Consider the following 53,869-nt stretch of genomic DNA (forward strand, 5'->3'; position numbering starts at 1 on the left):
GACATGCCGCACGTCCGTGGCGTGATGTCGATGGCGCGCGCGCAGGATCCCAATTCGGCCAACAGCCAGTTCTTCATCATGCTGCAGCCGAACCTGACGCTCGACGGCAACTATACGCCGATCGGCCGTGTCTTCTCCGGCATGGAATATGTCGACGCGATCGAGAAGGGCGAGCCGCCGGCGAACCCGTCGAAGATCGTCCACGCTTCGATCGAGTCCGACGATCAGGGCCAGCCGCCGACCGCTTTCGTCCCGCCAGCCGCGCCCGAGGCCGCCGCGCCCGCAGCCCAGAGCAAGCAGGATCGCAAGGCGCGCGAGAAGGCTGCGAAGGAAGAGAAGGAGGCTGCAGAGAAGGCGGCCAAGGAAGCGAAGAAGCTCCGCAAGCAGCAATCCCAGCCCGGCGACCTTGCCAACCCCGCCGACGCGGTCGGCGGCGGCGGCGAGGCGGCGGTTTCGCCCGCCCCGGCTCCGCAGGGCACCGACGCCGCCGTCGAGGCGGTGGCCGACGCGCAGCCGACCGAGGACGCGGTCCGCACGGTGGCCGGTGAAGAGGCGGCTGCCTCGCCGCAATAACGCCCAGCGATGCGCGTCGACCTCTTCGACTTCGATCTCCCGCCCGAGAACATCGCCCTGCGCCCCGCCAGCCCGCGCGACAGCGCGCGGATGCTGCTGGTCGAGGGGAGGGAGGGTGCGCTTGCCGACCGGCAGGTCTCCGACTTGCCGGGGCTGCTGCGTGCCGGCGATTGCCTGGTGTTCAACGACACGCGGGTGATCCCCGCCCAGCTGGAGGGACGGCGCGGCGAGGCGCGGATCGGCGCGACCCTCCACAAGCGCGAGGGGCTGCGGCAGTGGCGCGCCTTCGTCCGCAACGCCAAGCGGGTTCGGACCGGCGACCGCATCGATTTCGGCGCTGGCGTCTCGGCGATCGCCGCCGAGCGCGGCGAGGACGGCTCGATCCTGCTCGATTTCGAGGGCGACGAGCCGGTCGAGCTGCTGCTCGAACGCGCCGGCACCATGCCGCTGCCGCCCTATATCGCTGGTAAGCGCGCGACCGACGACCGCGACCGCGATGATTACCAGACCATGTTCGCGCGCGAGAAGGGCGCCGTCGCCGCGCCGACCGCCGCGCTCCACTTCACGCCGCGTCTGGTCGAGGCGCTGGCGGCGGCCGGGATCGCCAGCGAGACGCTGACCCTCCACGTCGGCGCGGGCACCTTCCTGCCGGTCAAGGCCGATGATACCGACGACCACCGGATGCACGCCGAATGGGGCCGCATCGATGCGGCGACCGCAGATCGCCTCAACGCGGTCCGCGCCGCCGGCGGCCGGGTGATCGCGGTCGGCACGACCAGCCTGCGCCTGCTCGAAAGCGCGACCGGCGAGGATGGGGTGATCCGTCCCTTCGACGGCGACACCGCGATCTTCATCACCCCCGGCTACCGCTTCCGCGCGATCGACGGGCTGATGACCAATTTCCATTTGCCCAAGTCGACGCTGTTCATGCTGGTCAGCGCGCTGATGGGCAGAGAGCGCATGCAGGCGGCCTACGCCCATGCGATCGCCGAGGGCTATCGCTTCTACAGCTATGGGGATTCGAGCCTGCTGCTGCCGGGCTGAGGGCGCCCATCAATCGGCGTGATAGGCGGTGTAGGGCACCTGCACATATTGCAGTGCCTCGCTCGCCGCGCGGCCGGCCCAGCCCGATGGCCGCTCATGGAAGAACAGCTCGTTGAGGTTCAGGCCGATCCCGATGAAGGGGCGCCGGCGGCGCGGATCGCCGCGCGCCTCCTCCTTCGCGGTGAAGCCGGTCGCGCGGTAGCCGGCGTGCAGCTCGACGAAGCGGAGCGGGCTGTCCTCCAGCCCCTCGAATCCGGCCAGCTTGAGCGCGAACAGATAGCGCATCTGCCGGTAATGGCGCGTGCCCGAGGGCGTGTAGATGTCCTTGTTGGGAATCAGCAGCAGCCGGAAATCGAGCTTGCGGTCGAGCCCCGGCACCGCATTGCGCAGCAGCGAGAAGCCCGCGCCGCTCGCGTTCATCGCGATATCCTGGAAGGAGAAGCCGCTCGATTTCTTGTGGGCGTCCCACAGCTCGGCATAGAGCATCACCCCCATCGACAGCGAGGCGGCGGTCAGGCCGGCATTGGTCGCGCCCGTCTTGCGGCGGATGCGTGCCTCGATCATGTCGGTGATCCAATAGGTGTTCCAGGCGTGGGTCAGCTTGTCCATGCCCAGGTTGATCGTGTCCTTGCCGAACCAGCCTTCATCCTGGAAATGGAAGCGGCGGCCGCCTTCGCGGCTGACCTTGGCGATGTTGGTCCCAGTGACCCAGACCAGCGCCGCGCCCAATTCCCACTTGATCGCGCCGACTTGCCGGCCGAACGGCAGCCGTTGCCCGCTCGGTTCCTCGGTGACCGGCGCGGCGGGCAACGACGGGCCGTAGCCGGGCTCGGCCGGTGCCGGTTGCTCGGCGAGGGCGAGCCAGTCCTTGTGCGGATCGGACAGGTCGAAATCGATGGCGGACGCGCTTTCGTCGACGGCGTCGGCCAGCGCCGGGACGGCCGGTGCCGCGCAAGCGATCACCGCGATGGCGCGGATGAGCGGTTTCGCCAGTCGGTCGGTCATCGTCACCTTTCCCTCCGGCTTGGAAGGACGATTGGCATCTCATTGATTCGGGCTGTCAATTTTGGGGCATTACCGTTGCGATAGGGCGAGCCTCGGGCCGGTTGGACGGCGGCGAAGGCTTGACGGCGGAGGACGGCGCGGCCGAATGTCGCGGCTATGTTCAAATCGCTCATCGCCTCCACGGCGCTCGTCGCGCTTGTCGCGCCGCTTTCCGCCCAGATCGTCGAAACCCGCCAGATCGGCTCCGCCACCCTGCAGAACGTGCCGGAAATCCCGGCCGATGTGCGCGAGGCGGTGCAGCGCTACCAGAACAGCCGCGCAGCCCTGTTCGAGGATTGGCTGCCCGACGGATCGATGCTGATCGCGACCCGCTTCGGCGCGACGCAGCAGATCCATCATGTCGCCGTCCCCGGCGGCGCCCGCACCCAGATCAGCTTCGGCAGCGAGCCGATCGCCGAGGCGCACGTCATCCCCGGCAGCGACCGCTTCGTGACGGTCGGCGACAGCGGCGGCGACGAATGGTTCCAGCTCGACCTGCGCGGCCTCGCCGGCATCGCGACGCGGCTGACCGAGCCCGGGACGCGCAACCAGTCGCCGGTGTTCAGCAAGGACGGATCGCTGCTGGTCTGGGCGCGCGCGACCAAGGGCAGCGCAGCCTACAGCCTGATCGGCGTCGATCCGAAGGCCGGCGGTGCGCCCAAGCCGCTCTATCGGGCGGACGGCGCGATCGACCCGGCCGACATCGCGGCGGACAAGAGCCGGCTGATCTTCGTGCGGAGCCTGTCAAACCGCGAGGACCAGCTTTTCGAGCTCGACCTCGCGACCGGAAAGGCGGCACGCATCGCGCCGAAGACCGCGCCCGCCATCTACCAGAAGCCGCGCTACCTGCCCGGCGGGCGGAGCCTGATCGCCATCTCCGACAGCGGCAGCGACACCCGCCAGCTCGTCGAGATCGATCTCGCGACCGGCCGGCAGACGGTGCTGACGCCGGGCCTCGGCTGGGACGTCGAGGATTACGACCTTTCCGACGACGGCCGCGTCCTCGCCTATGCGATCAACGAGGACGGCTTCTCCCGCGTCGTGGTGCAGGACCGGGTGACGCGCTGCGCGCTGCCGCAGCCGGCGCTGCCCAGGGGCGTGCTGACCGCGCTGAAGTTCACGCCCGACGGCCGCCGCCTGGCGATCGGCCTGACCTCGGCCATCTCGGCCGGCGACGTGTGGAGCTGGGACGTTGACGGCGCCGCGCTCACCCGTTGGACGACGTCGGAGCTGGGCGAGCTCGATCCCGCCCGGCTCGCCGAGCCCGAGCTGATCCGCTTCAAATCCTTCGACGGGCTGTCGGTGCCGGCCTTCGTCTACCGGCCGAAGGGCGTGCCGGCCGACCGGCCGACGCCAGTGATCATCGACATTCATGGCGGGCCGGAAGCGCAGACCCGGCCGATCTGGAACTATGGCGCGCAATATTTCGCCGACGTGCTGCAGGCGACGGTGATCCTGCCCAACGTCCGCGGCAGCGACGGCTACGGCAAGCGCTACCTGAATCTCGACAATGCCGAGAAGCGCGAGGATTCGGTGCGCGACATCGGCGCGCTGCTCGACTGGATCGCCCGGCAGCCAGGGCTCGATGCCAGGCGAGTCGCGGTCTACGGCCAGTCCTATGGCGGCTATATGAGCCTCGCGGTGATGACCCATTATTCGGACCGGCTGGTCGGCGGGGTCGAGCGCTACGGCATCAGCAACTGGACGACCTTCCTCGAAAACACCGAAGCCTATCGCCGCGACAACCGTCGCGCCGAATATGGCGACGAGCGCGACCCGAAGATGCGCAAGATCTTCGAGGCGATCTCACCGACCAACAATGTCGGCCGGATCACCAGGCCGATGCTGGTGATGCAGGGCGCCAACGATCCCCGCGTGCCGCAGTCGGAGTCCGACCAGGTGGTCGCCAAGCTGCGCGCCGCCGGCAATGAGGCGTGGTACGTGCTGTTCGCCGACGAAGGCCATGGCTTTCTCAAGAAGCCGAACAACGACCTGCGCCGCGAGGTGGAGACGGTGTTCCTGCGCCGCCTGTTCGATCCGGCGGCGGCGAAATAAGGGGTTTCGGGGCGGATGCTTCGATCCGCCCCGAACCAGGGTTCAAGCCTCGTCGGGCGAGGCGAGCAGGAAGCGCCAGATCAGTGCGCCGATCACGGCCCCGACCAGCGGCGCCGCCCAGAACAGCCATAGCTGGCCGAGCGCGTCGGTGGTCGCGAACAGCGCGACGCCGGTCGAGCGCGCCGGATTGACCGACGTGTTGGTCACCGGGATCGAGATCAGATGGATCAGGGTAAGCGCGAGGCCGATCGGGATCGGCGCGAAGCCCGCCGGGACGAGCGAGCAGGTCGATCCGAGGATGACGATGATGAAGCCCGCCGTCAGCACGATCTCGATCAGCAGCGCCGCCTCAAGGTTGTAGCCGCCCGGCGAGAGGGCGCCATAACCGTTGGTGGCGAAGCCGCCGGCCTCGAAGCCCGGCTTGCCCGACGCGATCGCATAGAGCACTGCGGCGGCGGCGATCGCCCCCACGACCTGCGCGACCCAATAGGGGATCAGATCCTTCCACGGCAGGCGGCCGGCGGCGGCGACGCCGAGCGAGACCGCCGGGTTGAAATGCCCGCCGGAGATGCCGCCGACCGCAAAGGCCATGGTCAGCACGGTCAGGCCGAACGCCAGGGCGACACCCGCGAAGCCGATGCCGAGATCGGGAAACGCGGCGGCGAGTACGGCCGCGCCGCATCCGCCGAACACCAGCCAGAAGGTTCCGAACAATTCTGCTGCAAGCTTCCTTGTCATATGCCTCTCCTGTTAGCGCCGCCGCTTACCCTTTGTTCGCAACCATGCGACGACGGAGGGGAGGCTACACCCCATTGTTTCGGACCGGCAAGTAAGGCCTCCCCCTATGCGTTACCCGTTGCCGCGCGGCTATTTCCGCTCGGCCGCCGTTTCGTCGCGCTTCGCCTTGAACTCGGCGTCGGGGGCCCAGTCGGGCCAGGCGCGGCCGTCGGCGAGGGCGCGTCCGGTATTGTAGAGCAGCGTCAGGTCGGGTCCGATGTTGGACAGGTCCATGTCGGCGCTCCACTCGTCGGCGGGCTGGTGATAGCGGTCGCGGGTGTAGATCGCGCCCAGTTCCTTGCCGCGCGCGACGCCGCCTTTCACCAGGTCGATGCCGCCCTTGAACGAGAAGGCGGGCACGCCGGCCTTCGCCATCGGGAAATGGTCGGAACGATAGAAGCCGCCCGTCTCGGTCTTGGGATCGGGCACGTAGACGCGGCCGAGCTTCTTGCCCTGGTCGACCAGCATGTCGAGCAGGCCGAGCCTGGCGACGCCCGAGATGGTGAAGTCGCTGGCCGCGCCTTCGCCGATGATGCTGTCCATGTTGATCACCCCGGCGGTGGTGGCGAGCGGATAGACCGGGTTGGCCGCGTAATATTCGGAGCCGAGCAGGCCCTTTTCCTCGGCGGTCACGGCAAGGAACAGGATCGAGCGGTCGGTGCGCGGCGCCTTGACGAAGGCGCGGCCCAGTTCGAGCAGCGCTGCGATGCCCGAGGCGTTGTCGCGCGCGCCGTTGTAGATGCGATCGCCCTTCGCGTCAGGCTGGCCGATGCCGAGATGGTCCCAATGGGCCGAATAGATCACCGTTTCCTTCGGGTGCTTCGCCCCGGCGAGGCGGCCGAGCACGTTGTAGGAGGTGATCGTCTCCGCCTTCACCGCATAGGCGGCGTCGAGCGTGGCGTTGAGCGCGACGGGCTTGAAGTCCTTCCTCTGCGCGGCCTTCTTCATCGCCTCGAAATCGAGGCCCGCCGCCTTGAACAGGTCGACCGCAAGGTCGCGCTGGATCCAGCCCTCCATCGGGACATGCTCGGCGGTGGGATCGGCGCGGACGATATCGAACATCGTGTTGGTGTTCGAGTTCTTGACCGTCGGCCAGCCATAGGAGGCCGGCGCATATTCGTGGATCACCAGCACGCCGGCCGCACCCTGTCGCGCGCCTTCCTCATATTTGTATGTCCAGCGACCATAATAGGTCATGGTCTTGCCGCCGAAATCGCCCCCGAGCTCTCCGGCTCCGCCCTCGAAATCGGGATCGTTGACGAGGACGACGAGGATCTTGCCCTTCAGGTCGGTACCCTTGAAGTCGTCCCAGTCGCGCTCGGGCGCCTTGACGCCATAGCCGACGAAGACGAGCGGGGCGGCGGCGATGTCGACCTTGTCCTGCCCGGTCAGCGCGGCGCGGACGGCGATCTCCTCGCCCTGGGTCAGAGCGCGCGCGGCGCCGTCGCCCAGCTTGAGCGACAGCTTCGGCGCGCTGACGATGTCAGACTTGAGCAGCGGCACGCTCTGCGTCCACTCGCCGTTCGGCATGCCGGGCTGGAGGCCGGCGGCCTTCATCCGTTGGATGATGTAGGCGATCGTCTTCTTCTCGCCCTCGGTCGCCGGGGCGCGGCCTTCGAAGCTGTCGTCGGACAGCGTCTTCACGTCCTGGCTGAAGCGCTGGACGTCGAAGGCAGGGGTGGGGGCGGCGAGGCAGAGGGCGGGGGCGAGCAGCAGCGGGGCTGCGAGCAGGGCTGCGATCTTGCGCATGGAAGCTCCTGTCGGAAGGTTGTGACCCGGACGGGCGATGGCGGGCACCTAAGCGTTTTTCGCCGGAACCTGCCAGTGTTTTTGTCTATACATTAGGTCTCCTGCCTCGCCTCGCTGCGCCTTGCCATATGGCGGTGCAGCCACTAAAGGCGCGCCATCCTTCACCACCCAAGACATGGAGCCGCTCGCCGATGGCGACCGAACGCACTTTCTCGATCATCAAGCCCGACGCGACGCGTCGCAACCTGACGGGCGCGATCACCGCCAAGCTCGAAGAGGCCGGCCTGCGCGTCGTCGCTTCGAAGCGAATCCACATGACGAAGGAGCAGGCCGAGGGTTTCTACGGCGTGCACCGCGAGCGTCCGTTCTTCGGCGACCTCGTCAGCTTCATGATCTCGGGCCCGGTCGTGGTCCAGGTGCTCGAGGGCGAGAACGCCGTCGCGCGCAACCGCGAGGTGATGGGCGCGACCAACCCGGCCAACGCCGATGAGGGCACGATCCGCAAGACCTTCGCGGAATCGATCGAGGCCAACTCCGTCCATGGTTCGGACAGCGCCGAGAACGCCAAGATCGAGATCGACTTCTTCTTCAAGCCGGAAGAGATCGTCGGCTGACGATGCCGAATGAGGGGGAGGGGCGGCATGTCCCTTCCCCGTCATGCCAGCGGAGGCTGGCATCCATGTCTCTCAATCAGCCAGATGGCATCTGGTGAGATGACAGACATGGACCCCAGCCTTCGCTGGGGTGACGCGTTTACTGCCTCTAGAATTCCATCATCGCCGCCAGCTTGGACGGCGCCGCGAGCCGCCAGCTTTCGCGCAGGCGATGCTCCACCTGCTCCCAGTCGGTATCGGGCTGGTCGAGCCGGATGCCGACCCAGCCCGACGGGCCGAGATAGGGCGGCTTGAAATAGATATCCGGATCGATGTCGATGAGCATCTCCTGCTCCTCGATGCCGCTCGTCTTGACCAGCAGCGCGGTACGGTCGTCGCTGTGGTGGTTGTGCCAGAAATAGGCGAACATCCGCTTGTCGGCGACGCGCCAGCAGGGCGACCCGTGCGAGACCTTCTCCTCGACCTGCGGCAGCGCCATGGCGAGCGCGCCGACCCGCGCGTGGACCGCCCTGGGATCGTCCGACGCCATCACTTCGCTCCCTTGTGCCGTGCCTTCCAGAGCCCGTCGAGCCGGGCCTGCGCCCCCTTGGCGCTGCTCCGCCCGATCAGCGACAGCCCGCGCAGGCGGATCGAGGTGCCGCCGAGGAAGCTGCCGTCGGTGACATAGCCGATGTCGTAGAGCGTCACGTCCTCGGCGATCTCGCCGTCAACCGTGAAGCGGGTGGTGATCGCGACCGGCAGGCGCGCGTCGCCGCGCGGGCGTTCGGGCTCGCCGGCCTCGCGGCGCGCCTTCTTGAGGCCGCTCGCGAACCATGAGGCTTCGATGCGGGGATCGGTGCTGTCGACCGGATCGACGCCGAGCGCCTTGGGGAAGGCGATGCTCTGGCCCTGGATCACCTGGTCGCCGGCGGCGTGGAGTTCGAGCCGGTCGCCGTCACCCTGCACCTCGGCGCGGAGGACGAGGATGCGGGCCTTGCTGCTCGCCGCGCGGCTCTCGGCGGTGCGGGCCTCCTCGCTGTGGCGGCGCTCGCTATAGCTGTTCCACAGCGTCAGCGCCGAGATGACGAGCGCCGATACGCCGAGGACCTCGGCCAGGGTGAGCCATCGTAACCTGCGCCGCCGGGCGGCGGCGGCCTCCGCACTGTCGTCAGCCATGCGTCCGGATATAGTCGGCGAGCGCTGCCGGATAAAGCCGATGTTCCTCGGCCAGGACGCGGTCGGCAAGCGTCTCGGGCGTGTCACCCGGCAGGATCGGCACGCGCGCCTGTCCGACCACCTCGCCGTCGTCGAGGGTCGCCGTGACGATGTGGACTGAGCAGCCGCCTTCGGCGTCGCCTGCCGCGATCGCACGGGCATGGGTGTCCAGCCCCTTATATTTGGGCAGCAGCGATGGGTGGATGTTGAGCATCCGGCCCGTCCAGCCGGCGACGAAGTCCTCGCTCAGGATGCGCATATAGCCGGCGAGCGCGACATAGCGGACGCCCGCGTCGCGCAATGCCTTGTCGATGATCGCGTCGAACGCGTCGCGGGAAAGGCCCTTATGGCTGTGCGCGAAGGTCGCGATCCCGGCCTCGCGGGCGATGGTCAGGCCGGGCGCATCGGGATTGTTCGACGCGACCAGCACCACCTCATAGGGGCAGTCGGCCGCCCGTGACGCCTCGACCAGCACGCTCATGTTGCTGCCGCGCCCGGAGATCAGGATGGCGATGGGGGTCTTGCCGCTCACGCGTCATTCCCGCGGAAGGGAGGCATGCCTAGCCCAGATGCGTGGCCGACCAGGCGGCCCGCGCGCTCCAGGTCTCGTCGCTGCCCCGGACGGTGCAGCCCTTGTCGCCCGCGGCGATATGGCCGATCCGCAACACCGTCTCGCCGGCCGCCTCCAGCGCGGCGCTGACGGCCGCGACGTCGGCCTCGTCGACGATCACCGCCATGCCGACGCCGCAGTTGAAGGTGCGGGCCATCTCATCGGGCTCGATATTGCCCTGCGCCTGGAGGAAGGCCATCAGCCGCGGCTGCGGCCACAGGTCGGCATCGACATGCGCGTGCAGCCCCTCGGGCAGGACGCGCGGGATGTTCTCGAGCAGGCCGCCGCCGGTGATGTGCGCCATCGCCTTGACCGCGCCCGAGCGGACCAGCGGCAGCAGCGCCTTCACATAGATGCGGGTCGGCGCGAGCAGCGCGTCGATCAGCAGCACGTCCTGGTCGAACAGGGCCGGGCGGTCGAGCTTCCAGCCCTTGTCGGCGGCGAGTCGGCGGACCAGCGAGAAACCGTTCGAATGGACGCCCGACGAGGCGAGGCCGAGGATCGTCTGGCCCGCCGCGACGCGGTTGCCGGTCAGCGCCTGGTCGCGCTCGACCGCGCCGACGCAGAAGCCGGCCAGGTCATAGTCGCCGTCGGCGTACATGCCGGGCATCTCCGCGGTCTCGCCGCCGATCAGCGCGCAGCCGGCGAGCTTGCAGCCCTCGGCGATGCCAGCGATCACCGCTTCGGCGACGCCGTTGTCGAGCCGCCCGGTCGCGAAATAGTCGAGGAAGAACAGCGGCTCGGCGCCCTGGACGATCAGGTCGTTGGCGCACATCGCGACCAGGTCGATGCCGACGCCGTCATGCTTGCCGCTGTCGATCGCCAGCTTGAGCTTGGTGCCGACGCCGTCATTGGCGGCGACCAGCAGCGGATCGTTGTAGCCGGCCGCCTTCAGATCGAAGAAGCCGCCGAAGCCGCCCAGGTCGGCATCGGCGCCGGGGCGCCGCGTCGCCTTGGCGAGCGGGCCGATCGCCTTGACCAGCGCATTGCCCGCCGCGATCGAGACGCCGGCCTTGGCATAGGTATAGGATTCTTGGTCGTTGCTGCTCATGCACGTCGCCCTAGACACATCGCTCTTGGATTTCCACGGCCAAGTCGCCAAAAGGCGTTTCGTGACCTTCGCCGACCGTCTTTTCCGTCCCTTCCCGCTGTCGATCCTGTGCGTCGCACTGTTCGCGGCGGCGCTGGCCTTTGCGCAGCTCGAGCGCGCCGACGAACGCGGCGTGCCGCCGATCGACGGGTCGGGCAGCTTCGAAGTCGACGGAATCAAGGTCGATATCGCCGCGCGCACCGCCGATCAGGCGCGCACCGCCGGCTGGCGCGAGGCGCAGCGCAAGGGCTGGAAGATGCTGTGGGCGCGGGTCAACGGCAAGCCGTTGGAGAATGCGCCGGGCCTGCCCGACTCGACGCTCGACTCGATCAGCGGCGGCATCGTCGTCGAAGAGGAGCATATCGGCCCCAACCGCTACATCGCGACGCTGGGCGTGCTGTTCGACCGCGCCCGCGCCGGCGAGCTGCTGGGGGTCAAGGGGGCGATCCGCCGGTCGGCGCCGATGCTCGTCATCCCGGTCGAATGGAGCGGCGCGACCCCCGTCAGCTTCGAGCGGCGCAGCGAATGGCAGAAGGCCTGGGCGCGCTTCCGCGCCGGCAACAGCCCGATCGACTATGTCCGCGTGTCGGGCACCGGCGCCGATCCGGTGCTGCTCAACGCCGCCCAGGCGCGCCGGCCCGGCCGGGGCTGGTGGCGGATGCTGCTCGATCAATATGGCGCCGCCGACATCGTCGTGCCCGAGGTCACCCTGTTCCGACAATGGCCGGGCGGGCCGGTGATCGGCAAGTTCGTCGCCCGTCACGGGCCCGATGCGGCGGTGATCGACAGCTTCACCCTCACCGCCGAGAACGGCGATGCGCTGCCCGCGATGCTCGATCGCGGCATCGAGCGGATCGACCGCGCCTACACCCGCGCTCTGCAGGAAGGCTCGCTGCGCACCGACAGGTCGCTGGTGGTCGAGACGCCGGCGGCCGAGGTGCCGATCGACGACGTGCTCGCGGAGATGGCGTCGGCCGCGACCAGCAACATCACCATCCAGGTCGAGACCCCCGATGCCGGGGCGCTGCGCGGATCGGAAACGGCGCTGCGCGGGATGACGGGGGTGACGGGCGTCCAGACTTCCAGCCTCGCGCTTGGGGGCATCTCGATCTTTCGGGTGAGCTTCTCGGGCCCGGCGGCAGCCTTCCGCGAGGCGCTGGTCGCGCGCGGCTGGCAGGTCGAGGACGTCGGCGGCGGCTACCGCATCCGCCGCGGCGGGAGCCAGCCCGCCCAATGACGGATCAGATCGCGCTGCCCTTCGTCTGGCCGGCGGATGAGGACGAGCGCGACTTCATCGTCAGCGAAGCCAACAGCACCGCCGTCCGCCATCTGGAACATTGGTCGCTATGGCCGGTGATGGCGACGGTGCTGACCGGCCCGCGCAAGTCGGGGCGGAGCCTGCTCGGCCGCATCTTCGCCGCCAAGACCGGCGGCCGCTTCGTCGACAATGCCGATACCCAGGACGAGGAGAAGCTGTTCCACGCCTGGAACGCGGCGCAGGCCGACCACAAGCCGCTGCTGCTGGCCGCGGACCTGCCCTCGGCCAAGTGGCGGATCAAGCTGCCCGACCTGCGCTCGCGCCTTCTCGCCAGCCCGCATGTCGCGATCGAGCAGCCGGATTTCCCGCTGATGCTGGGCCTGGTCGAAAAGCTGCTCCACATCCGCGGCCTGGCCGTCCGGCCGGAGGTGGTGCGCTATGTCGCGTCGCGGATAGAGCGCAGCTATGTCGGCATCGGCCGGATCGTCGACGCGCTCGACGAGGCGGCGCTGGCGCGGCGGCGGCCGATCACCATGGCGGTGGCCCGTGAGGCCCTTGCGGCGATCGGTGTCACGGAGGATACATATAGGCTGCTATGATGAGCGGCTATGGATTCGATCGAACAACCCGAGCATGACGAGGAACTGGTCGGCGCTCTTTCGCCGATCGAGCCGATCTCCCTTCGCGATCGCTATTTCAATCGCGAGCTGAGCTGGCTGGCGTTCAACGAGCGTGTGCTGGAAGAGGCATCCAATTCCGCGCACCCGCTGCTCGAGCGGCTCCGTTTCCTGTCGATCTCGGGCAATAATCTGGACGAGTTCTTCATGGTCCGCTTCGCGGGCCTGCGTGCGCAGCAGATCGAGGAGGTCGACACGCTATCGCCCGACGGGCTGACCGTCGCGCAGCAGATCGAGGGCGCCTCCGACCGCGCCGACCAGCTGATGGCCGAGCAGCAACTCGTCTGGGACCGGCTGCGCGACGAGCTCGCCGCGTCGGGTATCGTCGTTCTGGAGGAAATCGAGGGCCAGGACGCGATCTGGCTCGAAGCCTATTTCCGCGACCATATCTTCCCGGTGCTGACGCCGCAGGCGCTCGATCCCGCGCATCCCTTTCCGTTCATCCCGAACAAGGGCTTCAGCCTGCTGTTCGACCTGACCCGCCTGTCGGACGGCGAGCAGGTGTTCGAGCTGCTGATGGTCCCGTCGACCCTGCCGCGCTTCATCCGGCTGCCGGGCGATGGCGCGCGCTATGTCGCGATCGAGACGATGGTGCGGCGATTCACCTCGGTCCTCTTCCCCGGATATGAGGTGCGCGGCCATGGCGCGCTGCGCATCATCCGAGACAGCGATATCGAGGTGGAGGAGGAGGCCGAGGACCTCGTCCTCTACTTCCGCACCGCGATCAAGCGTCGGCGGCGCGGCCGGGTGATCCGGATCGAGCTCGAAGGCGGCATGTCGACCTCGCTCGAGCCGCTGTGGAAGGACCAGATCGGCGGCGCCGACAGCTTCGTCACGGAATCGGGCAGCTTCCTGGGCATCGCCGACCTCGCCCGACTGGTCGAGGAGGACCGTCCGGACCTGAAGTTCACGCCGTTCAGCCCGCGCTTCCCCGAGCGGATTCGCGAGCATGGCGGTGACTGCTTCGCCGCGATCCGCGCGAAGGACATCGTCGTCCACCACCCTTATGAGACGTTCGACGTCGTGCTCGCCTTCCTGCGGCAGGCGGCACAGGACCCCGACGTCGTCGCGATCAAGCAGACGCTCTACCGCGCCGGCAAGCAGTCGGCGGTGATCCGCGCGCTGGTCGACGCGGCCGAGGCGGGCAAGTCGGTGACCGCGGTGGTCGAGCTCAAGGCGCGCTTCGACGAGGAGCAGAACCTGCTCTGGGCATCGCAGCTCGAACGTGCGGGCGTGCAGGTGGTCTACGGCTTCATCGACTGGAAGACCCACGCCAAGGTCTCGATGGTGGTGCGGCGAGAAGGCGACGGGCATCGCACCTACTGTCACTTCGGTACGGGCAACTACCACCCGATCACGGCGCGCATCTACACCGACCTCAGCTTCTTCACCGCCGATCCGCGGCTGGGGCGCGACGTGGCGCAGATCTTCAACTACATCACCGGCTATGTCGAACCGACCGATCTGAACCTGGTCACCATCTCGCCGCACGGCATGCGCGACGAGCTGGCGCGGCTGATCGACGCCGAGATCGACCATGCCCGCGAGGGTCGCGACGCGGCGATCTGGGCGAAGATGAACTCGCTGGTCGACCCGGCGATCATCGAGAAGCTCTACCGCGCGAGCGCGGCGGGCGTGCAGATCGACCTCGTCATCCGCGGCATGTGCTGCCTGCGGCCCGGCGTTCCCGGGCTGTCGGAGAATATCCGGGTGAAGTCGGTGGTCGGCCGCTTCCTCGAGCACAGCCGGATCATCTGCTTCGGCAACGGTGCGGCGCTGCCCAACCGCAAGGCGAAGGTGCTGATCAGCTCGGCCGACTGGATGCCGCGCAACTTCGACCGGCGCGTCGAATATCTGCTGCCGATCGAGAACCCGACGGTCCATGCGCAGATCCTCGATCAGGTGATGGTCGCCAACCTGATCGACGACGAGCAGAGCTGGCGGCTGCTGCCGGACGGCAATTATGAGCGGATCGTGCCCGGCAAGCGGCCGTTCAACCTGCACCGCTATTTCATGACCAACCCGTCCTTGTCGGGTCGCGGCGCCGCGCTCCGCCAGTCGGGCCAAGTGCCGAAGCTGACGCTCAGACGCGACTGATCCGCACAGGGGCGGGCGGCAGCCAGCGCTCCGCCAGCCCGGCCCAGACCAGCGCCAGCCCGAAGCCCGCGAGCACGTCCCCTGGCCAGTGGACGCCGAGCGCGAGCCTGGTCCAGCCGATCGCAGCCGCCATCGCGACCGTGGTTGGGAGCAGGAAGCGGCGCTGCCGGTCGAACAGCATCGCCAGCGCCAGCCAGACGAGCAGCGTGCCCGCCGCATGCGCGCTGGGGAAGCTGGGCGAGCTGACGTCGTCGAGCCGTCCGGCCAATGGCGGCCGCCCACGCGCGCACATGAATTTCGCCGTCTCGACCGCAAGCCGTCCCGTCGCGACGGTCAGGACCAGCCACAGCGCGCGGCGCTGGTCGCCGTGCAACGCGAGCCCGGCGGCCACCACCAGGGCGAAAGGGGCCAGCAGCGACAGGCCGCCGAGCATCGTCAGGCCCCGAATCGCGGGGACGGCGGGCGACATGGAGTCGAGGCGGAAGAGCGCGAGCAGGGTGAGGTCCAGCTCCGGCGCGAGCCGCCACAGCGCGAGTCCGGCGATCATCAGGATCAGCCCCGAAAGCATCAGCGGCGATGGGCGGAATCCGCGCGGCATGGCGCCTCATTAACCCGACAAAGGCGCGAAAGGGACCGAAAATCGGCAGCGCTCGCCGTTTGCGCGGGCATCGATTTCGGCTACATCGGGCGCCTATGTCGTCCATCTCGATGTTCCGTCGCGCGAGGACCCCGGCACCCGGCCATGCCCGTGTCGGAATCATCGATATCGGCTCCAACTCGATCCGCCTCGTCATCTATGACGGACCGGCCCGGATTCCGGCTGCGCTGTTCAACGAAAAGGTGATGGCCGGGCTCGGCAAGGGCGTGTCGCGCGATGGAATGCTCGACACCGAGGCAGTCGAGCGGGCGCTGTCCGCACTCGCGCGGTTCCGGCGGCTGGCCGAGCAGATGGGAGTGCCGCAGCCGCGCACCGTCGCCACCGCGGCGGTGCGGGAGGCGAGCAACGGCCAGCAGTTCATCGACCGCGTGCTCGACCTTGGGCTGCCGGTCGAGATTCTGTCGGGCCACGACGAGGCGCGAATGGCCGGGATGGGCGTGATCGCCTCGATCCCGCAGGCGAACGGCATTGTCGGCGACCTCGGCGGCGGCAGTCTGGAGCTGGCGCGCGTGGTCGACGGCGAGGTACGCGAGACCAGTTCCTTTCCGCTCGGCGTGCTGCGTATCGACGCGGTCAAGGCCAAGGGGCCGCGCGCGCTCCGCAACCTCGTCGTCCGGACGCTGGAGGAAAATGACTGGGCGGGGAAGGGGGCGGGGCTGCCCTTCTACATGGTCGGCGGATCGTGGCGTTCGCTCGCCCGGCTAGACATGCACCTGACCGGCTACCCGCTGCCGATCGTCCACCATTATTGGATGCCGCCGGAAAACGCCCAGCATCTGGTGCGCGTCCTCGCGCATCTCGACCGTAAGCGGCTGCGCGACGTGGTCGGCCTGTCGGGCGCCCGCATCCCGACGCTGTCGCATGCCGCGTTGCTGCTCAGCCATGTCGTCCGCCGACTGGGATCGAGCGAACTGATCGTCTCGGCCTATGGCTTGCGCGAAGGGCTGCTGTTCGACGACCTCGACGAATATCAGCGCGCGCAGGACCCGCTGATCGCCTCGACCCGCGAGGAAGGCGCACGCCAGGGCCGTTTCCCCGAACATGGCGACCTGCTCGACCGCTGGCTCGCTCCGCTGTTCGCGAACGAGGGCCCGGCCGACACGCGCATCCGCCACGCGACCTGCCTGCTCGCCGACGTGGGCTGGCGCGCCCATCCCGAATTCCGCGCCGAACGCGGCATCGAGACCGCGCTGCACGGCAACTGGGTCGGTATCGATTCGCGCGGGCGCGGGATGATGGCGCATGCGCTGTGGACCAGCTTCGGCGGGCAGGGCGTGGTGCCGGTGATCAACGGCATCTGTTCGCCGTCGGAAATCGTCTCCGCCGAGCGCTGGGGGCTGGCGCTGCGGCTGGGCCAGCGTTTCTCGGGCGGTGTCGTCGATGCACTGGCCGGCAGCAGGTTGTCGATCGGCGGCGGCGCGCTCGAACTCCATGTCGAACGCGACAATGCGATCCTCTACGGCGAGGCCGTCGAACGCCGCCACAAGGCACTTGCCGCCGCCTTCGGCCTGCCGGCGCGGCTGATCCTCGGATAACATCTCGCCATCCCGGCGGAGGCCGGCATCTCGGGAGAGGGGAGGCGAGGCCGTCGCAGGGGCCTGCTGAGATGCCGGCCTCCGCGGCATGACGGGGAGCACGGCATTTCCCCGCGATTATCCGGCGGTTGGCCGATAGCGGCTTGAGGGCGGTGCGGCATTGTGACTGCTTGGCCGACGGCGGGGGCCTGCCGGGAGTGGCTATGGACAAGGCTCACAGGTTCCGGCCCGATATCCAGGGGCTGCGCGCATTGGCCGTGCTGCCCGTCGTAGCCTTCCATGCCTTTCCCGACCTGTTGCCCGGCGGCTTCGTCGGGGTCGACATCTTCTTCGTCATCTCCGGCTATCTGATCACCCGTATCCTTCATCAGGAGTTGCGCGAGGGGCGGTTCAGCATCGCCGGCTTCTACGTTCGCCGGGTGCGGCGGCTGTTCCCCGCGCTCTACTTGATGCTGTTCGCGACGATGCTGCTCGGATTGATCCTGCTGCCGCCGCAGGAACTGCGTGAGCTGGCGAAGACGGTCGCTGCCACGGTCGGCTTCGTCGCCAATTTCCTGTTCTACGATCTGTCGGGCTATTTCGACGGGCAGTCGGAGCTCAAGCCGCTGCTGCACACCTGGTCGCTCGCGGTCGAGGAACAGTTCTACCTGGTCTTCCCGCTTGCGCTGGCGGCGGTCTGGCGGCTGCAGCCGCGCTGGCTGCCCGTCATCTTATGGGTGGCGGCGGCGCTATCGCTGGCGTGGAGCGTCCGGGAGCTGGGGCAGGACGCTTCGCGCGCCTTCTATTACCCCTGGCCTCGCGCCTTCGAGCTGCTGATCGGCGCGATCGTCGCGGTGGGCGCGATCCCGCCGATCCGCCACCAGACCGTCCGCGACGGGTTGTCGCTGCTCGGAATCGCGCTGATCGCCGCGTCGCTGCTGCTGCTGTCCGACGAGCAGCCCTTTCCGGGGTTCACCGCGTTGCTGCCCTGCGCAGGCGCGGCGTTGATCCTCGCGGCGGGGGAGGAGGGCGAGTCGCTGGGCGGCCGCGCGCTCAGCCTGGCGCCGCTCGTGCTGGTCGGATCGCTCTCCTATTCGCTCTATCTCTGGCACTGGCCGGCGCTGGTCTTCGGTCGCTATCTCGCGCTCCGCCCGCTGACCGCGCCCGAGGCGATCGCGGCGGTGGCGGTCGCTTTCGCGCTGGCCTGGGCGTCGTGGCGCTATGTCGAGAGCCCGGTGCTGAAATGGCGGCTGCCGCACTGGCGGGTATTGGCCGCCGGCGGCGCGACGATGGCGGCGACGGCGGCGCTCGCCGCGGCGGTGGTGCTCGGCCACGGGCTTCCCCAGCGGCTCGACCCGATGGGGCGGACGCTGATCGCGGCGGCCGGCGACAGCAGCGATTTCCGCGCCACCTGCCATAGCGGTGAGCATGAGGTGATCCCCTATCGCAAGCTCTGCGCCTTCGGCGATCCGCAGGCCGCGCCGAGCCTGGCGGTCTGGGGCGACAGCTTCGGCGCCGAATTCGTCGTGGCGCTGGGCGAGAAGATGGCGCGCGAGCGCCGGTCGGTGCTGCAGGTCACCGCGTCGGGCTGTCCGCCCGCGCTCGGCTACAATCCCCGGCGCCGGCCCGGCTGCGCTGCCTATAATGCCGAACGCCTCGCCGAGCTCGCAGCCGATCCGCGCATCCGCGAGGTGGTGCTGGTCGTCAACTATCTGGGTTTCATGGCCGATACGCCCGACCAGCAGGCGGCGCTGCTCGACGGGGTCGAACGAACCGCACAGGCGCTCCATGCCCATGGCAAGACGCTGAGCCTGGTCTATTCGATCCCGCGCATGCCTTTCGTGGCGCCGACCGCGCTGGCGATGGAGACGCTGCGCGGTGGCGATCCGTCCGGCTTCGGCCAACGGCGCGCCGATTTCGACCGACGCGACGCGATCGTCTCGGCCCGACTCGACCGCATCGTCCGCGAGACCGGGGCCGATCGGATCGTGCCCGCGCAGCGGCTCTGCGGCGACCGGCTCTGCCCGGCCTATCGGCCCGGCGCCGGCGTGCTCTATTTCGATCATGCGCATCTCAGCATCGCCGGCGCCCGCTACCTGCTGGCCGGCGTCCGCGTCTGAGGCATTGCGCGAGCGGCCCATCGGCGCGAGACAGCAGTCATGATGATCACCGAGATCGAAGACTTCTTCACGCGCGGCTGCGGCCGCTGCGAGCGGTTCGACACGCCCGATTGCTCGGCGCGCCATTGGGAGCGCGGGCTCGCCCGGCTCCGCGAGATTTGCCGGAGCGCCGGTCTCGAAGAGACGGTGAAATGGGGGCACCCCTGCTATGTGCATGCGGGCCGCAACATCGCGATCATGGGCGCGTTCCGGGGCGATTTCCGGCTGAGCTTCATGAACGCGGCGCTGCTGAAGGACCGCGAAGGCGTGCTCGAACGGCAGGGGCCGAACACCCGGCACCCGGACATGATCCGCTTCACCTCCGCCGACGACGTCGACCGGCTGGAACCCGTCATCCGCGCCTATCTGGGCGAGGCGATGGACTATGCCGCGAAAGGCGTGAAGCCGCCCAGGGACGATAGCGAGCCCGAACCGCCGCCCGAACTCTCCGAAGCGCTCGATGCCGACCCCGAGCTGGCCGAGGCGTTCCACGCCCTGACCCCCGGCCGCCGGAAAAGCTATGTGATCAACCTCAATTCGGCGAAGCAGTCCGAGACGCGGGTGAAGCGCATCGCCGGATTCCGCGACAGGATCATGGCCGGCAAGGGCGCGCTGGAGCGCTGAGCCTAACCCTGGTCGCCGTCGAGCGCGGACATCACCATCCGGCCGTTGCGTACGCTGAACGCCAGCCGGCCCTCGACCAGCGCCAGCGCGTCCTTGCCGAAGATGTCGAAGCGCCAGCCGTCGAGCATCGGCAGGTCGCGGACGCCCGCGGCGAGCAGTTCGAGGTCGTCGGCGCGCGCGATCAGGCGCGGCGCGACGTCGGCATCGCGCGAGCGGACCTTGAGGAGGAGCTTGAGCAGGTCGGCGATCAGCGCGCCTTCCTTGCCGAGGCCGGGCTTGCGATCCTCGCGCGGCGGCATCTCGGCATCGGGCAGCGGCTCGGCCTCGGCGATCGCGGTCATCAACCGGGCGCCGATGTCGTTCTGCGCCCAGCTCGGCGACAGGCCGCGCACCCGCGACAGATCGGCCTGGACCTTGGGCGGATGCGAGGCGAGGTCGGCCAGCGTCTCGTCCTTGGCGATGCGGCCGCGGGGCAGGTTCTTCGACCGCGCCTCGCGCTCGCGCCAGGCGGCAATCGCCTTGAGCCGGCCGAGCACCTCGGGCTTGCGGCTGGGCAGGCGGATGCGGGTCCAGGCCAGCTCGGGCAGGTTGGCGTAGCTGGCGGGATCGCCGAGCCGCTCCATCTCATTGTCGAGCCAGCCGCCGCGCCCGGACTTGCGCAGCTTCTCCAGCATGCGCGGGAAGATCGCCGAGAGATGGGTGACGTCGCCGATCGCATAGTCGATCTGCCGCTTGTCGAGCGGGCGGCGGGCCCAGTCGGTGAAGCGCGCGCCCTTGTCGAGCTTGATGCCCAGCATCGTCTCGACCAGGTTCGAATAGCCGATCTGCTCGCCCAGCCCCATCGCCATCGCGGCCACCTGCGTGTCGAACAGCGGATAGGGGGTCTTGCCGGTCAGGTTGTGGACGATCTCCAGGTCCTGGCCGCCGGCGTGGAAGACCTTGAGCACCTCGTCATTCTCGACCAGCAGGTCGAGCAGCGGCGTGAGGTCGATCTCCTTCGCCTTGGGATCGATCGCGGCGGCTTCCTCGCTGTTGGCGATCTGGATCAGGCAGAGGTCCGGCCAATAGGTGCTCTCGCGCATGAATTCGGTGTCGACCACGACATAGGGCGAGGCGGCGAGGCGGGTGCAGAGATTGGCGAGCGTCGCGCTGTCGGTAATCAGGGGGTGAATGTGCATGCTTTCGTGCATAGCTTGGTTACAACGCTTGACAAGCGCTGCTCGTGCGCGCGAAGCGCTCCGCTCGCAAATTCACCGGAAAGTTGAAACGTCACCATGATGCACGCCTATCGCACGCACAATTGCGGCCAGCTTCGGGCCCAGGACGTCGGGTCCCAGGTCCGCCTGTCGGGCTGGGTGCATCGCAAGCGCGACCATGGCAACCTGCTGTTCGTCGACCTGCGCGACCATTATGGCCTGACGCAGATCGTCACCGACATCGAGTCGGAGGCGTTCAAGCAGCTCGAGCGGCTGCGCGTGGAATCGGTCGTCACGATCACCGGCGACGTCGTCGCCCGCGCGGGCGAGGCGGTGAACCCCAATCTGGCGACCGGCGAGATCGAGGTCCGCGCCCGCGAGGTCTCGGTCCAGTCGACCGCGCAGGAACTGCCGCTGCCGGTGGCGGGCGAGGCCGACTATCCCGAGGATATCCGCCTGCGCTATCGCTTCCTCGATCTGCGCCGCGACCGCATCCACGCCAATATCGTGCTGCGCTCGAACGTGATCGCCTCGATCCGCCGCCGCATGATCGACCAGGGCTTCACCGAATATCAGACGCCGATCCTGACCGCCTCGTCGCCCGAGGGCGCGCGCGACTTCCTGGTTCCGAGCCGCATCCATCCGGGCAAATTCTACGCGCTGCCGCAGGCGCCGCAGATGTTCAAGCAGCTGCTGATGGTGGCGGGCTTCGACCGTTATTTCCAGATCGCCCCCTGCTTCCGCGACGAGGACGCCCGCGCCGACCGCTCGCCGGGCGAGTTCTACCAGCTCGACTTCGAGATGAGCTTCGTCACCCAGGAGGACGTGTTCGCCGCGATCGAGCCGGTGCTGCACGGCGTGTTCGAGGAGTTCGCCGACGGCCGCGCGGTCACCCCGGCGCCGTTCCCGCGCATCGCCTATCGCGACGCGATGCTGCGCTACGGATCGGACAAGCCCGACCTGCGCAACCCGCTGGAGATCACCGACGTCACCGAGCATTTCAAGGGCTCGGGCTTCGGCCTGTTCGCGCGGATCGTCGAGGGCGGCGGCGTCGTCCGCGCGATCCCGGCACCGGGCGCGGGCGCGAAGAGCCGCAAATTCTTCGACGACATGAACGACTGGGCGCGCGCCCAGGGCCATGCCGGCCTCGGCTACATCAATATCAAGGGCGGCGAAGCCGGCGGACCGATCGCCAAGAACCACGGCGAGGAGGCGACCGCCAAGCTGATCGCGGCGCTGGGTCTCGGTCCCGACGATGGCGTGTTCTTCGCGGCGGGCAAGGAGCTGGCCGCGGCCAAGCTGGCTGGCGCCGCGCGCACCCGCGTCGGCGAGGAGCTGGGGCTGATCGAGCAGGGCGTGTTCAAATTCTGCTGGGTCGTCGACTTCCCGATGTTCGAATATGACGAGGACGCGAAGAAGATCGACTTCAGCCATAACCCCTTCTCGATGCCGCAGGGCGAGATGGAGGCGCTGGAGACCAAGGATCCGCTCGATATCCTCGCCTATCAGTACGACATCGTCTGCAACGGCGTGGAGCTCTCGTCGGGCGCGATCCGGAACCACCGGCCCGAGATCATGTACAAGGCGTTCGAGATCGCCGGTTACACCAAGGAGCAGGTCGAGGAGAATTTCTCGGGCATGCTCAACGCCTTCAAGTTCGGCGCGCCGCCCCACGGCGGTTCGGCCCCCGGCATCGACCGCATCGTCATGCTGCTGGCCGATGAACCGAACATCCGCGAGGTCGTGCTGTTCCCGATGAACCAGAAGGCCGAGGACCTGATGATGGGCGCACCGTCGCAGGTCAGCCTGAAGCAGCTCCGCGAGCTGAACATCCGGGTGGTGGAGCAGAGCAAGCAGTAAGCTTCATCTTCTTGCCGTCATGCCTGCGAAGGCAGGCATCCATGTCTGTATTCTTCCCAGATGTCATTTCGGGTGAAGAGAGACATGGACCCCAGCCTTCGCTGGGGTGACGTGAGAAGGAGAGGGGCCGGAACGCCCCACTGTGACCTGTCCCATAGCTGGACGGTTCCGAAACCATTTACCAACTCCCGCGCTTTATAGGACTCTCCCCGACGCATTATGGGGAGCGACTCGGGCTGGGAGTGTTGTCGCTTGGCGATCGATCTCGCGGATTATGAGAAGGGGGCGCCCTTCGACGGCGATTATGATGCGGCCCTGGCGGAGGTGCAGAAGCGCCTGTCCCGCCTGCAGGTGGCGCATGTCGTCTGCAACCTGCGCAGCATGATCCTGTTCGAGGGCTGGGACGCCGCCGGCAAGGGCGGCGCGATCCAGCGGCTGACGACGGGCTGGGACCCGCGCCACTTCCACGTCTGGCCGATCTCGGCACCGACCGAGGAGGAGCGGGGGCGGCATTTCCTCTGGCGCTTCTGGCAGAAGCTGCCTGGGCGGGGGCGGATCGCGATCTTGGACCGCACCTGGTATGGCCGCGTGCTCGTCGAGCGGGTCGAGGCCTATGCCAGCGAGCGCGAATGGCGGCGCGCCTATGACGAGATCAACGAGTTCGAGGCGCAGCAGCAGGCCGATGGCGTCACCATCGTCAAGTTGTTCCTGCACGTGACGCAGGAGGAGCAGGACAAGCGGCTCGCCGACCGGCTCGACCATCCGTGGAAGCGCTGGAAGGTCACGCCCGAGGATTTCCGCAACCGTGCGCGGCGCGACGACTATCTCGCCGCGATGAAGGAGATGTTCCGCGAGACCGACACGCGCTGGGCGCCGTGGACGGTGATCGACGGCAACGACAAGAAGGCCGCACGCATCGCCGCGCTGACCCATATCGCCGATTCGCTGGAGCGGATCGTGCCGCTCGAACCGCCCGCGCTCGACCCTGATTTCGAGCGTTATGCGCGCGTCCAGCTCGGCCTTCCGGAAAAGCGGTGAATCGGCGGCAATGCGCCGCTTCTCGCCCCTTGCGGATGTGACGCCTTTGTTGCAGCATCGTATCGCGGCCGAAAAACGGGCCGTGCGGCCGGAGCGCCGCGTGCCGCAGCTACATAAAAATTGGTAGGGGATGAAGGCATGAATAAACAGGAGCTTATCGGCACCGTCGCCGAGGCCACCGGCATGACCAAGAATGATGCTTCGAAGGCGGTCGAAGCGGTGTTCGATTCGATTACCACCCAGCTCAAGAAGGGCGACGAGGTCCGCCTCGTCGGTTTCGGCACTTTCTCGGTGACGAAGCGCAAAGCCTCCACCGGCCGCAACCCGCGCACCGGAGAACCCATGAAGATCAGCGCATCGAGCCAGCCCAAGTTCAAGCCGGGCAAGGGCCTCAAGGACGCCGTCAACTAAATCCGGTTATCGCCCGGCGTCGACCCGGGCGAGGGGGGCAAGGCCGCCGCGTCCTCATCGACGCGTGCGGCCTTCGCCTGTCGGGCGGCGCTTTCGGCGACGGCGTCCGATCCCGATCGTTTTTGGGGCTGGACAGGACGAACGTCCCGCCCTATCCGCACAGCCGTTCGCGGGGCACGCTCCGCGCGACGTTGCAGAGTGGGCGCATAGCTCAGTGGTAGAGCACTGTGTTCACACCGCAGGGGTCGCAGGTTCAAACCCTGCTGCGCCCACCACTCTGCCCCACTGATATCGATAACTTATCGCCGGTCGCCTTGAGGCGCCCACCGTTCAGTGGCGTCCCTGAATCTCATTGCGAGCGGCCTCCGCGAGGAAGGCGCTGCGAGTCAGCTTGCGGTCGCGCGCCGCCATGTCGATCGCCGCCAGCGTACCCATGTCGAGGGACAGGTTGACGCGGGTCAGCTTGCCGCTGGTGGTCATGCGGGGAACGGCGATCAGGAAAGCTCCCTCGGCCAGGTCTTTGGCGGCCTGCTCGCGAATGGCGGTCACGCTGCTGGCTGTCGGCTCGGCTTGATCTTCGAGCCACAATTCCATTGCTTCGACCGCGTTCGGAACGACGTCATCCAAGTCATCAGCCGCCGAGAAGCATCCGGGCAGGTCGGGAAAGTGGACGCCATAGGCGCTGTCCTCGTCCTTGTGCACGATGGCGTAGAAATACTTCATCTCATGTCTCCATCAGGACGCCCTAGAGCCATCCCGCTGCCCTTGCGATGCTGCGGGCCGTGCCGATTGGCAGGTCCCGCTTCGGGTGGGGAACGACCAGCGATACCTCGCCTCGGCGGAACTTGTGATGCGATCCTCGCGCCGACACCTGCTCCCAGCCTTCCGAGAGGAGCCGCTTGATGATCTTCCTGCTGTCCCGCTCCATGTGTAAATATTTACACATGAATTCGAAAAATCAAGGCTCCTTACGCAAATAATTGCGCAATCCCCAATCAGACGCTGAACCCTTGCCGCTCCAGCGCGGCGATCAGCGTGGGGCGGTGGACCCGGCTGCCGGGGACCAGCGAGGCTACCGCCATCGGCAGGCGCCAGGCGTCGATCGCGGCGTCGCTCAGGCCGGTGCTCTCGCGATACTGACGCAGGTAGAAGTCGGCGGTCATCGCGCGGATGTGGCGCAGCGGCGGGACATTGCGCAGGCTGGGGCCGTAGCCGGCATAGCGGAACAGCAGCTCGGTGCGTGCAACGTCGCCGGCGGGATCGCCCGCCGAGGCGTTCGACCAGTCGATGGCTGCGATCCCGGCGCGGGTCAGGATGACGTTGCCCGGATGATAGTCGCCATGACAGAAGCGGTCGCCGCGCGGGATGGCGTGGAGCCGTTCGAGCGCGGCGGTGCGGAGCTGCTCGCCCACCTCGGCCTGTTCGATGCGGACATGGATGATGTCGTGCTGATGGTGCGGCAGGCCGGCCGCGCCGCAGAGGTGGATGCGCGCCTGATAGTCGGCGAAGCGGCGCAGCAGCGCGCGGGTTCGGAACGGGCGCAGGACGGGGAGGCGGAGCAGCGGCTTGCCGACCAGTTCCTCGAAGACGATCCCGCTGCGGTCGCCATGGTCGCGCGTGCCGAAGGCGCGGGCGACGTGGAGGCCCTGGTCGACGGCATGGCGGACGCCGTCATGCTCGCGCGCGATCACACCGGGGTCGAGGCCCTCGCGGTAGAGCTTCAGCACGCGGCCGCCAGCCAGGCGGAACACGTCCGCGCTGCCGCCGCTGCCGATCAGCGTCTGGAGCTTCAATCTGATCATCGCATTCCGCCCTTGGATCGACCGATAGGGCGAATCTTCATGGGCTTGCAACATATCGCGCTCGCCGCGTTGACAGCCGGCCGCCCCCCGTCCATCGCGGAGGACCCTGACGTCGTGGAGATGGACCGATGATGAACGGACCGGCCGCCCTCACCCTGTCGCTGCTGATGCTCGGCGGGCTGGTGCTCGGGATCGGCGGGCTGTGGATGATCGTCCGCAAGAATGATCCGAAACGCGGCTGGCTGATGATCGTCGCCGCGATGGTGATGTTCGCCAACGTCGCGATCTGGACGGCTCCGCTCCGCTGAGCGGCGGACAAAAAAGGGGGCCGAAGCCCCCTTTCCCGAAATCAGCGGTCGCCCGACAGCCGCATGTCGAGATAGTCGTCCACCGATTTCATCAGTTCGGGCATCTCGTCCGCGAAGAAGTGGTTCGCACCCGGGATGGTATCGTGATGGATGGTGATGTGGCGCTGGGTCCGCAGCTTGTCGACCAGCTTCTGCACGGCACCGGGCGTCACCACCTCGTCGCTGTCGCCCTGGATGATGATGCCCGAAGAAGGGCAGGGCGCCAGGAAGGTGAAGTCGTACATGTTGGCGGGCGGGGCGATCGAGATGAAGCCCTTGATCTCCGGCCGGCGCATCAGCAGTTGCATGCCGATCCAGGCGCCGAAGCTGAAGCCGGCGATCCAGGTGGTCTGCGCCTCGGGATGGATCGACTGGACCCAGTCGAGCGCCGAAGCGGCGTCGCTGAGCTCGCCGATGCCGTTGTCGAAGGTGCCCTGGCTCTTGCCGACGCCGCGGAAGTTGAAGCGCAGCGTCGCGAAGCCCCGGCGGACGAAGGTCTGGTAGAGCGCCTGGACGATGCGGTTGTTCATCGTGCCGCCGCCCTGCGGATGCGGGTGAAGGATCATCGCAACGGGCGCGCGCGGGCGCGGCCCGGGATTGAAGCGGCCTTCGAGGCGGCCTTCGGGACCAGGGAAAATGACTTCGGGCATCGATATCCTTCGGGACATGCATGGGGCCGGGCGCGCCGGATGGCGCGCCGCCGATCGAGAGCCTATATAGGCTCGGCCCCATCGGGTGCAATCAAATGGAGCATGTCGCCGCTTGGCTACCCCGCGACTCTATCTCGATCATGCCGCAACCACGCCGCTGCATCCGGCGGCTCGCGCGGCGATGGCGCAGGCGCTGGATCGCTGGGCCAACCCGTCCTCGCCCCATGCCGAGGGGCGCGCCGCCCGCGCGGCGCTCGAGGAGGCGCGCGCGCGGATCGGCCGGGCGCTGGGCTTCGACGGCGCGATCCTCTTCACCAGCGGCGCGACCGAGGCGATCGAGATCGCGCTGCGCCGGGCCAAGGCGGACGGGCGCCTCGTCTCGGCGGTCGAGCATGACGCGGTGCGCCGCGCGGTCCCCGAAGCGGCGGTGCTGCCGGTCGATGGCGACGGGCTGGTCGGGCCGCTGCCCGACGCGGCGCGCGGGGCGCTGGTCGCGGTCCAGGCGGTCAACAACGAGACCGGGGTAATCCAGCCGCTCGACCGGATCGGCGCGGCGGTTCGTGACGGCGGCGGGCTGCTGCTTGCCGACTGCGCGCAGAGCGCCGCCAAGCTGGCCCTGCCCGAGGCCGACTTCATCGCGCTGTCGGCGCACAAGCTGGGCGGCCCGCCGGGGATAGGCGCGCTGCTGGTGCGCGACCTCGCGACGCTGAGCCCCAGTGGCGGGCAGGAGCAGGGCTATCGCGGCGGGACCGAGAACCTGCCTGCCGTGCTCGGCTTCGCGGCAGCGGTCGAGATGGGTTTCGATTGGATCGAGCGGGCGGCGGCCTTGCGCGCCCGGCTCGACGCGGCGATCGCGGCAGCGGGCGGCATCGTCGTCGCGGCTGCGCGCGAGCGGCTGCCGACCATCGCCAGCTATCGCATGCCCGGGGTTGCCGCGACCGCGCAGTTGATCCGCTTCGACATGGCCGGGATCGCGGTGTCGGCGGGCAGCGCCTGTTCCTCGGGCAGTCTCAAGCCCAGCCATGTGCTGGCGGCAATGGGCTGGGACGAGGCGAGCGCGCGCGAGGTGGTGCGGATCAGCTTCGGCCGCGACACGAGCGAGGCCGACATCGATCGGGTCGCCGCCGAATGGCGGACGATCGCGACGGCGGCGAGGGCGCGCGCGGCATGATCTATCTCGACTATCAGGCGACGACTCCGCTGGCGCCCGAGGCGCGCGCCGCGATGCTGCCTTTCCTCGACGACAAGTTCGGCAATCCCCATTCGCCGCACCGCCTGGGCCGCGAGGCGGCCGCGGCGGTCGAGGTCGCGCGCGGACAAGTGGCCTCGCTGCTGCCAGGGGGCGGGCGCGTCGCCTTCACCAGCGGCGCGACCGAGGCGCTCAACTGGGCGATCAAGGGTACGCGCGGGCCGATCGTCACTGTCGCGACCGAACACGCCGCGGTGCTCGACAGCGTCCGGGCGGTGGGCCAGGCGGGGCGCGAGGTCCGCATCCTGCCGGTCGATGCCGAGGGACTGATCGACCCCGAACAGGCGCGGGCGGCGATCGCGCCCGGCACCGGGCTCGTCGCCGTCATGCTGGTCAACAACGAGATCGGCGTGATCCAGCCGGTCGAGGCGCTCGCCGCGCTCGCCCATCGGGCGGGCGCGCTGTTCCTGTGCGACGCGGTGCAGGGCTATGGCCGGGTGCCGATCCCGGACGGCTGCGACCTGGTCGCGATCTCGGCGCACAAGGTCCATGGCCCCAAGGGCATCGGCGCGCTGTGGGTGCGCGACGGGGTGACGCTCGAACCGCTGCTCCATGGCGGCGGGCAGGAGGCGCCGGGCCGGTCGGGCACGCTGGCGCCGATGCTCTGCGCCGGTTTCGGCGCGGCGGCGGCGCTGATCGCGGCGCGGGGCGAGGCCGATGCGGCGCATGTCGAGCGGCTGTGGCTGATCGCGGCCCGCCGGCTCGGCCCCGAATGGCGGATCAACGGATCGGTCGAGCGCCGCTGGCACGGCAATCTCAACGTCCGCCGCGACGGCGTCGACAGCGCGCGGCTGATCTCCGACCTGCGCGAACTGGCCTTCTCGGCTGGGTCTGCCTGCGCCAGCGGATCGGGGCGGCCGAGCCATGTCCTCAAGGCGCTGGGCCTGAGCGACGCGCAGGCGCGGTCGAGCATCCGCCTCGGCTTCGGCCGCTATACGAGCGAGGAGGAGATCGATCGCGCCGCGACGATGATCCTCGACGCCGCCGCCAGACAGCGTATGTGGGCGGCATGACCAGGGTCGTGTTCATTTCCGCCGACGGCGAGCATCGCAGCGAGGTCGAGGCGTCGCCGGGCGAAAGCCTGCTCGCGGTCGCACAGGCCGACGGTCAGCCGCTCGAAGGCACCTGCGAAGGGCAAATGGCCTGCTCGACCTGCCACGTCATCGTCGACCCGGCCGATTTCGCCCGGCTGCCGCGCGCATCGGAGATGGAGGAGGACCTGCTCGACCTCGCCAGCCATGTGACGCGCACCTCGCGCCTCGCCTGCCAGATCGTCCTGACCGACGCGCTCGACGGGCTGAAGGTGCGGATGCCGGCCGGCGCGCGGAACATGCAGGGGCGGTAGCCCGCCTGCTCACTCGGCGGCGGGCTTGCATCCCCGGCGCCGATCCCCCATATGCGCCGCGGGAGTCGGGCGGACGGTGCCGTCGCCAACCCGGTCAGGTCCGGAAGGAAGCAGCCGCAACGATTTCGTATCGGGTCGTTCCGGCTCCCACCCGAAAATCGCCTTAAAATTGAAACGACAATCGGGCCCCGGCCCGGTAAGCTCGCCCCATGTCCGAATCTTCGACGCCCTACCGCGTTCTCGCGCGCAAATATCGGCCGCAGAATTTCAACGAGCTGATCGGCCAGGACGCCATGGTGACGACGCTCGCCAACGCGATCCGGCGCGGGCGGCTGGCGCATGCCTTCCTGCTGACCGGCGTGCGCGGCGTCGGCAAGACCTCGACCGCGCGGCTGATCGCCAAGGCGCTCAACTGTATCGGGCCGGACGGGCAGGGCGGGCCGACGATCGATCCGTGCGGGGTTTGCGAACCCTGCGTCGCGATCGCCGAGGGGCGGCATATCGACGTGGTCGAGATGGACGCCGCCAGCCACACCAGCATCGACGACGTCCGTGAGATCATCGAGGCGGTGCGCTACGCATCGGTATCGGCGCGCTACAAGATCTACATCATCGACGAAGTCCACATGCTGTCGAAGTCGGCCTTCAACGGCCTGCTCAAGACGCTGGAGGAGCCGCCGGCGCATGTGAAATTCCTGTTCGCCACGACCGAGGTGAACAAGGTCCCGATCACCGTCCTGTCGCGCTGCCAGCGCTTCGACCTGCGGCGCATCACCGCCGACAAGCTGGCGGCGCACTTCACCAATGTGGTCGCGGCCGAGGGTGTCGAGGCCGATCCCGAGGCGCTGGCGCTGATCGCGCGCGCGGCCGAGGGTTCGGCGCGCGACGGCCTGTCGATCCTCGACCAGGCGATCGCCCACGGATCGGGCCGCGTCGAGGCGCAGCAGGTCCGCGACATGCTGGGCCTGTCCGATCGCGGCGCGGTCCGCCGCCTGTTCGGCGAGATGCTGAAGGGCGACGCGGCGGCGGTGCTGGCGAGCATCAGGGGACAGTACGACCTCGGCGTCGAGCCGGTGGCGATGCTGCACGGGCTGCTCGAGACCTGCCACGCGATCACCCGCGCCAAGGTGGCCGGGACCGACGATCCCGCGCTGTCGGCGGAGGAGCGCGAGGCCTATGGCGACTGGGCCGGCAAGCTCGGCTTCGCGACGCTCCACCGGCTGTGGCAGCTCCTGCTCAAGGGCCATGGCGAGGTCCAGACCGCCGCCATGCCGATCGAAGCGGCCGAGATGGCGCTGCTCCGCGTCGTCCATGCCAGCCAGCTTCCCGATCCGGGCGAGCTGGCGCGCCGGCTCGCCTCGGGTGACCTGAACCTGCCCGTCGCGCCAGCCCCCGCGCAGCCGCCGGCGGCCGAGCCGCAAGGCGCGCTGATGGCCGTCCCTGTGCCCGCTGTTGCCGCGGTTCCCACGCCCACAGCTGCGCCTGCGCCCACGCCGGTCGAAACGCCGCCGCTGGCCGTCGTGCAGGCTCCTGCCACCGCCTCGCTTCCCGAACCCGAACCGGAACCCGCAACGCCGTCGCTGCCCGCGACCGGCGAGGCGATCCATGCACTGCTGCTGCCGGAAAACGCGCTGATCGCGCAGCTCTTCCACGATTATGCGGCGATCGTCCGGCTGGAGGGCGAGGCGTTGCTGATCACGCGCCATCAGCGCTTGCCGCAGACTTTCGCTGGCGATGTCGCCAATATCCTCAAGCGATGCACCGGCCGGACCTGGTCGGTCGCTATGGTCGACGAGGCGGGAACGCCCTCGCTGCTTGCCCGGATCCGCGCCGAGGAGGATGCGGCGCGCAACGCCATTCTCGAATCCCCGCTGGTCAAGGCCGCTCTGGAAGCCTTTCCGGATGCCGAGCTGATCGACTACAGCGTCCCTGAAAAACGGAGTCTCGCATCATGAAAAGCCTCGAGGAGATGATCGCCGCCGCGCAGAGCGCCGCGCAGACGATCCAGACGCAGATGGAACAGGCCCAGACCGTGCTCGACACGATCGAGGTCGAAGGCGCGGCCGGCGGTGGCCTCGTCAAGATCCGCGCTACCGCCAAGGGCCGGATCCTCGGCGTCGCGATCGACGATTCGCTGATGGAGCTGTCCGAGAAGCAGATGCTCGAGGACCTGATCACCGCCGCGATCAACGATTGCCGGACCAAGGCCGACGCCGCCTCCAACGCCGAGATGGCGAAGCTGACCCAGGGCCTGCCGATCCCGCCCGGCTTCAAGATGCCGTTCAGCTGACACCCGCTTGCGAGGCGTCATCCTGAACTTGTTTCAGGATCCACCAAGCCGCGCAAAGGCCGTGCGTTTTCAGCGTTGTGCACGAAGCCTGCTGGTTCGCGCCTGCGGACCGGTGGATGCTGAAACAAGTTCGGCATGACGCGGGGATGAGGGAAGGCACTTTCCCTCAAGCTTACTTCAGACAGCTATCCTGCCCGTAACGCCGCACCTGGCCCATGCGCCGCGCGATCCGGTCGCCATAGCGGCGGGTGAAGCCGCTCGGCGATATCGCCTCGCGCTTCTTCGGCAGCGGCAGGACCGCGGCGATGCGCGCCGCCTCGGCGCGGCTGAGGCGCGACGCGTCATGGTGGAAATAACGCATCGCCCCGGCATTGGCGCCATAGGTGCCGATCCCGGTCTCGGCGATGTTGAGATAGACCTCCATGATCCGCTTCTTCGGCCAGAGCAGCTCGATCAGCACGGTGAACCAGGCTTCGAATGCCTTGCGGACATAGCCGCCATTTTGCCACAGGAACGCGTTCTTCGCGGTCTGCTGGCTGATCGTCGATCCGCCCCTGATCCGGCGGTCGCCCTGGAAGTTGCTCTCCATCGCCTTCTGGATCGCCTTGAAGTCGAAGCCGTGGTGCGAGCAGAAATTGCCGTCCTCGGCGGCGATCGCGGCCAGCGCCATGTTGGGCGACATCGTATCGATCGACATCCAGTCCTTGGCGATGCCGCGTCCGTCGAGGGCGTTGACGATCATCGTCGCGGTGATGGGCGGGGGCACGAAGCGGTAGATGCCGACCCAGATCACCGAGCCGATCACGAAGACGATCAGCGCGCGGACGATCCAGCGAAGCGCGCGGCGGACGAAGGTCTGTCTTGGCATGATCGGGCGCTTATCAGCGGTCGGCGCGGACGATAAGGCCGTTTTCGCTGCGGATCAGGCTGAGCCGCGCTTTTTCGAGGCCGCCGAGACCGGCCGCCTTCAATGCCTGTTCGGGCTTCACTCGTTTCTTGCGCGGCACCCGCTCGATCCACAGCAGCACCGGGCAACGGCCGGGGGAGGCCGTTGTCGGGCGGTCACGCGGAATGACGATCGCGGTGAAGCCATAGCTGCGCGCCAGCCGCTTGTAGCCAAGCGTGAAGACCGGCTCCTCGCGTCGGGCCGCACGCGACGCGCTGCCGTCGTCGAGGCGCCAGCCCGATACGGCGAAAACCTGCGTCTGCGGGCAGGCCGCCACGATTCGCGAGACGCGCTTGGCGCCCGATTGCCATCCGCTGCCGATCCCGTTGACCGTCGCCGACACCGTCACCGACAGCACGGCGATCCCCGCCAGCACGTTCATCCATATCCGGCGATCGGCGATCTTGGCGCCCGCGGTCGCCATCAGCGCGGTGACCAGCACGGCGACGTCGCTGCTGTTGCTGAACGTGATCAGCCGGCGTTGCGCGTCGATCTGCATGATCGCGACCAGCGCCGCGACCAGTGCCGCGCCGATGATGATCGCGAAGCCGGTGTCGCCCCGGCTCCATTGCGCGCGGCCGAGATAGCCCCCCGCCAGCGCGACCGGATTGTGGAGGACGGTGCCGAACAGCAGCGCGCCGAGAATCGAGCCCGCCGACACGTACCCCATCTCGATCCAGTTCTGGTACAGGTCGAAATTGGCGGTCCACGAACTGGCCTGCCAGGAGATCATGGCGATGACCGTCGCCACCGCGAGCGCCATGGTGATCAGCAGCGACCGCGCCCAGCGGCGCAGCCCGCGCGCGATGGCCGCCAGGATCGTCGCCATTGCGACGATGCCGCCGAACAACGCGCCGCCATAGTCGAGGGTGATCGCGGCGAAGGTGGCGGGCAGGGCGAAGAGCGCCATCGCGGCGTCGGTCTTGCGGCGATAGTCCTGCTGCACGAACAGAACGTGGCGGACCAGGAGGATCTGGATCGCAAACGCAGCAAGCTGCCAGAAATCGCCGCGATAGACGCTGAACGCGCGGACCGCCGCCGGCGTCGACAGCATGAGCAGCAGGAAGATGGCAAAGAAGGGGGCCTCGTCGGGCAGCCGTTTCGAGAAGGTGCGGACGGCGAGCACCAGCAGGACGACCGCCGGCAGCGCGGAGACGAGCCGGGCGAGCGGGATCGAATCGACCCCCACCATGTGCAGCAGCGTGGCCCAGGCGTCGAAGATTGGCGGGCGGATATCGAGGATCCACCGTTCATCGACCAGATTCTCCAGCCCGCGGGCCGGGTCCGACAGGTAGATCGTCCAATGGTCGTCGAGCGTCGGCCCCCCGAGCAGCGCCGCCGCCGCCAGAGCCGTGACGATGATCGCCAGCGCGACGGCCATGGCCGCATCGCCGGCACGGCGCCCCCCGCCTGCCTTCATGTCCCCCATCATGCCGCTATCCTAGCACGAAAAACAACGCTGTCAGTGGGGCACGTCACGGGGTAGGGATTCGTCATGATCGCGCGGTTGCTGGGATTGCTTGCGATGACGCTGCCCGCGAGCGCTGCGGCGGAGATGCGCGATTATTGCCCGGACAGGCCCGGTCTCGGCACGCCTGCCTGCACGATCGACCGGGGCCATGTCTCGGTCGAGCTGGGGCTGGCGGATTGGACGCTCGATCGCCAGGCCGGCGAGCGCGACGACACATTGCTGCTCGGCGATCTGCTCGCCCGCTTCGGAATCGGTGATCGCACCGAACTCCAGCTCGGCTGGACGAGCTTCGGGCGAAAGCATGATCGCGATCGTTCGACTGGCCTGCGGCTGCGCGAGAGCGGTATCGGCGACGTGACGATCGCGGTTCGCCACAACCTGCTCCATCCCGACGGTTCGGCGCTTTCGGTCGCGCTGATGCCGTTCGCGACGCTTCCGGTCGGCCATGAACCGATCGGTGCGGGGGATTGGGGCGCCGGCTTCCGGCTGCCAGTCTCCTACGAGATCGACGAGACCTTCGCGCTCGAATGGGTTCCCGAGGTCGATGCGGCGGTCGATTCGGACGGGAGGGGGCGGCACCTCGCCTATGGCGCGGTCGCCGGAGTCGCAGCGAAGCTGGGCCCGGCGCTGTCCGCGTCGCTCGAATATCAGCTCACCCGCGATCGCGACCCGTCAGGTCATGAGAGCCAGCAGCTCGGCGGCCTGTCGCTGGCCTGGCAGCCGCGCGACGACCTACAGTTCGATATAGGCGCCAATGGCGGGCTCGACCGCCATGCGCCCGACGTCGAGCTCTATGTCGGCGTGTCGCGGCGGTTTTGAAGCCGAAAATCCGTCATTCCAGCGAAAGCTGGAATCTCCCTGACTTCCCGCGTGGATGACGTCGAAGGGGGAAGGGAGAGCGGCTTTGCGGCGCTCCCCCACACTCATCACATCGCCGGCAGCAGGCGCTTCTCGCCGGCGATCCGCATCATCGCCTTCTGCAGCTTGTCGAAGGCGCGGACCTCGATCTGGCGGACGCGTTCGCGGCTGACGCCATAGACCTGGCTCAGTTCCTCCAGGGTCTTGGGCTCGTCGACCAGGCGCCGCTCGACCAGGATGTGCTTCTCGCGGTCGTTCAGCGCGGCCAGCGCCTCGTTGAGCATGTTGTGGCGGACCGACTTCTCCTCGACCTCGGCCAGCCGCTCATCCTGGAGCGGGCCCTGGTCGACCAGCATGTCCTGCCACTCGCCTTCGCCGTCCTCGTTCATCGAGACGTTGAGCGACGCGTCGCCGCCCATCGACATGCGGCGGTTCATGCTCGTCACCTCTTCCTCGGACACGCCGAGATCGGTGGCGATCTTCTTGAGGTCCTCGGGCTTCAGGTCGCCGTCCTCGAACGCTTCGAGCTGCGACTTCATCCGTCGCAGGTTGAAGAACAGCTTCTTTTGCGCCGCGGTGGTGCCCATCTTCACTAGGCTCCACGACCGCAGGATATATTCCTGGATCGACGCCTTGATCCACCACATCGCATAGGTGGCGAGCCGGAAGCCCCGGTCGGGCTCGAATTTCTTCACGCCCTGCATCAGGCCGATATTGCCTTCGGAGATCAGCTCGCTGGCCGGCAGGCCATAGCCGCGATAGCCCATCGCGATCTTCGCGACGAGGCGCAGGTGCGAGGTGACGAGGCGGGTCGCCGCCTCGGGATCGCCATGCTCCTGGAAGCGCTTGGCGAGCATATATTCCTCTTCCGCCGACAGCAGCGGAAACTTCCGGATCTCGGCGAGATAGCGGTTGAGGCTCTGCTCCCCGCCCAGTGCGGGGATCGTGGCGGGCACGTTCTTTCCGCTTGCCATGATCAACTTACTCCCTAGTCGGCGCCCCGGCATGGTGCGCCGCAACCTTGCTCGTGTCGATAGGGGAGAATCACTCCCGTACCGTTCTGTAACATCTATAACATCTTTACGCGTAGTTCGCTGAACAAATCCTGCATATCCTGCGGAATTTCGCTATCGAAAGATAAAGCCTCGCTTGTCACCGGATGGACGAAGCCCAACCGGGCCGCATGGAGCGCCTGGCGATGGAATTTCAAACGGTTGAGCAGCTCGCGATGTTCCGGCCGGCTGCGTCCGTAGACGGGGTCGCCGAGCAGAGGATGGCCGAGCGAAGCCATATGGACGCGCACCTGATGGGTGCGTCCCGTCTCCAGCCGGCATTCCACCAGCGCAGCTCCGCGCAACGGCTCGATCACGCTGTAATGGGTGACGGCGCGCTTGCCGCGTCCGTCGGCGACGATCGCGATCTTCTTGCGATTGGCGGTCGAGCGCGCGAGCGGCGCGTCGACGGTCCCGGCGGCAAGGCGCGGCGTCCCTGCCACGATCGCCCGGTAGCGCCGGTCGATGCTGTGCCGGGCGAACTGGGCCGCCAGTCCGACATGCGCCGGATCGGTCTTGGCGGCGACCATCAGTCCCGAAGTGTCCTTGTCGATGCGGTGGACGATGCCTGGCCGCTCGACCCCGCCGATCCCCGACAGACTGCCCCGGCAATGGTGGAGCAGCGCGTTGACGAGCGTCCCGTCGGGATTGCCGGCCGCCGGATGGACGACCAGCCCGGCGGGCTTGTCGACGACGATCAGATGCTCGTCCTCATAGGCCACGACCAGCGGGATGTCCTGCGCCGCGTTGTGCGCGGGGGCGGGATCGGGGACGATCACCGCGAAATGCGTGCCGGGCGCGACCTTCATCGCCGGATCGCGGGCGAGCGCACCGTCGGCATGGCTGACCTGTCCGGAAGAGATCAACGCCTTCAGCCGCTCGCGCGACAGCGTCGGCAGCGCCGCAGCCAGCGCCCGATCGAGCCGCCAGCCATCGGCGTCCTGCGGCACCACGGCCTGCAATGTCGATTTCCCCCCGGTCATCCTGTAGCGATGTGGCGATGGAACTACGGATATCAAGGGTCGCGCTCGACGAAATCCTGTCGGCTGCAGCCGCGAGCCCCGGTGCCGAGATTTGCGGGCTGTTGTTCGGCCGAACTTCGGCGCGCGGCGTAGTCGTCACCGGCCTGCGGCCGTGCGCCAACGTCGCCGCCAATCCGCGCGACAGCTTCGAGGTCGACCCCGCCGCGCTGATCGCCGCGCATCGCGCCGCGCGCGCCGGCGGCCCGGCGCTGGTCGGCCATTATCATTCGCACCCCGGCGGTTCCCCCGATCCCTCGGCGCGCGACGCGGCGGCGGCCGAGCCGGGCGGCTACTGGATCATCGCCGGCGGCGGCACGCTGCGCGCCTGGTATGCGGACGGCCGCCAAGCGGACGGAAGGGGGCGTTTCCGGGCCGTGACGATCGTCGAGGCCGACAATCGCTGATTGCGTAACCGGCGCCCGCTTGCCAAAAGACCCGACCTGTCTGCCCACTGAGGATGTGTCCATGGTCAATCGTTCGGCCGATTTCGCGAGCCTGCTCTGTTCGCGGTTGTGCCACGATCTCCTGTCGCCGGTGGGCGCGCTCAACAACGGTATCGAACTGCTCGCCGACGAGACCGACCCGGAAATGCGCGAGCGCTGCATGGAGCTGCTGGCGGAGAGCGCCCAGACCACCGCGAACCGGCTGAAATTCTACCGTCTCGCCTTCGGCGCGGCGGGCGGCTTCGGCGAACGGGTCGACACCCGCGAGGCGCGTGAGGCGATCGAGGGGCTGCACGGCAACGGCAAGGTCCGGCTCGGCTGGATGGTCGATGCCCCGACGTTGCCCAAGCCGGCGATCAAGACCCTGCTCAACCTCGCGCTGATCGCGGGCGACGCGCTGGTCCGCGGCGGCCAGCTCGACATCGCCGCGGAAGGCGGCGAGGTGGTGATCCGGGCGGAAGGCCCGCGCGTCGTGCTCGATCCCGAACTGCGCAATGCGCTGCTGGGCCATGCCGACCCCGACCTGGTCTCGCCGCGCGCCGCCGCGGCCTGGCTCGTCCATATCCTGGTCAGCGGGCAAGGCGGAGCGGTGCAGGTCTCGCAGCCCGAGGACGGCCTGCTGATGATCGGCGCGACGCTGCCCGCCTGACGGCAGGCCCCCGCGCACCGACCATCATTCCAGCGAAAGCTGGAATCTCCCTGCCTTTTCCACGCGTCGGCACGGACCGCGAAGAGAAGGGAGATCCCGGCTTTCGCCAGGATGACCTGGAAAGACCCTGTGCCATCTACTTATTGTTCGCAGCGGCGCTCATCGTCGATCGTCCGCCGCATGGACAGCGATTTCGCCCTGACCCGATCCCTCAATCGCCTGATCGCGGCGTTGAACGACACGATCGGGGCCTGTGAGGCGATCGCGCGCGATGCGCGCCGCTTCGCCCTCTATGCCAAATATGAGCATGAAGTGGCCCTGCGGCGCGATATCGTCAGGCGGCTGACGCTCAGGGTCGCGCATCTCGGCGGCGAGCCGCGCCGCCGGGGCACGCTGGGCGGCTGGCTCGAGCGGCTGCTCGTCCGGCTCGGCGGGATCGGGCTGCGCGGCGAGCGTTGCGTGCTCCGCCTGTTCCGGCGGGAGGAGCGCCATCTCGCCGCATGTCTGCGCGCGCTGGTCGCGGAGGACGGGCTGCCGCCCGCCTTCCGGCGCGAGCTGGCGCTGCTGTTGCTCGGCCTCAACGAGGCGTTCTGCCGGCGCGAGCTCGATCGCTTCGGTCCCCGTGGTGCCTGGGCCGATCATTTGGCCGTCGGCCGATAACCCCCGTAAACCGGGCCTTAACCATGTTGCGTCATGACCCGGGCCGAACAACCGGTTCGGGAACGATGCCATGGACGACCTGCTCGGCGATTTCGTCGCGGAGACACGCGAGACCCTCGAAGCCTTGTCGGGCGAGATCGTCGCGTGGGAACTCGCGCCCGACGATCGCTCGCGGCTCGATGCGATCTTCCGCTTCGTCCATACTGTGAAGGGAAGTTGCGGCTTCCTGGATCTGCCGCGCCTGGAGAAGCTCAGCCATGCGGCCGAGGACGTGCTCGCCGACGTGCGTGCCGATCGCCGCCGCCCCGATCCCGCGCTGGTCAGCGCGGTGCTGGCGGTGATCGACCGGATCGCCGAGCTCGCCGACGCGATCGAGAGCGGCCGGATCGTGGCCGACGAGGACGACGCCCGGCTGATCGCCGCGCTCGAGCCCGGGGCGCCCAGTCCGGAAGCCGAAGCCGACGAGGCCGCGCTCGCGGAAGCGCTGGAGGCGATCCGGATCGCCGAGGAGGGCGAGGAGGAGACGGTTTCGTCGATCGTCGTGGAGGCGCCCGCGGATCGGCCGGCCGCTGCCGCGGCACCCGCTGGCCCGCGGGCCGTCTCGCGCACCATCCGCCTGCCGGTCGACCTGCTCGATCGGATGATGGCCGGCGTGTCCGATATGGTGCTGGCCCGCAACGAGTTGGCGCGCCGCCTGCGCGAGAGCGGTGCCGAATCGAACACCGAGGTCGCCTTCGAGCGGCTCTCGCACTGCATCGCCGAGATGCGCGACGCGATCACCCGCACGCGCATGGCGCGGGTCGAAAATCTCTTCACCGCGCTTCCACGCATGGTCCGCGACGTCTCCGCCGAGCTGGGCAAGCTGGTCCAGCTCGAGATCGACGGTGGCGACGTCGAGCTCGACCGCGAGATGATCGAGATGATTCGCGATCCGCTGACCCATATCGTCCGCAACGCGATCGACCATGGCATCGAGCCGCCCGAGGCGCGCGTGCTCGCCGGGAAGCCGGTGGCGGGGCGCCTTCATGTCAGCGCCCGGCAGGTCGGCAACCAGATACTTATCGAGGTGATCGACGACGGCCGCGGCATCGATGCCGACCAGCTTGTCGGCAAGGCGGTCGCCGCCGGCATCCTCGGCCAGGAGCGCGCCGCGACGCTGAGCTGGGAACGCAAGCTCGAGCTGATCTTTGCGCCCGGTGTTTCGACCGCCCGGGAGGTGACCGCCATTTCGGGCCGCGGCGTCGGCATGGACGTGGTCCGCGCCAATGTCGAACGGATCGGTGGCCTGGTCGACATCGACAGCCGGCCGGGGCAGGGCCTGCGCCTGACGCTGCGCGTGCCGCTGACCCTCACCATCATCCCGGCGCTGACCATCAGTGTCGGCGGCCAGCATTTCGCGATCCCGCGCTCGGCGATCGACGAGATCGTCCGGATCGGCGGCGACGCGGTGCGGATGGGGACGCTGGGCGGCGCCGACATCGTCTTCATCCGCGGGGTACGGGTGCCGGTCGTGTCGCTCGGCGCGGTGCTCGGCCTGGAACCGGATGGGCAGGCCAACCTGGTCGTGCTCAAACTGTCGGGTGGCGCGCGCTATGCGCTGGCGGTCGAGGCGGTCCACGACCATGAGGAGCTGGTGGTCAAGCCCGCCGCGCCGGTGGTGATGGCGTGCGGCATCTACGGCGGCACCACCTTGCCCGACAACAGCCGGCCGATGCTGCTGCTGGACGTCGCGGGCGTCGCCGAGAAGGCGGGCGTCCGCCGCGACGACCAGGCGGCGGTCGAGCCGGCGGCCGAGGAGCGCGAGGAGGAGCTGCACGACAAGGGCGCGGTGCCCGTGCTGCTGTTCCGCGATCTCGACGGGATCGAGCGCGGCGTTCCGCTGGCGCTGGTCGAACGGATCGAGGACTGTTTCTCCGCTTCGGTCAGCGACAGCGCCGGCCGGCTGCGCCTGAACATCGACGGACGGCTGGTGCCGCTGGTGTCGTGCGGCGCACCGATCGCCGAGGCCAAGGTCCGTGTGCTGCGCATGCGCGATGGAAACGAAGAGCTGGCCTATGCGATCGACAGCGTGATCGACATCGTTCCGGTCGCTATCGAGCTGCAGCGCAGCCTCGTTCCCGGACCGGTCGCGGGCGTGATGCTGGTCGAGGAGCGGCCGGTCGAATTCCTCGACGCCTTCTGGCTGTTCGCACAGGGGCTGGGCAGCGAGCCGCTCGACGGACAGCGTCCGGTCTGCCTGCTGTCGGACGACGATCCCTGGACGCGCCAGGTGCTCGCCCCGCTGGTCGAGGGTGCCGGTTACCGGATCATCTATGCGCCGGAGGACGGGCCGGCCGCCGATCTCGTCATCATGGCGGACGGCGCCGCCGGCGTCGAGCAGCCGGTCGAGGCGGCGGCGGTGCTGCGGCTGCGCCGGCATGCAGAGGAGCGCGGTGCCTCGCCCGACAGCCTGTGGCGCTACGACCGGATTGGCCTGACCGCCGAGCTGCGCCGGCATTGGAACAAGCGGAGCGCCTGACCATGAACGACCTCTACCTCATCGTCGACATCGCCGGCCAGCGGGCGCTGCTGCCTGCCGCCTTCGTCGAATCGGTCGTCGAGATCGGGGACATCGCGCCGGTGCCGTGCGCGCCCCCGCACGTGCTGGGCCTGTTCGCCCTGCGCAGCCGCGTGCTGACGGTGATCGACACGATCGCGGCACTCGGCGGCGAACGCAGCGGCCAGGGGGAGAAGCAGGCGGTGATCGTCCATGTCGACGGCCATCTCTACGGTGTGCTGGTCGACGACGTCGATGACGTCGTCGCGATCGACGGCGCCCCCAGCCAGTTCCGCGCACCGCTGTCGGCCGGTTGGGCGCGTTATGCGAAGGGCGTGCTCGACCATGAGGGCGAGCCGCTCCTGCTCGTCGATGTCGCCGCGCTGATCGCCGGGCCGCTCGACATGGCCGCCTGAAGCGGGGCCGTTAACGGGGCGCTTACCGGTCGAGGCTAGAGATAGTCGAAATGCCCATCCAAGACGGAAGACCGTGATGAAGACCTGCCTGGTTGTCGACGATTCGAAGGTGATCAGGAAGGTCGCCCGTCACATATTGGAGGCGCTCCACTTCAACGTCGAGGAGGCGGGCGACGGGCGTGAGGCGCTCGACCGCTGCCAGGCGGGCAAGCTGCCCGACGTGATCCTGCTCGACTGGAACATGCCGGTGATGAGCGGCATGGAATTCCTCCGTTCGCTCGGTTCGTCCGATTTCGCGCAGCGGCCCAAGGTCGTGTTCTGCACCACCGAGAACGACGTGGCGCATATCCGTGCAGCGATCGAGGCGGGCGCCGACGAATATATGATGAAGCCGTTCGACCGCGAGACGCTCGAAAGCAAGCTGCAGCTGGTGGGCGTCGCCTGACCATGTCTCGGGGGGGACTTGGAGGCAGCGTCATGGTGGGCGTCGCGGATGCCGGGCGGGGGCGGCCCCGTCCGATCCGCGTCCTGCTCGTCGACGACTCGCTGGTCGCCAGGACCGTCCTGGCACGGCTGCTGGAGGGGCGGCCGGAATTCGAGATCGCGGGGGCGGCACCGACCGCCGACCAGGCGATCCGCTTTCTCAGCAGCCACGACATCGACATCGTCGTGCTCGACGTCGAGATGCCGGGCAAGGATGGGCTGACCGCGCTGCCCGAGATATTGGAGGCGAGCCACGGCGCGCGCGTCCTGATCGTCTCCTCGGCGGCGGAGGCGGGGGCATCGGCGACGGTGCGCGCGCTGACGCTGGGGGCGGCCGACACGCTGCTCAAGCCGACCGCCGGCAACTTCGCGGGCGAATTCTCGCACAAGTTCATCGACGCGCTGCTGCGCATCGGCCATGCCAACCATCAGGTCCAGCGGCCCGACCGCAAGGCCGCCGACGCTGCTCCCCGCCCCGCGCCGGTGCCGATCGTCGCGCTGCGGCCGACCCGGAGCGGCCGGGTCGCCTGCCTGGCGATCGGCGCGTCGACCGGCGGGCTCCATGCGCTGTCCGCTTTCCTGCGCGGGCTGTCGCGTGACTTCCGGGCGCCGATCCTGATCACCCAGCACCTGCCGCCGCCGTTCATGCCCTATTTCGCGGCGCAGCTTCGCGACATTGCCGGCCGCCCGACGGCGGTCGCCGCCGAGGGGACACCGCTGGTGGCCGGCGAGATGCTGGTCGCGCCGGGGGAGGGGCATATCCGCCTCGTCCGCAGCGGCGCGCGCGTGCTGGTGACGATCGATCCCGCGCCCGCGCCGAGCCGCTGCATGCCCTCGGTCGATCCGATGTTCGCGGCGGTGGCCGAGCTGTTCGGGGCCGAAGGCGTCGGCGTGGTGCTGACCGGCATGGGCCGCGACGGCACGATCGGCGCCGAGGCGATGGTCGCCGCAGGCGCCGAGATATTGGCGCAGGACTCGGCGAGCTCGGTGGTGTGGGGCATGCCGGGGTCGGTGGCGCAGGCGGGACTGGCCTCGCTGGTGATGCCGCCCGAGGAACTGGCCCGCCACGTCTGCCACCGCAGTGCCGGTGGGGCATGGAAGTAAGCCCGCGCGCGGCTATGGCGATCGCCCGCCTGTTCGAACAGGCGACCGGCCAGACATTGTCGCAGGACCGCTTCTGGCGGATCGGCACGACGCTGATGCCTTTCTGCCGCGCGCGCGGGATCGACAGCTTCGACCAGCTGGCCCTCACGCTCGAACGCAGCGCCGACCGTGAGCTGTCGCTCGACATGATCGACGCGCTGCTCAACAACGAGACGAGCTTCTTCCGCGATGCCGGGGTCTTCGCCCAGATCGGCCAGGCGCTGCTGCCTCGGCTGGCGGCGGCGCGGCAGCGTGAACGGCGTCTGCGCATCTGGTCGGCGGCCTGCTCGACCGGGCAGGAGGCCTATTCGCTGGCGATGCTGTTCGCCGAGCAGGGCGATCGCTGGGCCGGCTGGCGTATCGACATCGTCGGCAGCGACATCTCCCGCTCGGCGGTCGAGCAGGCGCGCAGCGGCCTCTATACCCAGTTCGAGGTCCAGCGCGGCCTGCCGATCCGGCAGCTCATCGCCTGGTTCGATCCGGTGCTGGACCAGGGCTGGCGGGTAAAGCCGCAGCTCGCCGCCTATGTCGCCTTCCAGCGGCACAACCTGCTCGGTCCGCCGCCGGCCGGCGGTCGCTTCGACCTGATCCTGTGCCGCAACGCCCTTCTCTATTTTTCGCCCGAGCGGCGCCACCAGATGCTGGAGGGACTGGCGCTCGCGATCGCCCCCGACGGCGGGTTGCTGCTGGGTGCGGGGGAGACGGTGCAGGGCTCGGCCCGCTTCGTCGCCGACGCCGAGCTGCCGATGGTCTATCGCCCCGCCGCATCGCGGACCGTGCCGCACGCGGCCTAAGCGCGCCGTTCTCGTCCGAAATGATCCGAGGATCATTTCCGGCCGACTTTGAGCGCGTGCTTTGCGCTTCCGCCGCGAAGGCTCAGGGTTTAAAGCATGTCCGTAATGGACGAAATCATCGATTGCCCGTCGCCCAATCATGACGAGCGCACGCTGCCGATCACCATGCTGGTGCTGCATTATACCGGCATGGCCGACGCGGCGTCGGCGGTCGCCCGGCTGACCGATCCCGAGGCGAAGGTATCGAGCCATTATCTGGTCGCAGAAGACGGGCAGGTGATGCGGCTGGTCCCCGAACTGCGCCGCGCCTGGCATGCCGGCCAGTCGAGTTGGCGCGGCATCACCGACGTCAATTCGGCCAGCATCGGCATCGAGATCGTCAATCCCGGCCATGAGCTGGGCTATCGGCCCTTTCCCAAGCCGCAGATGGACACGCTGATCCCGCTGATCTCCGACATCACCAGCCGCTATCCGATCGAGCCCGCCAACGTCGTCGGCCATTCGGACGTCGCGCCCCGGCGCAAGCAGGATCCGGGCGAGCTGTTCGACTGGGAATTGCTCGGCAAGCTCGGCCTCGCGCTGCGCCGCCCCCGCCACGGGCTCGCTGATCCGCACTGGACGCCGGGCGGCTTCCTGCTGGCGCTCGAGCGCTTTGGCTACGACGTCGCCGACGGGCCCGCGGCGGTCACGGCCTTCCAGCGCCGCTTCCGTCCGGAGAAGATCGACGGGATCGCCGACGGTGAATGCCGCGCGATTCTGCTTCGCCTGCTGCTCCACCGTGAGGGCGACGGATTGCTTGAGTCTCCCGCCAAAAGCTCCTAACGGCACCTCCACCAGAGGGCCGGGCGGTCGCCGCGCAGCGATGCGGGGAGGAAAGTCCGGGCTCCAAGGAGTGACGGTGCCGGGTAATGCCCGGCGGGGGCGACCCCAGGGACAGTGCCACAGAAAGCAGACCGCCCGGCGGACCGCCAAGCTCGCTTGGTGCGTTCCGGGCAAGGTCGAAAGGGTGCGGTAAGAGCGCACCGCGGTCCCGGCAACGGGAACGGCATGGTAAACCCCACCGGGAGCAAGATCGAATAGGGACGGCGCATGGGCTACTCCGCCCGGTCGTCCGGGTTGATTGCTGGAGGCCGGATGTGAGTCCGGTCCTAGAGGAATGATCGCCCATCCGGCTTCGGCCGGTGGACAGAACCCGGCTTACAGGCCCTCTGGTTCTTCCCTGCGCCGTACCGCCCGGCGGGTACGCGGCGCGGGCGTCCCAACGGGGCCGTGCGCCTTGTCGAGGTAGAAGCCGGCGAGGAAATAATGGGCCCGCATCGCGGCCGGATGACGGGCCGACCGGGCCGCCGTCAGTTCGACCTCGGCGCGCTGCAGATAATAATCGCTGTCCTGATCCATGCGTATCCCTGCCTGCCACCCTTCATAATTCCGCACATGCGAAATGGATGCGCCCGACGATCGCGCCATCCGGAAAATAGTCGCGCTTTTCGAGCGGCTTGCCGCAGCTTGTGGGCAATGCTTCGAGGCTGGCGCGTTGATCGCCTATTCGGACAGGAGAGAGATCATGCCCCGTGGCGACAAGAGCAGCTACACCGACAAGCAGAAGCGCAAGGCCGAACATATCGAGGAAGGCTATGAGGATCGCGGCGTGCCCCACAAGGAGGCAGAACGCCGCGCCTGGGCGACCGTCAACAAGGAATCCGGCGGGGGCAACAAGTCCGGCTCGGGCCGGGGCAAGCCCGACACACACGTCTCCTCGTCGCGCGGCGGACGTGCCCACAAGTCGGGTTCGGCCGAGCAGCGATCGGCGGCGGCGCGCAAGGGCTGGGTGACGCGGCGCAAGCACGCGGCCGCCTGAGCGGCCGGCTGCGCGGTCTCAGCCCAGGCTCGCCAGGCCCCAGCCGAACGAACCGAGCAGCAGCGCGATCAGCAGGAGGCCAAGCGCGACGTGGGTCGGGCGCCGGGGCTGGTCGGGCCGATCCTCTTCCCCCTCCGGACGAGGCGGGCCGGCGTAGGGCAGTCGACTCACAAGGACTGCGAATGCAGGGCGCTAGGTTGTCCGATCGCGCCGAGGGCTTCCCCGGCAAGCATCGCTTCGCCCTGCGCCGCAAGGTCGGTGATCGAGACGATGCCGACCAGCCGCTTGTCGCGGTTGAGGACTGGCAGGCGCCGCACTTGGATGTCGCCCATATTCTCGAGCACGTCCTCGCTGTCGTCGTCGCTGAAGCAGTAGCGGACCTCGGCGCTCATCACCTTGCCGATCTCGGTGGTGGGGGGAAGACCACGGGCCACTGCGCGGATCGCAATGTCACGATCGGTGATGACGCCCACCAGCCGATCCCCCTCCGCGACCGGCAACACGCCGGCGTCGATCTCGGCCATCGCCTGAGCCGCTTCCTGCAAGCTCCGCTCGGGACCGATGATGCGGACATCGTCGGCCATGCAATCGGATACCTTCATGGCATTTCTCCTCGCTTCGTCACGCCTTGGGTCGATCGGTGCGGGGCGGGTGCTCGTGCATCAGCAGGCGTTCGCGTTCCGCCGCCTGGCCATGGACGCTGGCCAGCATCAGATGGGCCTGCCTCGCCTCAGTGCAACCGGCTTTCGCCGCGGCCTGTTTCTCCTGCGCGGCCCTTTGCTCGAAATAGACGATGTCTTCCTGGCTCATCGATCGGACTCCTCATTGGCGGCGGCAGGGGCCGGGGCAGGCACCGGCCGCCCCGGAACGGGCGCCGGCGATCCCCGGATGGGACGCACCGTATCGCCGGAAGAGAGGTCGATCCTCCCCGGCGCCCTTCGCACCGACGGTGCGGTGACGGTCGATACGCTCGCGCATCGCCTCCGTCCTGCTCATCGCTGGGAAGAGGGGATCATAGACCGCTTTCGCGCAAGCGGCTGTAACCTGGATCAGTTTATGCGGCGAAAGGGGCCGTCGGCGGGACGGTGCGGGGCGGCGTCCATAGTGCCGAGAGCGCTGAACGGAGTTCCTCGTCCGAAAAAGGCTTCAACAGCCTCGGGAAGTGGTGGAACTGCGGCGGTTCCCGGTCGACGTTCACGCTGCTGGTGAACAGGAAGGGGATGCGCCGCTGCACCAGCAGGTCGGCCACGGGATAGGAGAGCTCGCCGTTGAGCCAAACGTCGAGCACCGCGGCGTCGATCTTGGCCGAGGCGGCGACGCCGAGCGCGCTCTGCAGGGTCAGGCAGGGGCCGACCACGTCGGCGCCGAGCTCGATCAGCGAATCGTGCATCGCGGTGGCGATGATGATCTGATCCTCGACGACCAGGATCGCGGGCCGCGGCTGCTGCGACGGCCATACTGACAGAGTTGACGATAGGTTCTTCATAGTGACCGGTCACGTTTGCGAATGTCGCCGGCGCCGATCATTGTTTCAGACGTTCGGAGGATTTCCAACGGTCTTTCTCAATATTGACGCAAGAGGCTTGTGATTATTTCGAATTGTAATTGTAAACTATTGTTACTTATAAGGAATATTTAAGAACGTTTTCTGTTATAATTCGGATCGATTCCGGAAATCGAATTCCTCTAATCGGTAGGGGGAGTCCATATACGAACTCTACGTAGATGAGGAATTCCAATTATCCAAATTTACTAGGTAAATTCGATGGTTCGCCGGAATTTTTTGAACGCCGGGGAAATCATCCATAATGGAGATCGGATGGCTCAGCCGTGGGCGGTGACGCCAGCCGCGACCGGCATCTGGCGGCGGCGCGGCAGCGCCTCGGGCATTTCGGTGGCGATGAAGGCGAGCAATCCCTCGCGGATGTCGCAGCGCAGGTCGAAGGCGAGGCTGGCGTCGCGCGCGGTAACCAGGACGCGCAGCTCGATCGTCTCCTCTCCGGCGTCGGTCACCTGCAGGTTCCAGAAGCGGCGGTCCCAGCGCTTGTTGGCGTCGATCAACTCGCCGGCCCGGACGCGGATACGCGGCACGTCGGCGGCGTGGTCGACGCGCAGGAAGACCGACCCCATCAGCTCCGACGTCGTCCGGGTCCAGTTCTGGAAGCTTTGTTCGAGGAATTTGGCGACCGGCACGATCAGGCGGCGATCGTCCCAGATGCGGACCACCGCGTAGGTCAGGCGGATTTCCTCGACCCGGCCCCATTCGCCGTCGATGATCAGCACGTCGTCGATCCGGATCGGTTCGGTGAAGGCGAGCTGGATGCCGGCGATCAGGTTCTTTAGCGCCGGCTGGGCGGCGGCGCCGACCGCGAGGCCGGCGAGCCCGGCCGAAGCGATCAGGGTGATGCCGACGCTGCGGATGCCGGGGATGCTGAGCAGCATCATGCAGATCGTCAGGAAGATCACGACGAAGGTCGCGATCCGCGACAGGATCGCGGCGCGGGTCCGCCGTCGCCGGGCGCGCAGATTGTCGGCGACGCTGATGTCGTGGCGGATCGCCATCACGTCGCTGAGTGCTCCGATCAGCGCGATCGCGAGCCAGCCGACCAGACCGGGAACGACGAATCCCGCCGCCTGCTGCCACAGCGCCTTCGCCCAGGGCAGGAGCGGCAGGCCGCGCTGGACGATGCTGAGTGCGACCGCCACGAGAATCCAGCGCAGCGGCCGCCGTACCCGTTCGAGCACCATGTCGTCGGCGCGGCTCCGGGTCCGCTGCGCCAGGCGTCGCAGCAGGACGATCGCCAGCCGGTGGACGAGCAGGGCGGCAGCGACAGCGGCGGCGATCATGGCGGCGGCTTCGGCCATGGCGACGGCGGCGTCGGCGATGGCTGGCGGCAGCGACGGCATTTCTATCGGAAAGCGGCGCATCGCCCGGCAACGTCGCGCTCCGGGCTCGGTTCCCGCGAACGTCGGGCGCATGGGACGAACCGGGCCGCCGCCGACCCTATCCGCCGCCGCGGCATTGCATCGCGACCGTGATGACCTATCTTCGCTGGTGGCAAAGGAGAACGATATGGCCCGGGAAATCGCGACATTGGCGGGTGGTTGCTTCTGGTGCGTCGAGGCGGTGTTCGACGACGTGATCGGCGTCGAGTCGGTCGAGAGCGGCTATACCGGCGGCCATGTCGCCAATCCCACCTACAAGCAGGTCTGCAACGGCGACACCGGCCATGCCGAGGCGATCCGCGTCGCCTTCGATCCCGACGTTATCAGCTATGGCGACCTGCTCGACATCTTCTTCCACGTCCACGACCCGACCCAGCTCGATCGGCAAGGCAACGACGTCGGCCCGCAATATCGCTCGGCGCTGTTCCCGCATTCGCCCGAACAGGAGGCCGAGGCCAGGGCCGCGATCGACCGCGCTCGCGCCGATTGGCCGGACCCCATCGTCACCCGGATCGAGCCCGAGGCGCCCTGGTATCCGGCCGAGGATTATCACCAGGAATATTTCGCCCGCGAAGGGGCCAATAATGGCTATTGCGTGATGGTCGTCGCCCCCAAGCTCGCCAAGTTCCGCAAGAGCTACGCAGCGCGCCTCAAGAAATAATTCCTCCCCAGTGCAACTGGGGAGGGGGGCCGCCGCAGGCGGTGGAGGGGGCGACGGTGTAGCCGGCGCTGTCGCGCCAACCCCTCCACCATCCTTCGGATGGTCCCCCTCCCCATGCAGGCATGGGGAGGAACTGAATCATTTGGGGGCCGCCGCTCTTTGCAGGCGGTCGTTGATCGCCAGGCCGAGGCCGTCCTGCGGGACGGGAGCCACCGCGATCGCGGCGGCGTTCGACTGGTCCGCCGCGTGGAGCAGATCGAACAGCCGCGCCGCTGCCTCGTCGAGGCAGCCTGACGCCGACAGCGTGACGTCGCCCGCGACGGCGCCGAAGCCGATCAGATACTCGCCCGCCTCCGCTGTCGCCGCGTTGAGCCGCAGCGGCTTCGACGGGGCGTAATGGCTCGCCATCTGGCCGGGCGCCTCGATCGATCCGCCGCCGGCGCGCTCGACGGCGACGCCCGACGCCTCGGCCAGCATCTCGACGGTGATCGCCCCGGGGCGCAGCAGGCGCAGCCGGTCGGCCTCGACCGCGACGATCGTCGACTCGATCCCGACCGTGGTGGGGCCGTCGTCGAGGACGAGCGGGATCCGGCCGGCCAACGACCGCGCGACATGCTCGGCACGGGTCGCGCTGATCGATCCGCTGGCGTTGGCGGAGGGCGCGGCGAGGGGGCGGCCGCTCGCGAGGATCAGCGCGCGCATCGCCGGATGGGCGGGCATCCGCACCGCGACGCTCGGCAGCCCGGCCGTGGTCAGGCTGGCGATCGGCGATCCTGGCGCGGCGGACAGCACCATCGTCAGCGGCCCCGGCCAGAAACGCGTCGCGAGCCGATGCGCGAGCGGCGGGAGGATCGCGACCCGGCCGGCCATGGCGAGATCGGTGACATGGACGATCAGCGGATTGAAGCTCGGGCGGCCCTTGGCGGCGTAGATCGCAGCGACCGCCGCGCCCGATGTCGCGTCGCCGGCCAGGCCGTAGACCGTCTCTGTCGGAACGCCGACCGGCAGCGCGCGCGCGATCAGCGCTGCGGCCTCGGCAATACCGGCTTCGTCGGCGGGAAGGATGCGGGTGTCGGTCACGCTGCGCGGCTATCGCGCTGGGGCGGGCGGGGCAAGTCCTGCTTCTTTCCCGTCATCCCGGCGAACGCCAGGATCCCGCTGCCTTTTGGGGCGGCAGCGCGAGGAGGAAGAAGGGAGATTCCGGCTTTCGCCGGAATGACGAAAAGTGGGGGCGTCAGCCCTCGACCCGTTCGAGCAGGTCGCTCGGCTCGATCCGCAGGCGGCGCATGCTCGCCACCACGCGCGGCCATTCATCGCGCAGGAAGGTGTCGCGTGCCTCGCGGCGGAGGCGGTCGGTCGCACCCTCGGCGACGAACATGCCGACGCCGCGCTTGACCGTCACATAGCCTTCGTCCTGGAAACCCTGATAGGCTTTGGCTGCGGTCAGCGGATTGGCGCCGTGCTGCGCGGCGAAGGCGCGGACCGAGGGGAGGGCGTCGCCGTCTCCATAGGTGCCGTCGAGGATCGACTCGGCGATGATGTCGCGAAGGCGGAGATAGACGGGGCGGTCCTGGCTGCTCATGGCGTCACACTGTGCTAACACAGCATGGCGCGTCAATGGCAATCAGCCTTTCCATGTCGAAACGACAGCTTCATAGGTCGGGCGGGGCCGCTCCTCCAGTGCTCGTCCCGGCGAGCCGAGGAACAGGAAGCCGGCGATCCGGTCGTGCGGCGACCCGCCAAGCGATTCAAGTACTTGGCCGTTATAGGCAGGCCAGCCGGTCAGCCAGCAACCGACGAACCCCGCCGCATGCGCCGCGAACAACAGGTTCATGCAGGCGGCGCCGGCCGACAGTTCCTGTTCCCATTGCGGAATCTTGCTGTTCTGCGTCGGGGTCGACAGCACCGCGACCATCACCGGCGCCTGGTGCGCGAACTGATCCATCGCCTCCAACTCGATCCGGCCCGCCTCGGGCTTCTCGGCGCGATAGGCGTCCTTGAGCAGATCGGCGAAGGCGCCGCGCCGATCGGCCTCGACGATAATGAAGCGCCAGGGGGCGAGCTTGCCATGGTCGGGCACGCGCATCGCCGCTTCCAATATCCGGCGGAGCTCCGCCGAATCCGGTCCGGGCGCGATCATGTCGCGGGCCTTGCCCGAACGGCGGGTGGCGAGGAGAGCGGCGGTGGAGGACAGATCGTTGAACATGGTCATCATCTAGGCGCTGGCCCTCCGTGGAACAACGGTCTCGGAGTGGTGCGCCTGTCCGGACATGCATTCCCGGGTTTGAGGAAAAAATCGAACCATCGGGTAATTCTGTTTCGCTGAATGAGCTTGCGTCGGCAATGTCGTTTCAAGCGAAACAATAACCGCTTCACAGCGCGTGAATCGTTGCTATCGTCGGCGTCCATGAAGGTCGTGCCGTCCTTGGGGAAGCGTCGCGCCGACCACGCAGAACAGAAAGAACTTCATGGTCAATCCCGACGCTGACGCGACCACCGAGCCTGCATCGCCGCATGTGAGCCGATCCGACGGCGACACCTGGTTCGGTCATCCGAGGCAGCTTGCGAGACTCTTCTCGACCGAGGCGATGGAGCGCTTCGGCTATTATGGGATGAGGGCGCTCCTCACCCTCTACCTCACCCAGCATTTCCTGTTCAGCGACCAGACGACCAACGGCCTCTATGGCGGTTTCACCGCGCTGGTCTACCTGACCCCGCTCGTCGGCGGCCTGCTCGCCGATCGCTATCTCGGCTCGAAGAAGTCCGTGAAGTTCGGCGCGATCCTGATGTCGATCGCCTATTTCACGCTCTGCTTCGGCGGCCAGACCGCCAGGCCCTATGCGATGATCGACGGCAGCCGCTACGAGGTCGTGATCGACGACGCCAAGCAGCAATATGTCGTCGACGGCGGGCAGAAGCTGGCGATCAAGGGACAGGAGGACGGCTCGGTCGCGCTCGTCGCCCCGGACGGCTCGGTCGCCCGCACTGTTGCCAAGGGCGGCTTCAAGGCGGATGCCGACCGCGATCCCTTCTACACCGGTTTGATGCTCGTCGCGCTGAGCCTGCTCACCGTCGGCAACGGCTTCTTCAAGCCCAATATCTCCACCATCGTCGGCGCGCTGTACGAGAAGGGCGATCGGCGCCGCGACGCCGGCTTCACCATCTTCTACATGGGCATCAATCTCGGTTCGCTCTTCTCGCAGATACTCTGCCCCTTCCTGGCGGTGGCGCTCGGCTGGTGGGCCGGCTTCGGCCTCGCCGCGATCGGCATGCTGATCAGCTGGGCGCTGATCCAGTTCGCGGGCGACAAGCTGGCGGGCTATGGCGAGCCGCCCGAAGGACAGACGAAGGACCGCAGCTTGCTGATCTACATCGGCGCGCTCGCGGTGGTGCCGATCGGCTGGTTCCTGTTCATCAACCTGATGGCGAGTCCCGCGCCGGAGGCCGGCGCCGGCATCGTCGGCTATCTCCTCGGCCTGCCGATCATGGGCAAGGTGCTGTTCGCGACCTTCCTGGCGTCGGTGATCCTGATCCCGCTCTGGGCGCTCAAGGCCGGCAACCGGGTCGAGTTCCAGATGATGATCGCGGCGATCGTGATGATCGTCTTCAACGTCGTCTTCTGGACGCTGTTCGAACAGGCCGGCTCCTCGCTCACCCTGTTCGCCGATCGCAACACCGACCTGTCGGTGTTCGGCCTGTTCACCATGTCGGCGGGGCAGACCCAGTTCTTCAATGCCTTCTTCATCGTCGTGCTGGCACCGCTGACCTCGATCCTGTGGGGTGCGCTCGGCCGCCGCGGGCTGGAGCCGTCGATCCCGGTCAAGTTCGCGATCGCGCTGGCGGGCGTCGGCCTCGGCTTCCTCGCGCTGGTGTGGGGCACCCAATATGCCGGTGCGGACTTCAAGGTGTCGGTCTGGTGGCTGGCGCTGCTCTACCTGATCCACTCGATGGCCGAGCTCTGCATCTCGCCGGTCGGCCTGTCGATGATCACCAAGCTGTCGATCGC

Annotated in this window: 55 protein-coding genes, 1 tRNA gene, 2 other RNA genes and 2 pseudogenes (2 of these 60 only partly in view); 35 read left to right on the forward strand and 25 right to left on the reverse strand. The window is 68.1% G+C overall.

What is annotated here, in order from left to right:
• A pseudogene (locus B5X82_RS27000) lies at positions 1 to 223 on the forward strand (peptidylprolyl isomerase); its annotated part reaches 297 nt to the left of the window's first position; the annotation flags it as partial.
• Positions 224 to 582: 359 nt separating this feature from the next.
• Positions 583 to 1,617, forward strand: a complete 1,035-nt coding sequence (queA, locus tag B5X82_RS01590) for a tRNA preQ1(34) S-adenosylmethionine ribosyltransferase-isomerase QueA (RefSeq protein WP_079646286.1) — start codon at positions 583 to 585, stop codon at positions 1,615 to 1,617.
• Positions 1,618 to 1,626: 9 nt separating this feature from the next.
• Here the strand turns inward: queA and B5X82_RS01595 are convergent, their stop codons facing one another.
• Positions 1,627 to 2,622: a YfiM family protein gene (locus tag B5X82_RS01595; RefSeq protein ID WP_223811357.1), complete on the reverse strand. Its 996-nt coding sequence runs from the start codon at positions 2,620 to 2,622 to the stop codon at positions 1,627 to 1,629.
• A 156-nt stretch (positions 2,623 to 2,778) separates the two neighbouring features.
• On the opposite strand from B5X82_RS01595, the gene B5X82_RS01600 reads away from it, so the two are divergent.
• On the forward strand, positions 2,779 to 4,716 hold the full coding sequence (locus B5X82_RS01600) for a S9 family peptidase (protein ID WP_079646288.1): 1,938 nt from the start codon (positions 2,779 to 2,781) through the stop codon (positions 4,714 to 4,716).
• A gap of 42 nt (positions 4,717 to 4,758) precedes the next feature.
• Here B5X82_RS01600 and aqpZ read toward each other — a convergent pair whose 3' ends face one another.
• On the reverse strand, positions 4,759 to 5,454 hold the full coding sequence (gene aqpZ / locus B5X82_RS01605) for an aquaporin Z (protein ID WP_079646289.1): 696 nt from the start codon (positions 5,452 to 5,454) through the stop codon (positions 4,759 to 4,761).
• A 129-nt stretch (positions 5,455 to 5,583) separates the two neighbouring features.
• Positions 5,584 to 7,242: a M28 family metallopeptidase gene (locus B5X82_RS01610; RefSeq protein WP_079646290.1), complete on the reverse strand. Its 1,659-nt coding sequence runs from the start codon at positions 7,240 to 7,242 to the stop codon at positions 5,584 to 5,586.
• A 191-nt stretch (positions 7,243 to 7,433) separates the two neighbouring features.
• Here B5X82_RS01610 and ndk point away from each other — a divergent pair, with 191 nt between their 5' ends.
• A complete protein-coding gene (ndk, locus tag B5X82_RS01615; protein ID WP_011950883.1) occupies positions 7,434 to 7,856 on the forward strand; it encodes a nucleoside-diphosphate kinase in 423 nt (140 codons plus the stop codon).
• Positions 7,857 to 8,004: 148 nt separating this feature from the next.
• Here the strand turns inward: ndk and B5X82_RS01620 are convergent, their stop codons facing one another.
• The 4 genes and pseudogenes from B5X82_RS01620 to purM all read right to left on the reverse strand — a co-directional run bounded on the left by B5X82_RS01620 (position 8,005) and on the right by purM (position 10,711).
• Entirely contained in the window at positions 8,005 to 8,385 is a 381-nt protein-coding gene (locus B5X82_RS01620; RefSeq protein ID WP_079646291.1) for an MmcQ/YjbR family DNA-binding protein, read from the reverse strand.
• The gene (locus B5X82_RS01625) at positions 8,385 to 9,011 is read right to left on the reverse strand and encodes a hypothetical protein (protein WP_079646292.1); all 627 of its coding nucleotides are present in this window, start codon (positions 9,009 to 9,011) and stop codon (positions 8,385 to 8,387) included. Before B5X82_RS01625 ends, B5X82_RS01620 begins: the two co-directional genes overlap by 1 nt.
• Positions 9,012 to 9,018: 7 nt before the next feature.
• Positions 9,019 to 9,582 (reverse strand): annotated as a pseudogene (gene purN, locus B5X82_RS01630) (phosphoribosylglycinamide formyltransferase); the annotation flags it as partial.
• 28 nt (positions 9,583 to 9,610) lie between these two features.
• Entirely contained in the window at positions 9,611 to 10,711 is a 1,101-nt protein-coding gene (gene purM / locus B5X82_RS01635) for a phosphoribosylformylglycinamidine cyclo-ligase (protein WP_079646294.1), read from the reverse strand.
• A 61-nt stretch (positions 10,712 to 10,772) separates the two neighbouring features.
• On the opposite strand from purM, the gene B5X82_RS01640 reads away from it, so the two are divergent.
• Genes B5X82_RS01640 through B5X82_RS01650 form a run of 3 tightly spaced genes read left to right on the forward strand, consistent with a single transcriptional unit; the run spans position 10,773 to position 14,782 of the window.
• Complete coding sequence (locus B5X82_RS01640) at positions 10,773 to 11,987, forward strand: hypothetical protein (RefSeq protein ID WP_079646692.1); 1,215 nt, start codon at positions 10,773 to 10,775, stop codon at positions 11,985 to 11,987.
• Positions 11,984 to 12,607, forward strand: a complete 624-nt coding sequence (locus B5X82_RS01645) for an HdaA/DnaA family protein (protein WP_079646295.1) — start codon at positions 11,984 to 11,986, stop codon at positions 12,605 to 12,607. The genes B5X82_RS01640 and B5X82_RS01645 overlap by 4 nt, the downstream gene beginning before the upstream one ends.
• Before the next feature lie 9 nt (positions 12,608 to 12,616).
• Positions 12,617 to 14,782, forward strand: a complete 2,166-nt coding sequence (locus B5X82_RS01650; RefSeq protein WP_079646296.1) for an RNA degradosome polyphosphate kinase — start codon at positions 12,617 to 12,619, stop codon at positions 14,780 to 14,782.
• Here B5X82_RS01650 and B5X82_RS01655 read toward each other — a convergent pair.
• On the reverse strand, positions 14,769 to 15,380 hold the full coding sequence (locus B5X82_RS01655) for a phosphatase PAP2 family protein (protein WP_079646297.1): 612 nt from the start codon (positions 15,378 to 15,380) through the stop codon (positions 14,769 to 14,771). The genes B5X82_RS01650 and B5X82_RS01655 overlap by 14 nt on opposite strands.
• 95 nt (positions 15,381 to 15,475) lie before the next feature.
• Between B5X82_RS01655 and B5X82_RS01660 the strand changes: the two genes are divergently transcribed.
• The 3 genes from B5X82_RS01660 (at position 15,476) to B5X82_RS01670 (ending at position 19,737) form a co-directional block, all read left to right on the forward strand.
• On the forward strand, positions 15,476 to 16,975 hold the full coding sequence (locus B5X82_RS01660; protein ID WP_079646298.1) for a Ppx/GppA family phosphatase: 1,500 nt from the start codon (positions 15,476 to 15,478) through the stop codon (positions 16,973 to 16,975).
• Between the two features lie 203 nt (positions 16,976 to 17,178).
• Complete coding sequence (locus B5X82_RS01665) at positions 17,179 to 19,074, forward strand: acyltransferase family protein (protein ID WP_079646299.1); 1,896 nt, start codon at positions 17,179 to 17,181, stop codon at positions 19,072 to 19,074.
• A 39-nt stretch (positions 19,075 to 19,113) separates the two neighbouring features.
• Complete coding sequence (locus B5X82_RS01670) at positions 19,114 to 19,737, forward strand: YdeI/OmpD-associated family protein (RefSeq protein WP_209045222.1); 624 nt, start codon at positions 19,114 to 19,116, stop codon at positions 19,735 to 19,737.
• Positions 19,738 to 19,739: 2 nt separating this feature from the next.
• Here B5X82_RS01670 and rnd read toward each other — a convergent pair whose 3' ends face one another.
• Positions 19,740 to 20,915: a ribonuclease D gene (gene rnd / locus B5X82_RS01675; RefSeq protein ID WP_176152438.1), complete on the reverse strand. Its 1,176-nt coding sequence runs from the start codon at positions 20,913 to 20,915 to the stop codon at positions 19,740 to 19,742.
• A 99-nt stretch (positions 20,916 to 21,014) separates the two neighbouring features.
• Between rnd and aspS the strand changes: the two genes are divergently transcribed.
• From aspS to B5X82_RS01695, 4 genes are all read left to right on the forward strand, one after another.
• A complete protein-coding gene (gene aspS / locus B5X82_RS01680) occupies positions 21,015 to 22,793 on the forward strand; it encodes an aspartate--tRNA ligase (RefSeq protein WP_176152455.1) in 1,779 nt (592 codons plus the stop codon).
• Between the two features lie 252 nt (positions 22,794 to 23,045).
• Positions 23,046 to 23,831, forward strand: a complete 786-nt coding sequence (locus B5X82_RS01685; protein ID WP_079646302.1) for a polyphosphate kinase 2 family protein — start codon at positions 23,046 to 23,048, stop codon at positions 23,829 to 23,831.
• A 138-nt stretch (positions 23,832 to 23,969) separates the two neighbouring features.
• Entirely contained in the window at positions 23,970 to 24,242 is a 273-nt protein-coding gene (locus tag B5X82_RS01690; RefSeq protein ID WP_011950898.1) for an HU family DNA-binding protein, read from the forward strand.
• A gap of 200 nt (positions 24,243 to 24,442) precedes the next feature.
• Positions 24,443 to 24,517, forward strand: a tRNA-Val gene (locus B5X82_RS01695).
• 55 nt (positions 24,518 to 24,572) lie between these two features.
• Here the strand turns inward: B5X82_RS01695 and B5X82_RS01700 are convergent.
• The 3 genes from B5X82_RS01700 to B5X82_RS01710 are packed head-to-tail and all read right to left on the reverse strand — an operon-like array spanning position 24,573 to position 26,044.
• Positions 24,573 to 24,965 carry a type II toxin-antitoxin system HicB family antitoxin gene (locus B5X82_RS01700; protein ID WP_079646303.1) on the reverse strand — a complete coding sequence of 131 codons (393 nt, stop codon included), beginning with the start codon at positions 24,963 to 24,965 and terminating at the stop codon, positions 24,573 to 24,575.
• A gap of 22 nt (positions 24,966 to 24,987) precedes the next feature.
• Positions 24,988 to 25,188, reverse strand: coding sequence for a type II toxin-antitoxin system HicA family toxin (locus B5X82_RS01705; RefSeq protein WP_079646304.1), 201 nt, complete (start codon positions 25,186 to 25,188; stop codon positions 24,988 to 24,990).
• Between the two features lie 49 nt (positions 25,189 to 25,237).
• Positions 25,238 to 26,044 (reverse strand): phosphotransferase family protein, encoded by an 807-nt coding sequence (locus B5X82_RS01710; RefSeq protein ID WP_079646694.1) that lies wholly within the window; start codon positions 26,042 to 26,044, stop codon positions 25,238 to 25,240.
• Between the two features lie 128 nt (positions 26,045 to 26,172).
• Here B5X82_RS01710 and B5X82_RS01715 point away from each other — a divergent pair, with 128 nt between their 5' ends.
• On the forward strand, positions 26,173 to 26,352 hold the full coding sequence (locus B5X82_RS01715) for a hypothetical protein (protein ID WP_079646305.1): 180 nt from the start codon (positions 26,173 to 26,175) through the stop codon (positions 26,350 to 26,352).
• A gap of 41 nt (positions 26,353 to 26,393) precedes the next feature.
• Here B5X82_RS01715 and B5X82_RS01720 read toward each other — a convergent pair whose 3' ends face one another.
• Entirely contained in the window at positions 26,394 to 27,041 is a 648-nt protein-coding gene (locus tag B5X82_RS01720) for an alpha/beta hydrolase (RefSeq protein ID WP_047169755.1), read from the reverse strand.
• Positions 27,042 to 27,153: 112 nt separating this feature from the next.
• On the opposite strand from B5X82_RS01720, the gene B5X82_RS01725 reads away from it, so the two are divergent.
• From B5X82_RS01725 to B5X82_RS01750, 6 genes are all read left to right on the forward strand, one after another.
• Positions 27,154 to 28,212: a cysteine desulfurase family protein gene (locus B5X82_RS01725; protein WP_079646306.1), complete on the forward strand. Its 1,059-nt coding sequence runs from the start codon at positions 27,154 to 27,156 to the stop codon at positions 28,210 to 28,212.
• On the forward strand, positions 28,209 to 29,303 hold the full coding sequence (locus B5X82_RS01730) for a cysteine desulfurase family protein (protein ID WP_079646696.1): 1,095 nt from the start codon (positions 28,209 to 28,211) through the stop codon (positions 29,301 to 29,303). The genes B5X82_RS01725 and B5X82_RS01730 overlap by 4 nt, the downstream gene beginning before the upstream one ends.
• Entirely contained in the window at positions 29,300 to 29,635 is a 336-nt protein-coding gene (locus B5X82_RS01735) for a 2Fe-2S iron-sulfur cluster-binding protein (protein WP_079646695.1), read from the forward strand. Before B5X82_RS01730 ends, B5X82_RS01735 begins: the two co-directional genes overlap by 4 nt.
• 57 nt (positions 29,636 to 29,692) lie before the next feature.
• Positions 29,693 to 29,790: signal recognition particle sRNA small type (gene ffs, locus B5X82_RS01740), an RNA gene on the forward strand.
• 54 nt (positions 29,791 to 29,844) lie between these two features.
• Positions 29,845 to 31,590: a DNA polymerase III subunit gamma/tau gene (locus tag B5X82_RS01745; RefSeq protein WP_079646307.1), complete on the forward strand. Its 1,746-nt coding sequence runs from the start codon at positions 29,845 to 29,847 to the stop codon at positions 31,588 to 31,590.
• Positions 31,587 to 31,925 (forward strand): YbaB/EbfC family nucleoid-associated protein, encoded by a 339-nt coding sequence (locus B5X82_RS01750; RefSeq protein WP_011950909.1) that lies wholly within the window; start codon positions 31,587 to 31,589, stop codon positions 31,923 to 31,925. The genes B5X82_RS01745 and B5X82_RS01750 overlap by 4 nt, the downstream gene beginning before the upstream one ends.
• Positions 31,926 to 32,097: 172 nt before the next feature.
• Here B5X82_RS01750 and mtgA read toward each other — a convergent pair whose 3' ends face one another.
• On the reverse strand, positions 32,098 to 32,793 hold the full coding sequence (mtgA, locus tag B5X82_RS01755; RefSeq protein WP_079646308.1) for a monofunctional biosynthetic peptidoglycan transglycosylase: 696 nt from the start codon (positions 32,791 to 32,793) through the stop codon (positions 32,098 to 32,100).
• 13 nt (positions 32,794 to 32,806) lie between these two features.
• Positions 32,807 to 34,303, reverse strand: a complete 1,497-nt coding sequence (locus B5X82_RS01760; RefSeq protein WP_079646309.1) for a hypothetical protein — start codon at positions 34,301 to 34,303, stop codon at positions 32,807 to 32,809.
• 63 nt (positions 34,304 to 34,366) lie between these two features.
• On the opposite strand from B5X82_RS01760, the gene B5X82_RS01765 reads away from it, so the two are divergent.
• On the forward strand, positions 34,367 to 35,161 hold the full coding sequence (locus B5X82_RS01765; protein ID WP_079646310.1) for a transporter: 795 nt from the start codon (positions 34,367 to 34,369) through the stop codon (positions 35,159 to 35,161).
• Positions 35,162 to 35,268: 107 nt separating this feature from the next.
• Here the strand turns inward: B5X82_RS01765 and rpoH are convergent, their stop codons facing one another.
• Together rpoH and B5X82_RS01775 are read right to left on the reverse strand one after the other, a co-directional pair.
• Entirely contained in the window at positions 35,269 to 36,174 is a 906-nt protein-coding gene (gene rpoH, locus B5X82_RS01770; protein WP_079646311.1) for an RNA polymerase sigma factor RpoH, read from the reverse strand.
• 95 nt (positions 36,175 to 36,269) lie between these two features.
• On the reverse strand, positions 36,270 to 37,235 hold the full coding sequence (locus B5X82_RS01775; protein WP_079646312.1) for an RluA family pseudouridine synthase: 966 nt from the start codon (positions 37,233 to 37,235) through the stop codon (positions 36,270 to 36,272).
• A gap of 17 nt (positions 37,236 to 37,252) precedes the next feature.
• Between B5X82_RS01775 and B5X82_RS01780 the strand changes: the two genes are divergently transcribed.
• From B5X82_RS01780 to B5X82_RS01830, 11 genes are all read left to right on the forward strand, one after another.
• Entirely contained in the window at positions 37,253 to 37,678 is a 426-nt protein-coding gene (locus B5X82_RS01780) for a M67 family metallopeptidase (protein WP_079646313.1), read from the forward strand.
• Between the two features lie 61 nt (positions 37,679 to 37,739).
• On the forward strand, positions 37,740 to 38,366 hold the full coding sequence (locus B5X82_RS01785; RefSeq protein WP_079646314.1) for a histidine phosphotransferase family protein: 627 nt from the start codon (positions 37,740 to 37,742) through the stop codon (positions 38,364 to 38,366).
• A gap of 180 nt (positions 38,367 to 38,546) precedes the next feature.
• Positions 38,547 to 39,026 (forward strand): DUF2383 domain-containing protein, encoded by a 480-nt coding sequence (locus B5X82_RS01790; protein WP_079646315.1) that lies wholly within the window; start codon positions 38,547 to 38,549, stop codon positions 39,024 to 39,026.
• A gap of 70 nt (positions 39,027 to 39,096) precedes the next feature.
• On the forward strand, positions 39,097 to 41,544 hold the full coding sequence (locus tag B5X82_RS01795) for a chemotaxis protein CheA (RefSeq protein ID WP_079646316.1): 2,448 nt from the start codon (positions 39,097 to 39,099) through the stop codon (positions 41,542 to 41,544).
• A 2-nt stretch (positions 41,545 to 41,546) separates the two neighbouring features.
• Positions 41,547 to 41,978: a chemotaxis protein CheW gene (locus B5X82_RS01800; protein ID WP_079646317.1), complete on the forward strand. Its 432-nt coding sequence runs from the start codon at positions 41,547 to 41,549 to the stop codon at positions 41,976 to 41,978.
• 76 nt (positions 41,979 to 42,054) lie between these two features.
• Entirely contained in the window at positions 42,055 to 42,423 is a 369-nt protein-coding gene (locus tag B5X82_RS01805) for a response regulator (protein WP_079646318.1), read from the forward strand.
• A 32-nt stretch (positions 42,424 to 42,455) separates the two neighbouring features.
• Complete coding sequence (gene cheB, locus B5X82_RS01810) at positions 42,456 to 43,565, forward strand: chemotaxis-specific protein-glutamate methyltransferase CheB (protein WP_079646319.1); 1,110 nt, start codon at positions 42,456 to 42,458, stop codon at positions 43,563 to 43,565.
• Between the two features lie 14 nt (positions 43,566 to 43,579).
• Positions 43,580 to 44,398, forward strand: coding sequence for a CheR family methyltransferase (locus B5X82_RS01815; protein WP_235862570.1), 819 nt, complete (start codon positions 43,580 to 43,582; stop codon positions 44,396 to 44,398).
• Positions 44,399 to 44,494: 96 nt separating this feature from the next.
• Positions 44,495 to 45,220: an N-acetylmuramoyl-L-alanine amidase gene (locus tag B5X82_RS01820; RefSeq protein WP_079646321.1), complete on the forward strand. Its 726-nt coding sequence runs from the start codon at positions 44,495 to 44,497 to the stop codon at positions 45,218 to 45,220.
• A gap of 11 nt (positions 45,221 to 45,231) precedes the next feature.
• An RNA gene (gene rnpB / locus B5X82_RS01825) (RNase P RNA component class A) lies at positions 45,232 to 45,614 on the forward strand.
• A gap of 348 nt (positions 45,615 to 45,962) precedes the next feature.
• The gene (locus B5X82_RS01830) at positions 45,963 to 46,256 is read left to right on the forward strand and encodes a plasmid stabilization protein (protein ID WP_079646322.1); all 294 of its coding nucleotides are present in this window, start codon (positions 45,963 to 45,965) and stop codon (positions 46,254 to 46,256) included.
• A gap of 18 nt (positions 46,257 to 46,274) precedes the next feature.
• Here B5X82_RS01830 and B5X82_RS26635 read toward each other — a convergent pair whose 3' ends face one another.
• The 5 genes from B5X82_RS26635 to B5X82_RS01850 all read right to left on the reverse strand — a co-directional run bounded on the left by B5X82_RS26635 (position 46,275) and on the right by B5X82_RS01850 (position 49,163).
• A complete protein-coding gene (locus B5X82_RS26635; protein WP_176152440.1) occupies positions 46,275 to 46,427 on the reverse strand; it encodes a hypothetical protein in 153 nt (50 codons plus the stop codon).
• Complete coding sequence (locus tag B5X82_RS01835) at positions 46,424 to 46,858, reverse strand: CBS domain-containing protein (protein ID WP_079646323.1); 435 nt, start codon at positions 46,856 to 46,858, stop codon at positions 46,424 to 46,426. The genes B5X82_RS26635 and B5X82_RS01835 overlap by 4 nt, the downstream gene beginning before the upstream one ends.
• Positions 46,859 to 46,877: 19 nt before the next feature.
• Positions 46,878 to 47,066, reverse strand: a complete 189-nt coding sequence (locus B5X82_RS01840; RefSeq protein ID WP_079646324.1) for a hypothetical protein — start codon at positions 47,064 to 47,066, stop codon at positions 46,878 to 46,880.
• Between the two features lie 244 nt (positions 47,067 to 47,310).
• Positions 47,311 to 47,742 carry a response regulator gene (locus B5X82_RS01845; protein WP_079646325.1) on the reverse strand — a complete coding sequence of 144 codons (432 nt, stop codon included), beginning with the start codon at positions 47,740 to 47,742 and terminating at the stop codon, positions 47,311 to 47,313.
• 338 nt (positions 47,743 to 48,080) lie between these two features.
• On the reverse strand, positions 48,081 to 49,163 hold the full coding sequence (locus B5X82_RS01850; RefSeq protein ID WP_125724627.1) for a mechanosensitive ion channel family protein: 1,083 nt from the start codon (positions 49,161 to 49,163) through the stop codon (positions 48,081 to 48,083).
• Between the two features lie 166 nt (positions 49,164 to 49,329).
• Here B5X82_RS01850 and msrA point away from each other — a divergent pair, with 166 nt between their 5' ends.
• Positions 49,330 to 49,863: a peptide-methionine (S)-S-oxide reductase MsrA gene (msrA, locus tag B5X82_RS01855; protein WP_079646327.1), complete on the forward strand. Its 534-nt coding sequence runs from the start codon at positions 49,330 to 49,332 to the stop codon at positions 49,861 to 49,863.
• Between the two features lie 138 nt (positions 49,864 to 50,001).
• Here the strand turns inward: msrA and B5X82_RS01860 are convergent, their stop codons facing one another.
• The 3 genes from B5X82_RS01860 to B5X82_RS01870 all read right to left on the reverse strand — a co-directional run bounded on the left by B5X82_RS01860 (position 50,002) and on the right by B5X82_RS01870 (position 52,069).
• The gene (locus B5X82_RS01860) at positions 50,002 to 50,943 is read right to left on the reverse strand and encodes an L-threonylcarbamoyladenylate synthase (RefSeq protein ID WP_079646328.1); all 942 of its coding nucleotides are present in this window, start codon (positions 50,941 to 50,943) and stop codon (positions 50,002 to 50,004) included.
• Positions 50,944 to 51,097: 154 nt separating this feature from the next.
• Positions 51,098 to 51,445, reverse strand: a complete 348-nt coding sequence (locus B5X82_RS01865) for a GntR family transcriptional regulator (RefSeq protein WP_079646329.1) — start codon at positions 51,443 to 51,445, stop codon at positions 51,098 to 51,100.
• 42 nt (positions 51,446 to 51,487) lie between these two features.
• Positions 51,488 to 52,069, reverse strand: a complete 582-nt coding sequence (locus B5X82_RS01870; RefSeq protein ID WP_079646697.1) for a nitroreductase family protein — start codon at positions 52,067 to 52,069, stop codon at positions 51,488 to 51,490.
• 262 nt (positions 52,070 to 52,331) lie between these two features.
• Here B5X82_RS01870 and B5X82_RS01875 point away from each other — a divergent pair, with 262 nt between their 5' ends.
• Positions 52,332 to 53,869, forward strand: partial view of a peptide MFS transporter gene (locus tag B5X82_RS01875; protein WP_079646330.1) — the 5' portion only. Its footprint extends 244 nt past the window's final position; 1,538 of the gene's 1,782 nt are visible here — the first part of the coding sequence; the start codon lies at positions 52,332 to 52,334; the stop codon falls past the right edge of the window.

Origin of the sequence: Rhizorhabdus histidinilytica, from assembly GCF_900167915.1 — a bacterium.
Lineage (GTDB): Bacteria > Pseudomonadota > Alphaproteobacteria > Sphingomonadales > Sphingomonadaceae > Rhizorhabdus > Rhizorhabdus histidinilytica.

Excerpts from the sequence above, each read along its gene's own strand:
- B5X82_RS01780 (WP_079646313.1), top strand. The coding sequence starts at position 37,253 with ATGGAACTACGGATATCAAGGGTCGCGCTCGACGAAATCCTGTCGGCT.
- B5X82_RS01595 (WP_223811357.1), bottom strand. The coding sequence starts at position 2,622 with ATGACCGACCGACTGGCGAAACCGCTCATCCGCGCCATCGCGGTGATC.
- B5X82_RS01700 (WP_079646303.1), bottom strand. The coding sequence starts at position 24,965 with ATGAAGTATTTCTACGCCATCGTGCACAAGGACGAGGACAGCGCCTAT.
- B5X82_RS01715 (WP_079646305.1), top strand. The coding sequence starts at position 26,173 with ATGATGAACGGACCGGCCGCCCTCACCCTGTCGCTGCTGATGCTCGGC.
- B5X82_RS01730 (WP_079646696.1), top strand. The coding sequence starts at position 28,209 with ATGATCTATCTCGACTATCAGGCGACGACTCCGCTGGCGCCCGAGGCG.
- B5X82_RS01830 (WP_079646322.1), top strand. The coding sequence starts at position 45,963 with ATGCCCCGTGGCGACAAGAGCAGCTACACCGACAAGCAGAAGCGCAAG.
- B5X82_RS01645 (WP_079646295.1), top strand. The coding sequence starts at position 11,984 with ATGACGGATCAGATCGCGCTGCCCTTCGTCTGGCCGGCGGATGAGGAC.
- B5X82_RS01840 (WP_079646324.1), bottom strand. The coding sequence starts at position 47,066 with ATGAGCCAGGAAGACATCGTCTATTTCGAGCAAAGGGCCGCGCAGGAG.
- B5X82_RS01850 (WP_125724627.1), bottom strand. The coding sequence starts at position 49,163 with ATGCCGTCGCTGCCGCCAGCCATCGCCGACGCCGCCGTCGCCATGGCC.
- B5X82_RS01750 (WP_011950909.1), top strand. The coding sequence starts at position 31,587 with ATGAAAAGCCTCGAGGAGATGATCGCCGCCGCGCAGAGCGCCGCGCAG.
- B5X82_RS01735 (WP_079646695.1), top strand. The coding sequence starts at position 29,300 with ATGACCAGGGTCGTGTTCATTTCCGCCGACGGCGAGCATCGCAGCGAG.
- B5X82_RS01765 (WP_079646310.1), top strand. The coding sequence starts at position 34,367 with ATGATCGCGCGGTTGCTGGGATTGCTTGCGATGACGCTGCCCGCGAGC.
- B5X82_RS01785 (WP_079646314.1), top strand. The coding sequence starts at position 37,740 with ATGGTCAATCGTTCGGCCGATTTCGCGAGCCTGCTCTGTTCGCGGTTG.
- B5X82_RS01760 (WP_079646309.1), bottom strand. The coding sequence starts at position 34,303 with ATGATGGGGGACATGAAGGCAGGCGGGGGGCGCCGTGCCGGCGATGCG.
- B5X82_RS01665 (WP_079646299.1), top strand. The coding sequence starts at position 17,179 with ATGGACAAGGCTCACAGGTTCCGGCCCGATATCCAGGGGCTGCGCGCA.
- rpoH (WP_079646311.1), bottom strand. The coding sequence starts at position 36,174 with ATGGCAAGCGGAAAGAACGTGCCCGCCACGATCCCCGCACTGGGCGGG.
- B5X82_RS01720 (WP_047169755.1), bottom strand. The coding sequence starts at position 27,041 with ATGCCCGAAGTCATTTTCCCTGGTCCCGAAGGCCGCCTCGAAGGCCGC.
- B5X82_RS01745 (WP_079646307.1), top strand. The coding sequence starts at position 29,845 with ATGTCCGAATCTTCGACGCCCTACCGCGTTCTCGCGCGCAAATATCGG.
- B5X82_RS01660 (WP_079646298.1), top strand. The coding sequence starts at position 15,476 with ATGTCGTCCATCTCGATGTTCCGTCGCGCGAGGACCCCGGCACCCGGC.
- B5X82_RS01650 (WP_079646296.1), top strand. The coding sequence starts at position 12,617 with ATGGATTCGATCGAACAACCCGAGCATGACGAGGAACTGGTCGGCGCT.
- B5X82_RS01710 (WP_079646694.1), bottom strand. The coding sequence starts at position 26,044 with ATGATCAGATTGAAGCTCCAGACGCTGATCGGCAGCGGCGGCAGCGCG.
- B5X82_RS01600 (WP_079646288.1), top strand. The coding sequence starts at position 2,779 with ATGTTCAAATCGCTCATCGCCTCCACGGCGCTCGTCGCGCTTGTCGCG.
- ndk (WP_011950883.1), top strand. The coding sequence starts at position 7,434 with ATGGCGACCGAACGCACTTTCTCGATCATCAAGCCCGACGCGACGCGT.
- B5X82_RS01690 (WP_011950898.1), top strand. The coding sequence starts at position 23,970 with ATGAATAAACAGGAGCTTATCGGCACCGTCGCCGAGGCCACCGGCATG.
- aqpZ (WP_079646289.1), bottom strand. The coding sequence starts at position 5,454 with ATGACAAGGAAGCTTGCAGCAGAATTGTTCGGAACCTTCTGGCTGGTG.
- B5X82_RS01655 (WP_079646297.1), bottom strand. The coding sequence starts at position 15,380 with ATGCCGCGCGGATTCCGCCCATCGCCGCTGATGCTTTCGGGGCTGATC.
- B5X82_RS01705 (WP_079646304.1), bottom strand. The coding sequence starts at position 25,188 with ATGTGTAAATATTTACACATGGAGCGGGACAGCAGGAAGATCATCAAG.
- B5X82_RS01795 (WP_079646316.1), top strand. The coding sequence starts at position 39,097 with ATGGACGACCTGCTCGGCGATTTCGTCGCGGAGACACGCGAGACCCTC.
- queA (WP_079646286.1), top strand. The coding sequence starts at position 583 with ATGCGCGTCGACCTCTTCGACTTCGATCTCCCGCCCGAGAACATCGCC.
- aspS (WP_176152455.1), top strand. The coding sequence starts at position 21,015 with ATGCACGCCTATCGCACGCACAATTGCGGCCAGCTTCGGGCCCAGGAC.
- B5X82_RS01790 (WP_079646315.1), top strand. The coding sequence starts at position 38,547 with ATGGACAGCGATTTCGCCCTGACCCGATCCCTCAATCGCCTGATCGCG.
- B5X82_RS01670 (WP_209045222.1), top strand. The coding sequence starts at position 19,114 with ATGATGATCACCGAGATCGAAGACTTCTTCACGCGCGGCTGCGGCCGC.
- cheB (WP_079646319.1), top strand. The coding sequence starts at position 42,456 with ATGGTGGGCGTCGCGGATGCCGGGCGGGGGCGGCCCCGTCCGATCCGC.
- B5X82_RS01845 (WP_079646325.1), bottom strand. The coding sequence starts at position 47,742 with ATGAAGAACCTATCGTCAACTCTGTCAGTATGGCCGTCGCAGCAGCCG.
- B5X82_RS01775 (WP_079646312.1), bottom strand. The coding sequence starts at position 37,235 with ATGACCGGGGGGAAATCGACATTGCAGGCCGTGGTGCCGCAGGACGCC.
- B5X82_RS01800 (WP_079646317.1), top strand. The coding sequence starts at position 41,547 with ATGAACGACCTCTACCTCATCGTCGACATCGCCGGCCAGCGGGCGCTG.
- msrA (WP_079646327.1), top strand. The coding sequence starts at position 49,330 with ATGGCCCGGGAAATCGCGACATTGGCGGGTGGTTGCTTCTGGTGCGTC.
- purM (WP_079646294.1), bottom strand. The coding sequence starts at position 10,711 with ATGAGCAGCAACGACCAAGAATCCTATACCTATGCCAAGGCCGGCGTC.
- B5X82_RS01835 (WP_079646323.1), bottom strand. The coding sequence starts at position 46,858 with ATGAAGGTATCCGATTGCATGGCCGACGATGTCCGCATCATCGGTCCC.
- B5X82_RS01820 (WP_079646321.1), top strand. The coding sequence starts at position 44,495 with ATGTCCGTAATGGACGAAATCATCGATTGCCCGTCGCCCAATCATGAC.
- B5X82_RS01865 (WP_079646329.1), bottom strand. The coding sequence starts at position 51,445 with ATGAGCAGCCAGGACCGCCCCGTCTATCTCCGCCTTCGCGACATCATC.
- B5X82_RS01815 (WP_235862570.1), top strand. The coding sequence starts at position 43,580 with ATGGCGATCGCCCGCCTGTTCGAACAGGCGACCGGCCAGACATTGTCG.
- B5X82_RS01625 (WP_079646292.1), bottom strand. The coding sequence starts at position 9,011 with ATGGCTGACGACAGTGCGGAGGCCGCCGCCGCCCGGCGGCGCAGGTTA.
- B5X82_RS01620 (WP_079646291.1), bottom strand. The coding sequence starts at position 8,385 with ATGGCGTCGGACGATCCCAGGGCGGTCCACGCGCGGGTCGGCGCGCTC.
- B5X82_RS01610 (WP_079646290.1), bottom strand. The coding sequence starts at position 7,242 with ATGCGCAAGATCGCAGCCCTGCTCGCAGCCCCGCTGCTGCTCGCCCCC.
- rnd (WP_176152438.1), bottom strand. The coding sequence starts at position 20,915 with ATGCACATTCACCCCCTGATTACCGACAGCGCGACGCTCGCCAATCTC.
- mtgA (WP_079646308.1), bottom strand. The coding sequence starts at position 32,793 with ATGCCAAGACAGACCTTCGTCCGCCGCGCGCTTCGCTGGATCGTCCGC.
- B5X82_RS01870 (WP_079646697.1), bottom strand. The coding sequence starts at position 52,069 with ATGTTCAACGATCTGTCCTCCACCGCCGCTCTCCTCGCCACCCGCCGT.
- B5X82_RS01805 (WP_079646318.1), top strand. The coding sequence starts at position 42,055 with ATGAAGACCTGCCTGGTTGTCGACGATTCGAAGGTGATCAGGAAGGTC.